This is a genomic window from Clostridium sp. NSJ-49 (assembly GCF_014287725.1).
GTDB lineage: Bacteria > Bacillota > Clostridia > Clostridiales > Clostridiaceae > Clostridium > Clostridium disporicum_B.
In genome coordinates this window covers 57,672-113,268 of the sequence record NZ_JACOOP010000004.1, presented here as the reverse complement: position 1 = coordinate 113,268, position 55,597 = coordinate 57,672, and the positions used below count along the sequence as shown (strand labels likewise).

Annotated in this window: 55 protein-coding genes and 3 other annotated features (1 of these 58 running past the window's edge); of the genes, 43 read left to right on the top strand and 12 right to left on the bottom strand. The window is 29.0% G+C overall.

Features of this window, described 5'->3' with window-relative positions:
• Positions 1–102: IS1 family transposase (locus tag H8S10_RS02455; protein WP_347707662.1), on the bottom strand; the 102-nt coding region annotated here is incomplete at its 3' end.
• Positions 103–226: 124 nt separating this feature from the next.
• Here H8S10_RS02455 and H8S10_RS02450 point away from each other — a divergent pair.
• Positions 227–1,531 (top strand): MATE family efflux transporter, encoded by a 1,305-nt coding sequence (locus H8S10_RS02450; protein WP_186837836.1) that lies wholly within the window; start codon positions 227–229, stop codon positions 1,529–1,531.
• Between the two features lie 109 nt (positions 1,532–1,640).
• Complete coding sequence (locus H8S10_RS02445; protein ID WP_186837835.1) at positions 1,641–2,459, top strand: MerR family transcriptional regulator; 819 nt, start codon at positions 1,641–1,643, stop codon at positions 2,457–2,459.
• A gap of 220 nt (positions 2,460–2,679) precedes the next feature.
• On the opposite strand, the gene H8S10_RS02440 is transcribed toward H8S10_RS02445, so the two are convergent.
• Complete coding sequence (locus H8S10_RS02440; protein ID WP_186837834.1) at positions 2,680–3,330, bottom strand: HAD family phosphatase; 651 nt, start codon at positions 3,328–3,330, stop codon at positions 2,680–2,682.
• A gap of 195 nt (positions 3,331–3,525) precedes the next feature.
• Positions 3,526–3,776: a binding site (T-box leader), on the top strand.
• A gap of 167 nt (positions 3,777–3,943) precedes the next feature.
• Here H8S10_RS02440 and H8S10_RS02435 point away from each other — a divergent pair.
• From H8S10_RS02435 to H8S10_RS02405, 7 genes are all read left to right on the top strand, one after another.
• Entirely contained in the window at positions 3,944–4,426 is a 483-nt protein-coding gene (locus tag H8S10_RS02435) for an Lrp/AsnC family transcriptional regulator (protein ID WP_186837833.1), read from the top strand.
• Entirely contained in the window at positions 4,423–5,589 is a 1,167-nt protein-coding gene (locus H8S10_RS02430; RefSeq protein WP_186837832.1) for an aminotransferase class I/II-fold pyridoxal phosphate-dependent enzyme, read from the top strand. The genes H8S10_RS02435 and H8S10_RS02430 overlap by 4 nt, the downstream gene beginning before the upstream one ends.
• A gap of 21 nt (positions 5,590–5,610) precedes the next feature.
• A complete protein-coding gene (locus tag H8S10_RS02425; protein WP_186837831.1) occupies positions 5,611–7,074 on the top strand; it encodes a PRD domain-containing protein in 1,464 nt (487 codons plus the stop codon).
• 152 nt (positions 7,075–7,226) lie between these two features.
• A complete protein-coding gene (locus tag H8S10_RS02420) occupies positions 7,227–7,526 on the top strand; it encodes a PTS sugar transporter subunit IIA (RefSeq protein ID WP_186837830.1) in 300 nt (99 codons plus the stop codon).
• Between the two features lie 141 nt (positions 7,527–7,667).
• Positions 7,668–9,002 carry a PTS transporter subunit EIIC gene (locus H8S10_RS02415; RefSeq protein ID WP_186837829.1) on the top strand — a complete coding sequence of 445 codons (1,335 nt, stop codon included), beginning with the start codon at positions 7,668–7,670 and terminating at the stop codon, positions 9,000–9,002.
• A gap of 78 nt (positions 9,003–9,080) precedes the next feature.
• The gene (locus tag H8S10_RS02410) at positions 9,081–10,172 is read left to right on the top strand and encodes a MupG family TIM beta-alpha barrel fold protein (protein WP_186837828.1); all 1,092 of its coding nucleotides are present in this window, start codon (positions 9,081–9,083) and stop codon (positions 10,170–10,172) included.
• Between the two features lie 21 nt (positions 10,173–10,193).
• Positions 10,194–11,579 (top strand): 6-phospho-beta-glucosidase, encoded by a 1,386-nt coding sequence (locus H8S10_RS02405; protein WP_186837827.1) that lies wholly within the window; start codon positions 10,194–10,196, stop codon positions 11,577–11,579.
• Between the two features lie 265 nt (positions 11,580–11,844).
• On the opposite strand, the gene H8S10_RS02400 is transcribed toward H8S10_RS02405, so the two are convergent.
• Positions 11,845–12,582, bottom strand: a complete 738-nt coding sequence (locus tag H8S10_RS02400; RefSeq protein WP_084758946.1) for an AraC family transcriptional regulator — start codon at positions 12,580–12,582, stop codon at positions 11,845–11,847.
• Positions 12,583–12,788: 206 nt separating this feature from the next.
• On the opposite strand from H8S10_RS02400, the gene H8S10_RS02395 reads away from it, so the two are divergent.
• From H8S10_RS02395 to celB, 15 genes are all read left to right on the top strand, one after another.
• Complete coding sequence (locus H8S10_RS02395; protein ID WP_186837826.1) at positions 12,789–14,864, top strand: NEAT domain-containing protein; 2,076 nt, start codon at positions 12,789–12,791, stop codon at positions 14,862–14,864.
• A gap of 72 nt (positions 14,865–14,936) precedes the next feature.
• Complete coding sequence (locus H8S10_RS02390; RefSeq protein WP_186837825.1) at positions 14,937–15,590, top strand: NEAT domain-containing protein; 654 nt, start codon at positions 14,937–14,939, stop codon at positions 15,588–15,590.
• A gap of 21 nt (positions 15,591–15,611) precedes the next feature.
• A complete protein-coding gene (gene isdE / locus H8S10_RS02385) occupies positions 15,612–16,529 on the top strand; it encodes a heme ABC transporter substrate-binding protein IsdE (protein WP_186837824.1) in 918 nt (305 codons plus the stop codon).
• A gap of 2 nt (positions 16,530–16,531) precedes the next feature.
• On the top strand, positions 16,532–17,524 hold the full coding sequence (locus H8S10_RS02380; protein WP_186837823.1) for an iron ABC transporter permease: 993 nt from the start codon (positions 16,532–16,534) through the stop codon (positions 17,522–17,524).
• A complete protein-coding gene (locus H8S10_RS02375) occupies positions 17,524–18,300 on the top strand; it encodes an ABC transporter ATP-binding protein (protein WP_186837822.1) in 777 nt (258 codons plus the stop codon). The genes H8S10_RS02380 and H8S10_RS02375 overlap by 1 nt, the downstream gene beginning before the upstream one ends.
• 147 nt (positions 18,301–18,447) lie before the next feature.
• Positions 18,448–18,957, top strand: coding sequence for a DedA family protein (locus H8S10_RS02370; RefSeq protein ID WP_055264170.1), 510 nt, complete (start codon positions 18,448–18,450; stop codon positions 18,955–18,957).
• Between the two features lie 216 nt (positions 18,958–19,173).
• Complete coding sequence (locus tag H8S10_RS02365) at positions 19,174–19,878, top strand: response regulator transcription factor (protein WP_186837821.1); 705 nt, start codon at positions 19,174–19,176, stop codon at positions 19,876–19,878.
• Positions 19,853–22,027 (top strand): HAMP domain-containing sensor histidine kinase, encoded by a 2,175-nt coding sequence (locus H8S10_RS02360; RefSeq protein ID WP_186837820.1) that lies wholly within the window; start codon positions 19,853–19,855, stop codon positions 22,025–22,027. Before H8S10_RS02365 ends, H8S10_RS02360 begins: the two co-directional genes overlap by 26 nt.
• Before the next feature lie 224 nt (positions 22,028–22,251).
• The gene (locus tag H8S10_RS02355) at positions 22,252–22,584 is read left to right on the top strand and encodes a P-II family nitrogen regulator (RefSeq protein WP_055264176.1); all 333 of its coding nucleotides are present in this window, start codon (positions 22,252–22,254) and stop codon (positions 22,582–22,584) included.
• Positions 22,585–22,634: 50 nt separating this feature from the next.
• Positions 22,635–23,834 carry a cation:proton antiporter gene (locus H8S10_RS02350; RefSeq protein WP_055264178.1) on the top strand — a complete coding sequence of 400 codons (1,200 nt, stop codon included), beginning with the start codon at positions 22,635–22,637 and terminating at the stop codon, positions 23,832–23,834.
• A 112-nt stretch (positions 23,835–23,946) separates the two neighbouring features.
• Complete coding sequence (locus tag H8S10_RS02345; protein ID WP_186837819.1) at positions 23,947–25,110, top strand: SAM-dependent methyltransferase; 1,164 nt, start codon at positions 23,947–23,949, stop codon at positions 25,108–25,110.
• A gap of 264 nt (positions 25,111–25,374) precedes the next feature.
• Positions 25,375–26,217: a hypothetical protein gene (locus H8S10_RS02340; protein WP_186837818.1), complete on the top strand. Its 843-nt coding sequence runs from the start codon at positions 25,375–25,377 to the stop codon at positions 26,215–26,217.
• A gap of 15 nt (positions 26,218–26,232) precedes the next feature.
• Entirely contained in the window at positions 26,233–26,514 is a 282-nt protein-coding gene (locus H8S10_RS02335) for a hypothetical protein (protein ID WP_186837817.1), read from the top strand.
• Positions 26,515–26,747: 233 nt separating this feature from the next.
• Positions 26,748–27,010 (top strand) — a binding site (T-box leader).
• Positions 27,011–27,177: 167 nt separating this feature from the next.
• The gene (gene brnQ, locus H8S10_RS02330) at positions 27,178–28,512 is read left to right on the top strand and encodes a branched-chain amino acid transport system II carrier protein (RefSeq protein WP_186837816.1); all 1,335 of its coding nucleotides are present in this window, start codon (positions 27,178–27,180) and stop codon (positions 28,510–28,512) included.
• 124 nt (positions 28,513–28,636) lie between these two features.
• On the top strand, positions 28,637–29,920 hold the full coding sequence (gene celB / locus H8S10_RS02325; protein ID WP_186837815.1) for a PTS cellobiose transporter subunit IIC: 1,284 nt from the start codon (positions 28,637–28,639) through the stop codon (positions 29,918–29,920).
• A gap of 191 nt (positions 29,921–30,111) precedes the next feature.
• Here the strand turns inward: celB and H8S10_RS02320 are convergent, their stop codons facing one another.
• Positions 30,112–30,795 carry a GntR family transcriptional regulator gene (locus H8S10_RS02320; protein ID WP_186837814.1) on the bottom strand — a complete coding sequence of 228 codons (684 nt, stop codon included), beginning with the start codon at positions 30,793–30,795 and terminating at the stop codon, positions 30,112–30,114.
• A gap of 166 nt (positions 30,796–30,961) precedes the next feature.
• Here H8S10_RS02320 and H8S10_RS02315 point away from each other — a divergent pair, with 166 nt between their 5' ends.
• Positions 30,962–32,353: a glycoside hydrolase family 1 protein gene (locus tag H8S10_RS02315; protein WP_347707661.1), complete on the top strand. Its 1,392-nt coding sequence runs from the start codon at positions 30,962–30,964 to the stop codon at positions 32,351–32,353.
• 48 nt (positions 32,354–32,401) lie between these two features.
• On the opposite strand, the gene H8S10_RS02310 is transcribed toward H8S10_RS02315, so the two are convergent.
• Both H8S10_RS02310 and H8S10_RS02305 read right to left on the bottom strand, forming a co-directional pair.
• Complete coding sequence (locus H8S10_RS02310; RefSeq protein WP_186837812.1) at positions 32,402–32,953, bottom strand: 4Fe-4S binding protein; 552 nt, start codon at positions 32,951–32,953, stop codon at positions 32,402–32,404.
• Between the two features lie 51 nt (positions 32,954–33,004).
• A complete protein-coding gene (locus H8S10_RS02305; protein WP_055264195.1) occupies positions 33,005–33,202 on the bottom strand; it encodes a 4Fe-4S binding protein in 198 nt (65 codons plus the stop codon).
• A 142-nt stretch (positions 33,203–33,344) separates the two neighbouring features.
• Here H8S10_RS02305 and H8S10_RS02300 point away from each other — a divergent pair, with 142 nt between their 5' ends.
• From H8S10_RS02300 to H8S10_RS02280, 5 genes are all read left to right on the top strand, one after another.
• Positions 33,345–33,995, top strand: coding sequence for a Crp/Fnr family transcriptional regulator (locus tag H8S10_RS02300; RefSeq protein WP_055264197.1), 651 nt, complete (start codon positions 33,345–33,347; stop codon positions 33,993–33,995).
• A gap of 101 nt (positions 33,996–34,096) precedes the next feature.
• Positions 34,097–34,417, top strand: a complete 321-nt coding sequence (locus H8S10_RS02295) for a rhodanese-like domain-containing protein (RefSeq protein WP_186837811.1) — start codon at positions 34,097–34,099, stop codon at positions 34,415–34,417.
• A 15-nt stretch (positions 34,418–34,432) separates the two neighbouring features.
• Positions 34,433–36,133: an FAD-dependent oxidoreductase gene (locus tag H8S10_RS02290; RefSeq protein WP_186837810.1), complete on the top strand. Its 1,701-nt coding sequence runs from the start codon at positions 34,433–34,435 to the stop codon at positions 36,131–36,133.
• A gap of 92 nt (positions 36,134–36,225) precedes the next feature.
• Positions 36,226–36,479, top strand: a binding site (T-box leader).
• A 169-nt stretch (positions 36,480–36,648) separates the two neighbouring features.
• Positions 36,649–37,167, top strand: a complete 519-nt coding sequence (locus tag H8S10_RS02285) for a tryptophan transporter (RefSeq protein WP_186837840.1) — start codon at positions 36,649–36,651, stop codon at positions 37,165–37,167.
• 110 nt (positions 37,168–37,277) lie between these two features.
• Positions 37,278–37,472 (top strand): hypothetical protein, encoded by a 195-nt coding sequence (locus H8S10_RS02280; RefSeq protein ID WP_055264205.1) that lies wholly within the window; start codon positions 37,278–37,280, stop codon positions 37,470–37,472.
• A gap of 61 nt (positions 37,473–37,533) precedes the next feature.
• Here H8S10_RS02280 and H8S10_RS02275 read toward each other — a convergent pair whose 3' ends face one another.
• From H8S10_RS02275 to agaV, 3 genes are read right to left on the bottom strand one after another with little or no spacing between them, the layout of a single operon-like run.
• Positions 37,534–38,376 (bottom strand): PTS system mannose/fructose/sorbose family transporter subunit IID, encoded by an 843-nt coding sequence (locus H8S10_RS02275; protein ID WP_055264207.1) that lies wholly within the window; start codon positions 38,374–38,376, stop codon positions 37,534–37,536.
• The gene (locus tag H8S10_RS02270; RefSeq protein ID WP_055264209.1) at positions 38,366–39,181 is read right to left on the bottom strand and encodes a PTS sugar transporter subunit IIC; all 816 of its coding nucleotides are present in this window, start codon (positions 39,179–39,181) and stop codon (positions 38,366–38,368) included. Before H8S10_RS02270 ends, H8S10_RS02275 begins: the two co-directional genes overlap by 11 nt.
• A gap of 56 nt (positions 39,182–39,237) precedes the next feature.
• Positions 39,238–39,714, bottom strand: a complete 477-nt coding sequence (gene agaV / locus H8S10_RS02265) for a PTS N-acetylgalactosamine transporter subunit IIB (protein ID WP_055264211.1) — start codon at positions 39,712–39,714, stop codon at positions 39,238–39,240.
• Between the two features lie 433 nt (positions 39,715–40,147).
• Here agaV and H8S10_RS02260 point away from each other — a divergent pair, with 433 nt between their 5' ends.
• Positions 40,148–41,317: an AraC family transcriptional regulator gene (locus tag H8S10_RS02260; protein ID WP_055264213.1), complete on the top strand. Its 1,170-nt coding sequence runs from the start codon at positions 40,148–40,150 to the stop codon at positions 41,315–41,317.
• Between the two features lie 228 nt (positions 41,318–41,545).
• Here the strand turns inward: H8S10_RS02260 and yajC are convergent, their stop codons facing one another.
• The 3 genes from yajC to H8S10_RS02245 are packed head-to-tail and all read right to left on the bottom strand — an operon-like array spanning position 41,546 to position 43,473.
• Positions 41,546–41,824: a preprotein translocase subunit YajC gene (yajC, locus tag H8S10_RS02255; RefSeq protein ID WP_055264215.1), complete on the bottom strand. Its 279-nt coding sequence runs from the start codon at positions 41,822–41,824 to the stop codon at positions 41,546–41,548.
• A 1-nt stretch (position 41,825) separates the two neighbouring features.
• Positions 41,826–42,257 carry a PTS galactosamine/N-acetylgalactosamine transporter subunit IIA gene (gene agaF / locus H8S10_RS02250; RefSeq protein WP_186837809.1) on the bottom strand — a complete coding sequence of 144 codons (432 nt, stop codon included), beginning with the start codon at positions 42,255–42,257 and terminating at the stop codon, positions 41,826–41,828.
• Between the two features lie 37 nt (positions 42,258–42,294).
• Positions 42,295–43,473, bottom strand: a complete 1,179-nt coding sequence (locus H8S10_RS02245) for an SIS domain-containing protein (RefSeq protein ID WP_186837808.1) — start codon at positions 43,471–43,473, stop codon at positions 42,295–42,297.
• 190 nt (positions 43,474–43,663) lie between these two features.
• On the opposite strand from H8S10_RS02245, the gene nagA reads away from it, so the two are divergent.
• The 12 genes from nagA to glgB form a co-directional block, all read left to right on the top strand.
• The gene (gene nagA, locus H8S10_RS02240) at positions 43,664–44,803 is read left to right on the top strand and encodes an N-acetylglucosamine-6-phosphate deacetylase (RefSeq protein WP_186837807.1); all 1,140 of its coding nucleotides are present in this window, start codon (positions 43,664–43,666) and stop codon (positions 44,801–44,803) included.
• Positions 44,803–45,327 carry a hypothetical protein gene (locus H8S10_RS02235; protein WP_186837806.1) on the top strand — a complete coding sequence of 175 codons (525 nt, stop codon included), beginning with the start codon at positions 44,803–44,805 and terminating at the stop codon, positions 45,325–45,327. The genes nagA and H8S10_RS02235 overlap by 1 nt, the downstream gene beginning before the upstream one ends.
• 42 nt (positions 45,328–45,369) lie before the next feature.
• Positions 45,370–46,221 carry a tagatose-bisphosphate aldolase subunit GatY gene (gene gatY, locus H8S10_RS02230; RefSeq protein WP_055264224.1) on the top strand — a complete coding sequence of 284 codons (852 nt, stop codon included), beginning with the start codon at positions 45,370–45,372 and terminating at the stop codon, positions 46,219–46,221.
• Between the two features lie 177 nt (positions 46,222–46,398).
• Positions 46,399–46,776 carry a hypothetical protein gene (locus tag H8S10_RS02225; RefSeq protein ID WP_055264226.1) on the top strand — a complete coding sequence of 126 codons (378 nt, stop codon included), beginning with the start codon at positions 46,399–46,401 and terminating at the stop codon, positions 46,774–46,776.
• Positions 46,777–47,148: 372 nt separating this feature from the next.
• Positions 47,149–48,663 (top strand): sodium-dependent transporter, encoded by a 1,515-nt coding sequence (locus H8S10_RS02220; protein ID WP_055264228.1) that lies wholly within the window; start codon positions 47,149–47,151, stop codon positions 48,661–48,663.
• Position 48,664: 1 nt separating this feature from the next.
• A complete protein-coding gene (locus H8S10_RS02215; RefSeq protein WP_148315740.1) occupies positions 48,665–48,775 on the top strand; it encodes a MetS family NSS transporter small subunit in 111 nt (36 codons plus the stop codon).
• A 222-nt stretch (positions 48,776–48,997) separates the two neighbouring features.
• A complete protein-coding gene (locus H8S10_RS02210; RefSeq protein ID WP_055264230.1) occupies positions 48,998–49,258 on the top strand; it encodes a metal-sensing transcriptional repressor in 261 nt (86 codons plus the stop codon).
• Between the two features lie 21 nt (positions 49,259–49,279).
• On the top strand, positions 49,280–51,706 hold the full coding sequence (locus H8S10_RS02205; RefSeq protein WP_186837805.1) for a heavy metal translocating P-type ATPase: 2,427 nt from the start codon (positions 49,280–49,282) through the stop codon (positions 51,704–51,706).
• A gap of 25 nt (positions 51,707–51,731) precedes the next feature.
• Positions 51,732–51,941 carry a heavy metal-associated domain-containing protein gene (locus H8S10_RS02200; protein WP_055264234.1) on the top strand — a complete coding sequence of 70 codons (210 nt, stop codon included), beginning with the start codon at positions 51,732–51,734 and terminating at the stop codon, positions 51,939–51,941.
• A gap of 133 nt (positions 51,942–52,074) precedes the next feature.
• A complete protein-coding gene (locus H8S10_RS02195; RefSeq protein ID WP_186837804.1) occupies positions 52,075–53,064 on the top strand; it encodes an alpha/beta hydrolase in 990 nt (329 codons plus the stop codon).
• Between the two features lie 162 nt (positions 53,065–53,226).
• Complete coding sequence (locus H8S10_RS02190; RefSeq protein WP_084758947.1) at positions 53,227–53,550, top strand: thioredoxin family protein; 324 nt, start codon at positions 53,227–53,229, stop codon at positions 53,548–53,550.
• A gap of 255 nt (positions 53,551–53,805) precedes the next feature.
• Positions 53,806–55,597: the 5' portion of a 1,4-alpha-glucan branching protein GlgB gene (glgB, locus tag H8S10_RS02185; RefSeq protein WP_186837839.1), read on the top strand. It continues 119 nt past the right edge of the window; 1,792 of the gene's 1,911 nt are visible here — the first part of the coding sequence; it begins with the start codon at positions 53,806–53,808; its stop codon lies off the right edge, out of view.

The window sequence follows — 55,597 nt, the reverse complement described above, 5'->3', positions numbered from 1 at the left end:
ACACTGCTTACATTGATACTTTTGTTTAGCCTGCTTATTCATACCAAACTTGTATAGTTTATCAGAATTACAGCGTGGGCATTTTATATTAGTTTTGCTCATTGTTCTTCTCTCCTTTTCGAAGGGGGGTATTATTTAGTATCGCAAACCTATTGTATTTCCTTGGGCTGAGAAGAGCAATGTTCATATAACTTAACAGATCGAAATTTAAAATATGGGGGTAATTATGACTAAAGAGTTTTTAAAATATGCTATTCCATCAGCATTAGCAATGTTTACTTCGGCTTTATATACTGTAATTGATGGAATATTTGTAGGACAAGGTGTTGGTTCTTTAGCTTTAGCAGCAGTTAATATAGTATTACCTTTTACTGTAATGTTATTTGGTATTGCTAATATGTTTGCTATTGGAGGAGGGTCTTTAGTATCTAAAAATATTGGAGCTAAAAAGATAGATAAAGCTGTTAATATTTTTAGACAAGTATTTAAGTTCTTATTTATAATAAGTATTGGAATAAGTTTATTTTGTATTATTTTTACTAATCAAATAGTAACAGTTTTAGGTGCAACAGAAAACTTAAAACCTATGGCTGTAGAATATTTAAGATTTTATGCACTTTTCTGTATTCCAAACTTAGTGGGAATAGTTTTAAATAGCTTTGTAAGAAATGATGGAAGACCAAAGCTTGCTATGATTTCTACTATTAGTGGTGCGATTACAAATGTTATATTAGATTATGTGTTCATTTTTCCACTAGGAATGGGAATAAAAGGAGCAGCAATAGCTACAGGTCTAGGACAAATCGTAACTGTTGCGATTTTATTACCTCATTTCTTAATGAAAAAAGGATATTTATCTTTTGGAAATGTTAAAATAGAAAAAGAGAAAATAAAAGAATTTTGTACAATAGGATTTCCATCATTTTTTGCACAAGCTAGTTACTCAGTAATAGTTTTATTACACAATATAGCTATTGTTAAGCTTGTTGGAGAGATTGGTATATCTGCTTATAGTATAATGAATTATCTAACAACTAATGTGTATATGGTGCTTTATGGAATAACTCTAGGAGTACAACCACTTATAAGCTATAATTATGGTAGAAAAAATTCGGAAAAAATGTTAGGATTTTATAAGATAACATGTAAATCAATTATTTTAGTAACTACAGTATTTACTGTTATAATATATTTATTTGGACTTAACTTAATTAATATTTTTACTAATGATAATAGTCTGGCAAATATAGCATTTAATGCAATAAAGATAAATATATTTAGTTACTTTGCAGTAGGATTAAATTTAAATACTTTAGTTTACTATCAAGCTATAGAAAAACCAAAGTATTCAAATGTAGTATGTATATTGAGATCAGTAGCTTATTTACCGATAAGTATATTTGTATTATCAAAGTTATTCGGTATAAATGGAATTTGGGCAGCAGCTATAGTAGCTGAAACTGCTACATATATAACAATGAGATTAAAAACAAATATAGAGGAATCTACAGCTGAAATGTTAGCTGCATAGAGATATATAATATTAAAAAGAATTTTAATGACAAATAGCAAATAAGTTGAAAACTAAATTTGCTATTTGTCATTTCTCATAAAATAAAGATTTGTAGGGAGGTAAATTTATGGAATCAAAATTTTCCATAGGAGAAATAGCAAAAATTCATAATGTTTCAGTTCAAACATTAAGACATTATGATAAGATTGGATTATTAACACCTTCTTATATAAATAAAGAAACTGGTTATAGATATTATTCATCAAAAGATTTTGTAATAATTGATCTTATAAAGCAATGTAAATCTATGGGATTATCTTTAGATGAAATAAAAGATATAATTCATAACTACACATCATTAGATTCTATATTGGATATAATGAAAAAACAAAAAGATATAATAGATAAAAAAATAAACGAATTAAATACCATAAAAAATAATATATCTTTTTTAGAAAAAAGAATTAATGAATCATTAGAGGAAGGCATAAACGTAATATTTATAAAGGAATATCCTAAAAGGGAATTTATAAAGTATAATAACACAAATAGATTTACTGTAGAATTTGAAATAAACCTAAGTAAAGCATTAGCAGATGCAGAAAGAAAATATAATAATTTCAATAAAGAATTAGCTTTTGTAACATCATTTAATGATTTTAGAAGAGATGATAAAACTATATATAAAGCAATGATGTTAAGCTTTACTGATATGATAAGTATAAATGAGAAAGAGAAGTTTATAATTCCAAAAGGAAAATATTTAACTATAAATTTTGATGATGATTATAAGGATACTAAAAAGTATTATACGAAAATTATGAATTATATACGAGAAAATAATATTAAAGTAAAAGGTGATTTCTATGAAATATATGCTATGACTAGAGTAGGTAATGATGGAAGAGAGAAGTCTTTAGGAAAGCTTCAAATAGAAGTTCTTTAATTAATGACTGAAATAAATTGTCCACGAAGCTCACAGGTGAAAGATCGACTTTGTCGAAGTGAAATGGCTATAGCATAGCAGTGAAAAGCTAACTTAAGTTAAAGTGAAAGGTACTATTGAGAAGACTTTTTATTATTACTAAAGGTAATATTTCCCTTGCTATGTTAGTGACCCTTTCTCTTTTGACGAAGTCAAACTTTTCACTAAAGTGTTCGGCACTTTATTTAAGTAGTTCTATAACTTGTCCTAAATCATCTGCCTTTTTATAAATCATCCCTAATAGTTCTTCATCTGGTGTTAATAAGTCTGGTACCATAATTGGATACATTCCAGCATTTTTAGCAGCATACACACCAAATCTTGAATCTTCAAGAACTATACAGTTTTCAGGAAAAACATTAAGCTTTTCCGCTACTTTTAAGAATATTTCAGGATCTGGCTTTGATTTAGTTACTTCATCACCACAAATTATATAATCAAACTCATTAACTACTCCACCAAGAGTTAATAGTTTTAATGCCCTAGCTCTTGATGTAGAAGTCGCAACAGCTCTTTTGATATTATTTTCTTTTAGATAAGCAAGTAATTCTTTTAATCCTTTTTTTACTCTTAAACCATTCATATCAATAAGTTTATCAGCCATAATATTTCTTTCAGAAATAAGCTCTTTATAAGGACTTTTTTCACCGAATTTGTTAATTAGAAGATTAGTGATATATTTACTGTTTGTACCTAAAAATTCTGAAAAAAGTTCATCATCTACAGGCATATTTACTTTTTCACCAGCAATTTTCCAAGCTTCTCTAGAAACAGTTTCGGTATCAAACATTAATCCATCCATATCAAATATAACTAGTTCTATATTCATCATTTTGTGTCCATCCCTTCTAAGCGTAATCATAGTATTATATTATCTTATTAGTTTTAAAAATTAAAGAATATATTACGCATTTTCTAAATTTGAAAATTTGAAATTGACTTTAATTGAAATATTTTTTATTGACTAAATATTATTTATGATAGATAATATTTGTAAGATTAACTGAAAATGCAAATTTTAATATGTGAAAAGATTATGATGAGGAAGAGTATTTAAAGATATTATTTATAGAGAGCTAAGGGATGGTGAGACTTAGTAATAATACTTTTTAGAAGCAGCCTTTGAATTGCTTGCTGAGAACTAAGAGTTATCTTAATGTAGGTAAAGCCGGATATCCTAACGTTATAAGGAATGGAATGCTGATGTATTCCTACTGAGTGAGTAAATTTTTTTACTTATTAGGGTGGTACCGCGAAATTTTTAGCTTCGTCCCTTTCTAGGGATGAGGCTTTTTTTATTTATAATGAAAAATTAACAATTAATAATTTATGAAGAATTCTTGCTTGTATTTTAAAAATAATTAAAGAAAAGTTATAGAATTTTCATATTTAATTATTAAATTAAAACTATTAATTATTAATTAATATGGGGAGGAATAGTTTATATGGAAGAAATTTTAGAAATTTTAGAACAAAACAGTAGATATACTGATGAAGAGATAGCTGTAATGGCAGGAAAAACTGTTGAAGAAGTAAGAGAAGTAATAAGAGATTATGAAGAAAAGAGCATAATTGCAGGATATACAACATTAATTAATTGGGAGAATACAGGTAAGGAAACTGTAACAGCATTAATTGAAGTTAAGATTACACCACAAAGAGGAGTAGGCTTTGATAAGGTTGCAGAAAGAATATATAAATTCCCTCAAGTTAAGGCATGTTATTTAATGTCTTCAGGTGGATTTGACTTAACTGTAATAATAGAAGGAAAGACAATGAAGGAAGTTGCTATGTTTGTATCAGATAAACTTGCAGTACAAGAGTTTGTTAATGGAACAGCAACACACTTTGTTTTAAAGAAATATAAAGATCATGGAACTATATTTAAAGAAAAGAAAGTTGATACAAGGGAGGCTATATTTATATGATATTAGAAAATATGATTAGAGATGATGTTAAAAATATGCCTCCATCAGGAATTAGAAAATATTTTGACTTAATAAATGAGATGGAAGATGTAATATCTTTAGGGGTAGGAGAGCCAGACTTTGTTACCCCTTGGAATGTTAGAGAGGCTGGTATATATTCTTTAGAGATGGGAGAAACTCATTATTCAGCAAATGCTGGATTTATAGAATTAAGAGAAGAAATAGCTAAGTATTTAGATAGAAAATACGACTTAAAATATAATCCTAAAGATGAAATATTAGTAACAGTTGGTGGAAGTGAAGGTATAGATCTTGCACTAAGAGCTTTAGTAGGTCCTGGAGATGAAGTAATTATTCCAGAGCCAAGTTTCGTAGCTTATAAAGGATGTACAGCCTTTACAGGAGCTACAGCAAAGATTATTGATTTAAAAGCTGAAGATGATTTTAAACTTACTCCAAAACAATTAGAGGATGCAATAACAGATAAGACCAAAGTTGTTATAATTCCATTTCCTAATAATCCTACAGGAGCAATTATGACTAAAGAGGAGTTAGCAGGAATAGTTGAAGTTTTAAAAAATAAAAATGTAATAATACTTTCTGATGAGATATATTCAGAATTATCATATGACAAGCCACATGTATCTATTGCGAGCTTCCCAGAGGTTAAGGAAAAAACTATAGTCATAAATGGATTTTCTAAAGCTTATGCAATGACTGGATGGAGATTGGGATATGCTTGCGCTCATCCTATTATATTAGATGCTATGAAGAAGATACATCAATATGGAATAATGTGTTCACCGACAACTGCACAGTTTGCAGCAATAGAAGCATTAAAAAATGGTGATGATGATGTAAGACATATGGCAAAAGAATATAACAGAAGAAGAAGAGTTATGGTTAATGGCTTTAGAAAGATGGGATTAGATTGCTTCGAACCAATGGGAGCACTTTATGTATTTCCATGTATTAAATCTACCGGAATGACTTCAGATGAGTTCTGCGAGATGTTACTTATGGAAGAAAAGGTACTAGCTGTGCCAGGAAATGCCTTTGGGGAATGTGGAGAAGGATTTATAAGATGTTGTTATGCATCTTCTATGGAAAATATAGTAGAAGCTCTAAAGAGAATTGATAGATTCATAAATAAATTTAAATAAATCAATTACTAAGGTGATTAAATGGGATTAATAGAACGACATAAGAATGTTGTAAAATATTTGAGAGATACAAATGAATGGGTTAAAGGTAGTGACCTTGCTAAATTATTAGATGTAACAGATAGAACAATAAGAAATGATATTATTTCTATAAATAGGTTTTATGAAAAAGATATTATTATATCAGTTAAAGGAAAAGGATATAGATATAATGATTTTGGTAAAGAGAGTAATACAGATTATATTACTGATATTGGAGTATTAACTACAATAGAAAGATGGGTTTATATTGTAAAAAAATTAATAGTTTTTAAAGATGGTATAAACTTATTTGATTTAGCTGAAGAGTTATTTATATCGGAGTCTACTTTACAAAATGATATTATAAAAATAAAAAGAGTTTTTTTTAGAATTGGAATAGACTATATTTCTATAGTAAAAAATGGGGATTTATTAAATTTAAATTGTGAATTATCAGAAAGATATATGCTTTTGTATGAGTTTGCAAAATATAAATTTGTAAATTTACAGATAAATGATATGCAAAAATATTTTAAAGATATAGATTTAAAGTACTTATATAATTCTATAGCGTATATACTGAAAGATGGAAAATATAATTCTAGGTATTTAATGCTTACTAAAGTAACTATATTTATAGCTTTAGTTGTTGAATGTAGAGAGGATATAATTTCTAATTTTGATAGTAAAAATATTGAAGAGAAAAATATAAATATTTCTAGGAAGATATCAGAATTTATAGAAGAGGAATTTTTGATAAAGGTAAATGAAGAATGTATGTTAAATATAGCATATTATTTGAATATGCTTCACACAATGCATGTTATTGAAGATTATATAAGAAATGATATGAGTGATGAGGAGTATAATTTATATAGAGATAAAATTTTAAAAATTGCCAAAAAGTTCAATATTAACTTAGTTAAAGATAGTGAGTTTTTTAATGATATGATACTTCATATTATTATTGCAATTAAAAGAATAAAGTTGGGAATTAAGATATATAACCCTCTTAGAGAAAATTTAAAAAATAAATATCCTTTGTTATTTGAATTTGCTAATAAATTAGTAGCAGATATAAGTAGAAATGAATCTATTAAATTTGATTTTAATGAATTGTCATATATTGTAGCATATTTATCAACTATAGTGTATGAAGAGCTAGAAAGCTTAAGGTGTATACGAGATATAAATGTATTATTAGTTGTTTCAGATGGAAGAGCCAACCTAAATTACATCTATAATGAGATAAAGAAAAATATAGCATATGATGGTGTTAAGTTTAAAAAAGTATGTTATTTAACAGAAATAGATAGGACAGATATAAAAGGCAAATTTGATCTTATAATTACTACATCTAAAGAAGATGTTAAATTTACTATTGATGATTATATGGAAATAAGAAAGACATTCGATATAGTTGAAAGAAATAGAGTAATAGGCGAAATAGATAAGATAAGATAAGATCACGAGTAATTGAAGAGAAGATTGAAAGCTTATTTGATTACTATTTTAGTGACGAGATATTTCTTAGTATTGAACAAGAAACTTCTCAAGAGAAAATAATTAAAGAGATAGCAAATATATTTAATGTTGATATTTCTAAAAGAATACCTATGATAATATCTTTAAAAAATGGAATAGGTTTATTTTATAAGCTAGATGATAATGTAGAAAGTGATAAAATGGCTATAATAAAGCTTAAAAACTCTATAACATGGGTTGATGATAAAGTAAAGATTATAGTTGCTATTCTTGATAAGTCACATAATATAAATGAAATAAATGTAATTATTACATATATATTAGAATTAGCTGAGAAAGCTGATTTCAATGAGAAACTTAGGAACTGTAAAAATATGTGTGATTTAAAAAGGTTGCTAATTGAATTATATTTAAAAGATGTTCTGAATTAAATCAGAGCATCTTTTTATTTATATAATTTAACGTATATAAAATTTTTCCTAAGTGCTATAGGAAAAATAAAGTTACAATTTACAATTGTAAATGTTTAAAATTAAGATGTGCTCAGAAATTAATTAGGGGGAGGAATAATAATGAATAAATTTGTAGATTTTATGGATAGGAAGGTTATGCCTACAGCAAACAAGATAGGTCAAAATATTTATATTAGAGCAATATCAGCAGGGATGATAAGTTTAGTAGGCATAATCATAGTAGCATCATTAGCATCATTAGTACAAAACTTACAAATCGAAGCATATCAAAATTTTATTAACAATACTCAAGTTGGACAAGTTATATGGAATATTTGTCAAAATATTTGGTGGGGATGTCTTGCTATGTATGGGTTACTTGTATGTGGGACAATTGGACAATCACTATGGGGATTATTTGGACATAGAGGTTTAGAAGGTATTGGAGTATCTTTAGCATCATACATAATTCTTATTCCATGGATGACAAATGTACCTGCTGGAGAAAATACTATACCAGCATTTGGATTTATTAAGTATACAAACTTTAGTGCTGATTCTTTATTCTCATGCATTATAGTAGCAATTGCATCAGTATCAATATTGCATGGGTTTAGTAAGTTAAAGGCTTTAAAAGTTAAAATGCCGGATGTTGTACCACCAGCAGTAAGTGACTCTTTCTCAAAATTATTCCCTGTTATTTTAACAGTTATAATTTTTTCTTCATTAGCGTATATAATAAGCAATGTATTTGGAGGACAATCATTTAATGAGTTAATAAATAAGTTTATCTCTGCTCCATTACAAGGGTTAACAGGAAATTTAGCAACAGCTGTATTAGTACCATTTATTATAGCGTTCCTTTGGTTCTTTGGAATACATGGAAATAATATAGTTGGACCTATTATAGGAGCTGTATTAGTTCAACCAGGTATGCAAAATATTGAGTTATATGCTCAAGGAGTAACAGATTGGTCACAATATAATGTACTAACAAATCAGTTCTTATATTCATTCGTTTATATGGGTGGATCAGCTTGTACGATAGCACTTTTAATTGCAATGTTTATAACTAATAGAAGAAGACATAAGGTATTATTATCTTTAGCCGGACCTACTGGAATATTTAATATAAATGAACCTTTAATATTTGGATTTCCAATAGTATTAAATCCAATGTTATTTATACCATTTGTATTTGGACCAGCAATAATAAGTTGTATTTCATATTTAGCAATAGATTTTGGATTAGTTCACCCAGTTGTAGCAAATGTACCATGGACAACTCCACCTATAATAAATGGATTCTTAGCAACAGGAATGCATTGGACAGGTGCAGCATTATCAATAGTAAATATTATAATAGTTGTCTTAATGTATATTCCATTCCTTAAGTTAATAGAAAGACAAGAAGAAAAGGAATTGTTAGCAGCTCAAAAAGCAGGAGTAAATTAAGTTTTAAAATAAATATGTAGTACAAAAATTAAGAAGTGGGAATTTCCTACTTCTTAATAACTTTAAGGAGGAAAATAAATGTTAGGAATTAGTATTTATCCATTAGTTAGTTCAGTAGAAGACAATATGAAATATATAGAAAAAGCTGTAGCGTTGGGATATAAGAGATTATTTACTTCAATGTTAGAATTAGATGATAATAAGGAAAAGGCTTTAAAGCAAGTAAATAATTATAAGTTATTACTTAATAGAGCAAAAGAACTTGGAATGAAAGTTTTTATAGATGTAAATCCAGAAGTTTTAAAGAAAATAGAAGTTAATCCTATGAATTATGACTTCTTTGTAGAGTTAGGTGCTACCGGTTTAAGACTAGATTCTGTATTTAATGGATTTTATGAGAGCTTCATGACATTTAATAAGCGAGGATTAGAAGTTGAAGTTAATGGATCTTTCGATACAGGCTATATAAATAGCATAGTTGATTTAAAATGTAGAAAAGATAAATTAGTTACGTGCCACAATTTTTATCCAGAGGAGTTTACAGGATTATCTAAGGAGTGCTTTATATCAAATCATAAAAGACATAAAGATTTAGGTTTGAATACTGCGGCTTTTGTAACTTCAATTGAAGGTGGGAAGTTAGGTCCATGGCCAATAAATGATGGATTATGCACAATAGAGTCACATAGATACTTACCGATAGAAGTACAAGCACAAGAACTTTATGCTTTAGGTGTAGATGATGTAATAATAGGAAATGCTTTTGCCAGTGATGAAGAATTAGAGAGACTAGCAAACCTAGACAGAGATGTAATTACATTAAGAGTTAATTTTAATGACGAATTAGATGAAATAGAAAAGAGTTTTATAGGAAAAATACTTCAAAATAGATGGGATTATAGTGATTACGTTATAAGAAACTTTAATAGTAGAAAAGAGTTGAAAGATAAAGCTATAGAAAGTAAAACTAGTGAAAAGTTTAAAGTTAATAACGGAGCTATTTTACTTAATAATGATAATTATAAATTATATAAAGGTGAATTACTAATAGCTTTAAAAGAGTTAGAAGTAGACAATAGAAGAAATTATATTGGAACAGTAGCTGATGAGTATAAAGTTTTATTACAATATATAGTTGGTGGAAATAGATTTAAGTTAGAAATTAATTAATAGCTTAGGAGGAAAGTTTTTATGTGTGCAGGGAATGTATTTAAAGAGGGGTTTCTTTGGGGGGGAGCACTTTCTGCCAATCAATGTGAGGGAGCTTATTTAGAGGATGGAAAAGGTTTATCAGTAGCTGATGTTTTGCCAGGGGGGATGATTAGTGAAGTAATAAATCCTCCTAATGGAAAGTTTCCATCTCATGAAGCTATAGATTTTTATCATAGATATAAAGAGGATATAAAGTTATTTGCCGAAATGGGATTTAAGTGTTTAAGAATGTCCATAGCTTGGACTAGAATATTCCCAAATGGTGATGATGAATCTCCAAATGAAGAGGGACTAAGATTCTATGATGATGTATTTAATGAACTATTAAAATATAATATAGAACCTGTAGTAACTTTATCTCACTATGAGATGCCTTTGAATCTAGTTGATAAATATGGTGGATGGAAAAATAGAAAGCTAATAGGGTTTTTTGAAAAGTATGCAAAAGTGGTTTTTGAAAGGTATAAGGATAAGGTTAAATATTGGTTGACATTTAATGAAATGAACACTATCCTTCATATGACATTTATTGGTGGAGGAATAGCATTTGAAGATGGAGATAATAGGAGAGAAATAATATATCAATCAATACACAATCAATTTGTAGCAAATGCTAAGGTGACTAAACTTTGTCATGAAATAAATAAAGATTCGCAAATTGGATGTATGATTAATTATGGATGCATATATCCTATGGCTTGTAGACCTCTAGATTCAATGGAAGCATTAGAGATGGATAGAAAAACTTTATTCTTTACAGACGTGCTAGTAAGAGGATATTATCCTTCTTATATAAAGAGATTCTTTAGAGAAAATAATATTAATATAAAATTAGAAGAAGATGACTTACCTTTAATAAAAGAAAACACTGTAGATTATATAGGTATAAGTTATTATATGAGTAGAGTGGCTAGTTCTAATAAAGAAGATAAAGAAATGGCTAATGGGAATATATTTAAAATGTTAAAGAATCCATATTTAGAAGCCTCTGAGTGGGGATGGCAAATAGATCCTGTGGGATTAAGATATTCTCTTAACACTTTATATGATCGTTATCAAAAACCAATATTTATAGTGGAAAATGGGCTAGGGGCTATAGATACTATAGATGAAAATGGAGAAATAAATGATGATTATAGAATAGGATACTTAAGGGAACATATAAACGCTCTTAAGGAAGCTATATCAGATGGAGTTGATGTAATTGGATATACTTCTTGGGGACCTATAGATATAGTAAGTGCATCAACAGGAGAGTTAAAAAAGAGATATGGATTTATATATGTAGATAAAGATGATTATGGAAATGGAACGTTAGAGAGAAGGAAGAAAAAAAGCTTCTATTGGTACAAGAAAGTATTATAATCAAATGGAGAGCTATTAATATAAATTAAAATGTATGAGTTATAAAACGATTCTTATCAAACATATATTGGAAATAATAGGATAGTAGATAGAGTTGTTATTATACAAATTTATCTACGGTCCATTTATCTACTATTCCATGATGGTTAATTGTATAATTAGATTTTATTTAAAGATGTTTTGAAGTGGTTCAAAGCATCTTTTTATTTTATTTTAAATCATAATCACCCGATTACGGGTGAATGATTTAAAATAACAAGAGGAGTTACTCTTTTAAACTTTCTCTATATTTAATAGGAGTTTGGTTGGTCAATTTTTTAAAAACTGTACTATAGTAGCTTTGATTATTAAATCCCACAGATAAAGCTATATCGAGCAAAGAATAATCCGTGTTAGCAAGGAGTTCTTTGCTTTTTTCTACTTTATAATTATTTAAATAATTTATAAATGTTTGACCAGTTTCATTTTTAAAGACACAGCAGAAATAGCATTTATTTATATTAAGTTCTGAGCAAAGGTCATCTATAGAAATTTCTTTACTATAATTTTTTTCTATATATTCAATAGCTCTTTTTACAAAGGGAGAAAGAGTTCCGTTTGGAGTCGTAGTTTTATATTTATTTACTATTAGATTTGAATATAGGTTTATAACATCATCTAATAGAGATTTATTTATAGTTAATATACTAGAATCACAAGTGTTAACTTTAGTATTTTTATTATCTTGGATAATATAAGGACCTATCAAGATATATGCAGGCATATTGTCATAATGATAAAAAGCAATAGCTGAATATGAAATATTATTAGGTATATTTATAGCAATTGGATTCGAATATGAAAGACTATTTTTTAAAATATCAATTGCTTTGGATGTATAAAAGCTATTTTTTAATTCAGCATTATATTTATGTGAATGAACAATTTTAAAGCTGTTATTTAAAACTAAAGTTGGTAGTGATAAGCAAGTAAAAAAATCATTTAATACATTATAAGTATTCATAATTAGACCGCCTTTTTAGTTGAGATATACTATTATTTAAAATTTATAACACTAACAAAATATATTTAAAAAAAATATAAATATCGTTAAAACATATTAAAAAATATATGTTATTATAATTGCAGAGAGTGAGAATCAATATCAATTATTATGAAATATAAATTAAAGAATGTCAAATAAATATGTTTTTATAGGGGGAAGTAATTATGTTAAAGAAAAAGATAGAAAAAATTATTGCTACTTTTGTTTTAGGAGCTATGGTTTTAAGTGCTAGTGGACAAACTATAACAGCTAGTGCATCAACTTTAAATAATGTAGATACTGTGACTAAGGCGTCAACTACTGCACCAGAAGTTTTAGGGGATGGAACTTATGTAATAGAAAATGGTGCATATAAAGTAGGAACTACTGATAATAGCGGAATTAGAGATTATATAGATACAACATCTATTGTAACAGTAGAAGGTGGAAAGATAACTTTAACTCTTAAATATACTGATTTAGAATTAGAAACTGATACAGTAAGAACAATTAATTCTATTACTATAGATGGAGAAGAAGTAGAATTTAATGCAAATGAAGAAGAAATAAGTTTTGAAATTGAATCAAAAGATGTATTAACATCAAGAATTACTGTTAACCTAACTTATTACAATGAATTTATCCCTGAATTTATTGCACCAGGTGGAATGCATACAGTAGATATGGAGATATTACACATTGGAGAATTATCAAAGGTTGAAGATGATAAAGAAGAAGTTAATACTTTAGAAAATGGAACTTATAAAATAGAAAATGATGCGTTTAAAGTAGGAAGTACTGAAGATAGCGGAATTAGAGATTATATAGATACAACATCTATTGTGACAGTAGAAGATGGAAAGATAACTGTAACTCTTAAATATACTAATTTAGAATTAGAAACTGATACAGTAAGAACAATAAATTCTATTACTATAGATGGAGAAGAAGTAGAATTTATAGCAAATGAGGAAGAAATAAGTTTTGAAATCGAATCAACAGATGTATTAAATTCAAGAATTAAAGTTAACCTAACTTATTATAATGAATTTATCCCTGAATTTATCGCTCCAGGTGGAATGCACACAGTAGATATGGAGATATTACATAAGGGAGAATTAGTAAAGGTAGAAGATGATACAGTAGAAACTCCAGAGACTCCAGAGACTCCGGAGACTCCAGAAACACCTGACAATGATAATTCTGGAAACGGAGACATTGATGGAAGTACAGGAGCAACTCAAAAGCCTTCAGAAGGTACAGGTTCAGGATCTACTGAAGAAAATCAAACAGATAAAACTTATACAGGTAAAAATGAAATAGTTTCTGATAGCGAAGCTGGTAAGGCAATGGCTAGACAAGCATTATCAGAAGATATGAAGATAGAAAAGATAGGTGAAAAATACCGTGTAACTATAAACTTTACTGAATTTGGTGCAGCGCAAATGAGCGATGTTATAGTTTATGTAAATGGTAAAGAAGTTGAAACTAAAGAGGTAAGAACAACTCTAGCTGGATTAAGCTTTGAATTAGATAGCTTAGATGATTCAATAGAAATATCTACTAAAATTAATGCTATGGGTGGAAGAAGAATTTCATTTGGTCTTAAAGTATTACAAGATACTTTAGTTGAAGTTGAGAATGATGATGAAGGAACAACAGGTGGAACTACACAAGGTGGTACAACTAATGGTACTACTGGAGGAACGACTGGTGGTACAACTGGAGGAACTACACAAGGTGGACAAACTTCAGGAACAACAGAAGAAACTGAAAAAGAAGAAGAACCACAAATAATAGTTAGAAAGTTGTATTCTATTCAAAATAACGTTACTCATGAAAGTGAAACAGGAGTAGCTATGGCAAGAATGTACTTAAGTTCTACTTCAAGAGTTGAAGAAGTTGAAGGACAATACTATGTTACTCTAACATTTACAGGGGCAGAATTCATGCAAAATCATGAAATCTATGTAAATGGAAGCAAGGTAAGCGTAAGCAAGAGTACAAGTGGTGATGAAACTTATGTTAGATTTGCAGTTGGAAGCTTAAATGATTCTATAAAGGTAAAAATGTATGTTGTACCAATGCAAAGAGATGTTGAATTTGGTGTTGAATTATTAACTGATACATTAACTTTCATTAAGGAATACACAATAGAAACATTACCAAATACAGGAGCTGCAACAAGTTCAGCAGTAGTAGCAGGATTAGGGTTACTAATGACATCTGCAGGTGCAGTTTTAACTAAAAAGAAAAAATAAAATAATGTACGGGGTAAATAAAATAGGAATACTATTTATTTACCTCATATTTGCTATAAAGGAGAAATAGAGATGAAAATATTAAATAAATTTAAGTGTATATTAACAGCTGTAATGATTTTAGGGTTATTTTTCACTATGGGAACTAAGAGTGCATATGCAGTAGATGCTGACATAGCAAGTGGTATTTATGAAGTTGAAAATGAGGTTTATCACGAATCAGAAACAGGGATGGCAATGTCAAGAAGTTACTTACTACCTACTATGGAAGTAGAAGTGACTAAGGATGGAATAGTTTATACTATAGGTTTCTCAGGAAGTGACTATATGGAAAACTACAGAATGTTAGTTAATGGTGAAGATACTGCAATTGAAATAGTAGATGAGGTAACTGAAGAAGGTATAGTTAAACTTAAAGTTGAAGTAGATAAAGTAGATGCAGATATGGATGCTTTAATTTATGTAGCACCAATGGGAAGAGATGTACAGTTTAAGGTAATTCCTAAGATGGAAACTTTAACTTTAATTGAAGCTATAGAAGAAGCAGAAGAGATTATAGAAGAAGTAGTTGCAGAAGATTTAATAGAAGAAGTTGTTACAGAAGTAGATGCAACATCAGGAGCTTCAGAAAATTATAAAACTATGGCTGTAGCTGGTGGAGTAGCAGTTGTAGTTATAGCAGGTATAGTTGCAGTTTTAGTAATTAAGGCTAAGAAAAAGAAATAGTAGTTAGGAAGGTTATTTATTATGAAATATAAAAGAATTATGTCAATAATAGCAGCTGGAATTATGTCTTTAGGTTTAATTAGCTGTGGTTCTAAAGCTGCTGAAGAAAATGTTGTAGTTGAAGCTAATGGTGGAGAAGTAGCTGTGGAAGCTGATAGCGAAGAAGTAGTTATAGCAACATCTGTTGCAGTTACAGAAATTTTAGATGCTTTAGGGGTAAAGGTTTCTGGAATTCCTCAAACATCATATGAGCTTCCTGAAAGCACAAAAGGTGCAGTAGAGGTTGGAAGCCCTATGAGCCCAGATTTAGAAATTATTAAATCTTTAAATCCTACAGTTGTAGTTTCAGTTGATACTTTAGGGTCAGATTATATGGAACTTTTTACTCAAAATAACATACCAAGTGAATTCGTATCTTTAGAAAGTTTAAATGGATTAAAAGAAGCAATAAATACTTTAGGAAAAAGATTTGATAAAGAAGCAGAAGCTGAAAGTTTATTAGCAAACTTAGAAGCTAAGGAAAAAGAAGTTGCTGAAAAATCAGCAGAATTAGAAAGTCCTGAAATATTAGTTTTATTTGCAGCACCAGGATCAACTATGATTGCAACATCAAAATCTTATGTTGGTAGCTTAGTTGAAATGGTTGGAGGTAAAAATATAATAGCTGATAACAGTACGTCATTTACTACTTATAATAAAGAAGATTTATCAATGCTTAATCCAGATAAGATTTTAGTAATGGTACATGCCCTTCCAGAAGAAACACAAGCTGCATTAGAAAAAGAAATGGCAACTGATGCTGCATGGCAAAACATTGAAGCTGTAAGAAATGGTGATGTTGTATACTTAGACACTTCATATTTTGGAATGAGTGCAAATCTTAAAGTTATAGAAGGATTAGATATTTTAAGTGATATAGTCCACGGTAATGGAGAGTAATTATGAAAACTTTAGATAAAAAATTTAGAGGATTATTTATAGCTGTTGCTCTTATAATATTAGTAGCAGGTATATTAATCTCATTAAAATTAGGAAGTATAAATATTACATTTGGTGAGCTTATAAAAGGATTATTCACAGGGCAAACAGATGGTAATATAGGAATAATAAAAGATTTAAGAATGCCTAGAGTTATAATAGCTGTTCTTGTTGGAGCTAACTTAGCTATTTCAGGTGTACTATTACAGTCAGTAATAAGAAACCCATTAGCAGACCCATATATAACAGGTATATCTACAGGTGCATGCTTAGTAACTGTATTTTTAATGGTATTCATGCCTGGAGTTACTAATTCAAGACCTATATTTGGTTTTTTAGGAGGATTAGTATCATGTGGTTTAGTTTATTTTATGGCATATAAAAAAGGACTTTCTCCTATAAGAATAGTTTTAGCAGGAGCAGCTTGCAATGCATTATTAGGTGGTTTCTCATCTATGATTACAGTAAGTGCAGGATTAGGTTCAAGCAATATTCAAAAATGGATGATGGGAAGTCTTGCTACTGTAAATTGGAGTAATGTATATGTATTAGCTATATATTCAGTAGTAGGAATTGCTGCAGCATTTATGTTAAGTAAAATATGTAATGTATTAGCTTTAGGAAGCAAGAATGCTAAGAGTTTAGGATTTAATGCAGATGTATATATGATTGTAGTTACTGCAGTAGCTGTATTTTTAGCAGGTATATCAACTGCTATAGCTGGGGTAATATCTTTCGTAGGATTAGTAGTTCCACATATATGCAGAATGATAATAGGTTCTGACCATAAATATCTTATTCCTTGCAGTGGGATTATCGGTGCATTATTAGTATTATTTGCGGATACAGTTGGAAGAATGGCCATGAGACCTAATGAAATCCCAGTTGGTGTAGTAACATGTATTTTTGGAGCACCATTCTTCTTATATCTTTTAAGAAGGAGTGACTTAAAGTAATGATAAAAGTAAAAAATCTAGAGTTCTCTTATGAAAAAGATAAAAAACTTATAGAAAACTTAAATGTTGAAATTGAAAAAGGTAAGATAACTACTATATTAGGACCTAATGGAAGCGGTAAATCTACATTATTAAGTATTTTTACAGGACTTAATAAACCTACATCTGGAGATGTTATAATAAATGGAAAGTCTATAAAAAAACTTAAATATAAAAATATCGCAAGGGAAATTGCAACAGTACATCAGCAAAATACAGTACCAGGAGATATTACTGTAAAAGAATTAGTATCTTATGGGAGAATACCTCATAAAAAGTATTTCCAAGGAAATAATGAAAGTGATGAAGATATAGTAGAATGGGCACTTGAAAAAACTGGGCTTACTAATTTAAAAGATAAGACAGTTATGAGTATGTCAGGTGGAGAGAGACAAAGAGCCTTCATAGCTATGGCTTTAGCTCAAAAGAGTAAAATATTATTTTTAGATGAACCAACTACATATTTAGATATTTATCATCAGATAGAAATATTAGAACTTGTAGAAGAGTTAAATAGAGAAGAAGAATTAACAGTAGTTATGGTTCTTCATGATATTAATCAGGCTCTTAAGTATAGTCATAATATTATAATAATGAAAAATGGTAAGATAATAAATGAAGGTAATGCTAAGAAGGTTATAACTATGGATATGCTAAATAAGGTATATAATATAGGTGGATTTATAAATGAGACTAATGATGAAACTTTCTTTGTGCCATTAAAGCTAGAAGCCTAATAATTAAATATAAATATAATAAAAAACGGTTAATTCTAAATTAGCCGTTTTTTTAATCTTAAGAATTTCTTTAGAAATGTATTAGCTTCTTCTTAACTTTTAAAAGATATCATTGAAGTATAGTAAAGAAAGGGGGATGGAGAAAATATGGATGGGAACAGTATTATGAATAATATAACTCAATATGGAACTATAGTTATATTTTTGATAATATTCTTAGAAAATTTAAATATGCCAGGGTTTCCAGCAGGTGTAATAATGCCGATAGTAGGTCTTTGGGCATCTAAGCATAATGAAAATATTATTTTTATAGTGATACTATCAGTAATAGCATCATTATTAGCAAGCTGGATATTATATTTTATAGGTTTTTATGGAGGAAATTATATACTAGATAAGTATACAAAGAGGTTTCCAAAGCAAAGTGAATATATAGATGAAAAACTAGAATACTTAAGAAGAAAAGGGAATGTTGGAGTGATGATAAGCAGAATGATTCCAATGGCAAGAACTATAATACCTGTACCAGCAGGGGTACTGAAACTTAATTTTCTTAAATATACTGCATATTCTGCTATAGGAATTTTAATATGGGATTCAACTCTTATATGTTCTGGATATATATTAGGGGATGGGGTTATAAAGATATTATCTTAAATAGAAATATCATTAAATAATCAGTCTATATAAAAGGTAGTTTAGAACAAGAGAAAATAAGAAAATGAATTATGGAAAATAATACTTTCCATGTTAGTATATAATAAAAGAATTTAGTGAGTAAGAATAGGAAAAATAGTTACTTATATTCATAAACGTAGTTTGTTTTTGCTAAGGTTAAGATTTCATGACTCACTTATAGAAAGAGGTATTAAGATGGATTTATATAGTGTTTTAGTAGTTGAAGATGAAAATGATATAGCAGTAGCGATAGAGGCTTATTTAACAAATCAAGGATATAAAGTTTTTATAGCTAATAACGGAATAGAGGGATTAGAAGTTCTAGAGAAAGAAACTATACATCTCGCTATAGTAGATGTAATGATGCCAAGGATGGATGGGATAACTTTTGTTATGAAGCTTAGAGAGAAATATGATTTTCCTGTAATAATGTTATCAGCGAAATCAGAAGAGGTAGATAAGATAATGGGATTAAATATAGGTGCTGATGATTATGTAACAAAGCCATTTAGACCATTAGAACTTTTAGCTAGAGTTAATTCACAACTTAGAAGATATTCTAAATTTCTAAATATGGTAAGCAATAAAGAGATAAATGAAAATATATATTCAGTCGGAGGTCTTGAATTAAATATTGAGACTAAAGAGGTAACAGTAGATGAAAAAGCTGTGAAACTCACTCCAATTGAATTTAAAATATTAGCTTTGCTTATGAAAAATCCAGGAAGAGTGTTTTCAGCAGAGGAAATATATGAAAGAGTTTGGAATGAGCAGGCTATAAATACTGATACAATAATGGTTCATGTAAGAAAAATAAGAGAAAAGATTGAAGTTAATCCGAAAAATCCAAAATATTTGAAGGTGGTGTGGGGAGTTGGATACAAAATTGAAAAACAATAATACTAGCAAAGGGATAATTGCTACTATAGTAGCTATATTAATTATATCAATGGCAGCAATAGCGATGTGTAAATCATACCCTATAATAGATAGGAATGCACAAAATATAAGAGATAATTATTTTGATGATTATAGATTTGCAGACATTATAGCAGAAACAAGCTATGTAAATTATTTTAATTCATTATCAGAAAAAGCAGGTGGGAATCTTAATCCAGCAGAGAGTTTGTTGGATTTTGGTAACAATATATACAGTAATGATGAAGAGTATTATGAAGATTCGTATGCTAATGGATTTAATTCAAGGTTTAGCAGGTGGAGTAGGAATATAAATGAAATCTATAGAAATTTACTATATTATTCATACGATAAAGAAAATGATATAAAGAAAACTAATATAGGTGAAGGCATAACTATCAAAGAGAAGAATATGGATATATCTTCATTAGATAAGGAGCAATTTCAGTTTTTTGTACTTTTGAATTTTGATGAAAATGGAGTTCTGACTGTATCAGATATTAAAGGTGCAGATAAGCAAAATTTTGAATATATCTTAAAAGAAAATTTAAGTGACTTAGATGGATATTATGATATTACAATGAAGCCTATTAAAAACATGTCTTTTGTGTATGCAGTGCCTAAGTCATTAATTTATGATGATTCGATATCTTGGGGAATAAAAGATTCAAATATGATAGGATATGAAATGGCTGGTACTACAGCAGTAATGATAATTTCGGCAGTTATATTGCTAGCTGCATTAATATTCCCAATTAAAAAGGCTAAAAAAATGGCCCTATTCAATGGATTATCAAAAATACCGTTTGAAATATGGATAGTAATATGTACATTTGCAGCAATGCTTATGGCTGTATCTCCTAGATATATTGTAAAACCAACTTTAGAAGGAAATTTAGAGTATTTATTTGGATTCTTTGTAAATGGAATTACATTATCTAATAATACAATATGGTTCCTTAACTTTGTAAATTGGTTTATATGTTTTGGCGTTGTATTTTTTGCTATATTAGTTATAAAGTATATTTTTAATATTGGAATAAAGGAATACTCTAAGAGAAGAACTATAGTTGGTAGAGTTATTACATTAATCGTTAGATATATCAGAAAAACTTTAGATGCTGTAACTAGTATAGATTTAAGTGATAATAATAGTAAACTTATAATTAAAGTTGTTTTAATAAATGCTGCAATATTAATAGGTATAACATCAATATGGTTATTTGGAATACCTGTAGTGATACTTTACTCGGTAACATTGTTCTTTGTAATAAGAAAATATGTTGATAAAATAAGTGAGAAGTATAAGATACTAAAGAAAGCTACAAATAAAATTGCTGAAGGAAAACTGGATGTAACTATTGAAGAGGATTTAGGATTATTTGAGCCTTTTAAAGAAGATTTAGAAAAGATTCAATCAGGATTTAAAAAGGCTGTAGATGAAGAAGTTAAGAGTCAGAAGATGAAGACTGACCTTATATCTAATGTATCTCATGATTTAAAAACTCCTTTAACAGCTATAATAACTTATACCGATCTTTTAAAGGATGAAAATCTAGAAGAAGAAAAACGTAGACAATATTTAGATACCTTAGATAAAAAAGCTCAAAGACTTCAAGCTCTTATAGAAGATTTATTTGAAATGAGTAAGGCAAGCAGTGGAAATATAACTTTAAATATAGAAAATGTTGATGTAGTATCACTGATGAAGCAGACTATACTTGAATTAGATGATAAGCTTCTTGAAGCAGGATTAACAGTCAGAAATAACTTTCCAGAAGGAAAAGTAATCTTACCTCTTGATAGTCAGCGTACATTTAGAGTATTTGAAAATTTAGTAATAAATATGACTAAGTATGCTATGAGAGGAACAAGAGTATATATTGATATATTTGAAAATGATACTTATGTAGAAATTGTTCTTAAAAATATGGCAGCGGAGGAAATTAACTTTAATGTAGAAACTATAGCAGAAAGATTTGTTCGTGGAGATGAATCTAGAAATACTGAAGGATCAGGATTAGGTCTTGCTATAGCAAAGAGCTTTGTAGAGCTTCAAGGTGGAAGCTTTAACATAAGTGTAGACGGCGACTTATTTAAGGTTAGTATAAAATTTAATAAGATATCTTAATAATAAAAATGCGTGTATCATAAAATTATAGATACGCGCATTTTTTATTAATACAATATAGAAATACATTCAAGTTTTTTATGAATATTACTTAAAATGAAATGATATCGTTATTATAGGTAAATATGACTTTAAATCGAATTAATTAGCAAATTTGCAAGTTTGAAAAATAATACTTGCAATTATATAATTTAAAATAGTGTATATTTTTAGGAGGGATAGAATTGGAATTGCTTGTAACTATTTTAGAAGAAAATGAAAATATTGAGGATATAATGTTAGAGTTCAATAAACTTGGAATTAAAGGCTCTACGATAATTGATTCTCAAGGAATGGCAAATATTTTAAGTGAATGTGAAGAGTTTAGTCTATTTAGTTCATTAAAGTTGTTAATGAATGATGGACGAGCTCAAAAGAAAACAATTTTAACTGTTTTGAAGAGTAATATGGTAGATAGTGCAATATCAGCAATTAAGAAATTTGTAGATATTGATTCGCCAGGAAGTGGAATAATATTTACAGTTCCTGTAGGAAGAGTTGAGGGTATACCTTTATAATTGCAGTAATTGAGTGAGAGGATTATGTAATAATAAAGGAGGAAAACAGAATGAGTTGGTTTTATTACCTAGCAATAATATTAATTTTTGGATTACTAATGGGAAAGGTAGTTTCTTATTTAAAATTACCTAGAGTTACAGGATACTTAATAGCTGGGGTATTAATAGGACCTTTTGTTTTAAAGCTAGTACCACATGAGGCTATAGAAAGTTTAACTATAATTTCTGAAGCTGCATTAGGGTTTATAGCTTATAACATTGGTAGTTCATTAAATTATAATAAATTGAAAAATATAGGTAAAGGCGTAATAATAATTGCTTTATTTGAAGCGTTAATGGCAACTTTTGTAGTAACGCTTGCAATGAAGTTTATATTTGGACAAACATGGGAATTTAGTTTAGCAATTGGAGCAATAGCATCAGCTACTGCACCGGCAGCAACTATTATGGTTTTAAAGCAATACAAGGCAAAGGGGCCATTAGTAGATACATTAATTCCTGTAGTTGCTATAGATGACGCTATTGCAGTTATAGCATTTGGTATTTCAATAGCTATTGCACAAATTATTTCTAAAGGATCAGATGGTGTTTCAATAATGGCATTTTTAAATCCATTTATAGAAATATTCTTCTCTATAGTATTAGGATGTGCAGTTGGATTTGCATTAACTTATTTTAATAAACTTTCTAAGCAAAAAGAAAATGCTATGAATCTTGTAATTGCAGCTATATTTTTAGTTATAGGATTAGCAGATTTATTAGATCTTTCAAATTTATTAGCATGTATGGCACTAGGTGCTACTGTAAGTAATTTAGTGTTAAGTAAATCAAAGTTATTATCATCAATTGATAATATTACGTCGCCAATATTTATAATGTTCTTTACCATATCAGGATTAGAGCTTGACTTATCAGTATTACTTACTGTTGGGTTAATTGGTATAGGATATGTTGTATTTAGAGTAATAGGTAAAGTTTTAGGTGCTTATATAGGAGCACAACTTGCTAATAGTCAACCTGTAGTTAAGAAGTATTTAGGATTAACGCTTGTACCTCAAGCAGGGGTTGCAATAGGACTTACAATGATAGTCCAAGAAGCATTGCCAAGTTGTGGAGCATCAATAAGAGCTATAATACTAGCAGGTACGGTTATATATGAGCTTATAGGACCATTGTGCACAAAGATAGCAATCTTCAAAGCAGGAGAAGCTACTGTTGATGCACATCACAAAATAGAGATAAGTCATTAAAAGGTGCGAAAGCACCTTTTTTTAGTTAAGAATACTCTTTCTTTTTAGAGAAATAACGATATAATATATCGTATAGATTATAAGAAATTTAGAAGTGATAAGGTGTGTTAATATGAACGATTTAAGAAAAGCTATTTGTGATATGGTATCTGAAAATATCGTTAAAGTAGTAATAAGTAACAAGATGAAAAGTGATGTTCAATATAATAAAATAGTATTTTTATTAAAGGAGAAAAAAGGAAGAGAGTATTATCAAATAGAAAGATATACTGATAAACAAGTATTCCATGAAAATATAGATAAAGAAAAATTGGAAGAAAGTCTTTTTGAAAATATAGAATCTAGATATAAGCAGGTAAATGCTTGGAGTGAAAATTCTACTTTTGATATGAAAATTTCTAAAAAGGGAAAAGTATTTTTAGGTAAGAAAAGTGCTGATAATAAAAAAGTTGCTAATAAATCTCATAATAAAGAAAAAAATTATATTTTAAAAGAAGGTATGTTAATTCAGCCACTTATAGATTTAGGAGTATTTACTAAAGAAGGTAAGGTTGTAAATTCGAAATATGATAAGTATAAACAAATAAATAGATTTGTAGAAATCATAGATGATGAAATTAAAAAGATTGATCAAAAGGAACTTACTATTTTAGATTTTGGTTGTGGTAAATCTTATTTAACATTTGTTTTATATTATTACTTTGTTGAAATTAAAAAGATTAATGTTAAGATGATAGGATTAGATCTTAAAGAAGATGTAATAAAAAAATGTAATGATATTGCTAAAAGATATAATTATGAAAATCTTCACTTCGAAATTGGGGATATAAATGGATTTAAATATAATAATAAAGTTGATATGGTAATAACTTTACATGCTTGTGATACAGCTACAGATTATGCTTTATATAATGCTATTAAATGGAATGCTAAGATGATATTTTCGGTTCCATGTTGTCAGCATGAGTTTAATGCTCAAATGAAAACAGAGGAATTATCTATTTTAACTAGATATGGAATAGTTCAAGAAAGAATAGCTGCACTTATGACAGATTCAGTTAGAGCCAATATTTTAGAAGCTTTAGGTTATAAAACTCAATTATTAGAATTTATAGATATTGCTCATTCTCCAAAGAATATTTTAATAAGAGCTTCTAAGGGGAATATATCTATGGAGAAGAAAGAGAAAGTATTAGTTGAAGTTGAGAATCTTATGAAACAATTTAATTTGAGTCCAACTTTATATAATTTATTAAAAAATGATAATCTTATATAAAGTTAAAAAGTTTTGAGGGGTTACGTAAAGTAACTCCTTTAAAATTTATTAGGTTATGGTTAACATAATAATAAGATGTTAAAATAAAGTTAGTTATACACAAATACAAAAAGTGGAGGGAATAAGGGGAGAATAAAAGATTATATTATTAAGAGAAGACTATTAATAATTATACTGTTAGTAATCATAGTAGCTGGAGTTGGTATAATTAATGTTGGGGTAGCTAAAGCTGAAGAAAGAAAAAGAATTTCTATAATTGAAGATTTGATATCTGAAGGTAGTTATGATGATGCAATTGAAAAAATAGATGAACTTACTGAAAAGTATAGTTATAAATTAGATAAGAAGATTACAGATTATCGAAGTATATTAGAAACATATAGATACATTGATTCATGTAAAGATAGCATAGAAATAAAAGGAATTATAGAATTATTAAAAGAAGATTATAGTGAATTGCTAAAGGATAATATATTTATAAAATTAAATGAAAGTTTATTACAAAAACAGAGTGATATAGATAATCATATAAAAGAAATGGAAAATATCAATATTTTTAAAGTGCAAATCGAGGAAGCTATAGATAGGGATATTGAAGAGGCTAAAACATTAATAGAGATTTTTAAAAGAGATTATCCAGATGAAGATATTTTGGCATTAGAAAATAAATTAAAAGAAAAAATTAGTAATATTGAAAAAGAAAAAGAACTTTTAAAGGAAGATGAAACTGTAATAGAAGAAGTAGAGTATGAAAAAGATATAAATAATTCTACTGGTATTCAAGAAAATAAATTAGGTATAGCTAATACAGTAGCAGCGCAAAATTCAAGTCAAATCATTACTGTAGTAAGTAATGGAGGGTCATATGGAGAACTAGTTATGTGGCAAAAGGATGGAAATGGCAATTGGTTTGAAGTAGATAGAGTGGCTGCAAGATTAGGTCAAAATGGAATGAAGTATGCAAGTGAAGTATATGAAATGGACAAATGTACACCGACAGGTATTTATACTGTTACAGAGGCTTTTGGAATCAATGGTAATCCGGGAAGTGGAGTGCCTTATAGAGAATTAGATGGTTCTGAATATTGGGTTGATGATGTAGATTAAGAATATTATAATACAATGCAATTTGGTGATCCAAATGGAAGATGGAACTCTGCAGAAAAGCTAGTAGATTTTCCGGGGTACTACAATTATTCTCTTGTAATAGATTATAATAGATGGCCGGTAATACCAGGAAAAAGTTCAGCTATATTCCTTCATTGTGATATGGGAATTTACACATATGGATGTGTAGCTATACCACAAAATAATTTAGTAAATTTGTTAACATGGTTAGATCCGAATAGTAATCCAGTAATGATATTAGATTTTACTTATGAGGATATATATAATAATTATTAAGAATCACTATAAATAACTTAAAAATATTTATAGGATTGCTTAAAAGGTTTAACACTTAAAAATCGATAAAGCTATATATAATAAAATGATATTAAAAATGAGTTATAGTGAATATATTAATTAAAAAATATTTAATATTATAATAAAATAACATAAATAATGATTAAAAAATGTAAAAATAGTATTGACATTGATTTAATGGTAATATATTCTATATTTAGAAATTGATTTTAATAAATTCGTTGAAGAGAAAAAGTAAGTATAGATTTGTTCTACAGAGAGTTGGCATTTTGCTGCAAGCCAATGTTCAAAATATAGCTGAAAAATCATCTCTGAGAAGTAAAGGTGAAAAGTTATTGAGTAATCTTTACCGGAGGCTCACCGTTAAAAGAGAGGCGTATTATAATGTACGTTTACTAAGTGCTATAATAGGTTTATTTTTTATAAGCTAATTTTATAGAATTAGGGTGGTAACGCGGTTAACCCCGTCCCTTTGTATTAAGGGACGGGTTTTTTATATTTAAGTGAAACTCTAAATATATACCTATATTGGCAAATGTAATCTAGATAACTGAAAAAGGGGGCGGTCGAATGGAGACAGACATTGATATTATAAAAATAGGTAATAGATATAAAGAATAATAGATTATTGGGGGACTTATCATGAAGAATTTATCAAGAAAAGATTTAGTATTAGTAAGCTTAATGCTTTTTTCATTATTTTTTGGAGCAGGAAATTTAATATTTCCACCTTTTTTAGGACAAGCAGCAGGTAGCGCTACTTGGGTGGCAATGGCAGGATTCTTTATAACGGCAGTAGGATTTCCTATTTTAGGAGTTGTGGCAGTTGCAAAATCTGGAGGATTATATTCACTAGCTAAGAGGGTTCATCCTGCATTTGCTGCAGTATTTACAGTTTTAATATATTTATCAATAGGGCCGGGACTTGGAATACCTAGAGCTGGAAGTTTACCTTTTGAAATGGCAGTTGCGCCATATTTGCCAGAAAGTATATCAACAACATTAGCATTATTTTTATTTACTTTAGTATTTTTCTCAGTTGCTTATTGGCTTTCTTTATCACCAGCTAAGCTTGTAGACCGTATGGGGAAGGTTTTAACTCCTACATTATTAGTATTAATTTCACTAATATTTATAGCTAGTATTTTTAGACCTATTGGAGCATATGGAGAAGCAACAGGAGAGTATGTGACATCTCCGTTTGTAAAAGGGTTCCTAGAAGGATATTTAACAATGGATACTATAGCAGCATTAAACTTTGGAATAGTAATATCATTAGCTATAAAGTCTAGAGGAGTATCCGATGAGAAGTTAGTTGTGTCAAATTCTATAAAAGCCGGAGTGATTGCTGGAAGTTTATTAATAGCTATATATGCAGTTTTAGGTCACTTAGGAGCAACTAGCGGAGGTAGATTTGGAACAACTGCAAATGGTGCACAAACATTAACTAATGTAATAACATATATATTTGGAAAACCGGGAGCTGTGTTGTTAGCAGTAATATTTACACTTGCTTGTTTAACAACTTGTGTAGGATTAATAACTTCTTGTAGCCAATACTTTGCAACTTTAACGTCTAAGGTTAGTTATAAAGGCTTTGTTAGAATATTAGCATTATTAAGTATGGGAATTGCAAATATGGGATTAACACAAATACTTTCTATATCAGTGCCGGTATTAAATGCAATTTATCCAATAGCTATTATGCTGATAGTTTTAGGGATGATGAACAGAGTGTTTAAAGGAAATACAATGGCGTATAGATTAACAATTATATTTACTGGTGTTGTTAGTGTAGTAGATGCATTAGGTCAAGTTGGAGTTGGAGTGGAGGCGCTTACAAAGTTATTTGAAAGATTACCACTTTACTCTCAAGGATTAGGATGGATAGTTCCAGCGGCAGTTGGAATGATATTAGGAGTATTAATGAAGGTAGTTAAAGAGAATGTAAAAACTGAAAAATTAGAAGTTAATTAAGATTAATTTAATGATTGTATAGACAATGTTTATTATGTATCTGTCTATACAATTATTTTTATTACTAAAAGTATTTGGTATATTTGTTTCATCAAAACAACGTTTACAATATGGAGGGGAAGAAATGAACTTTTATCAAAAATTTGAAGGTAAAATAATGGAATTTGGGACAAAGCTTAATAATCTAAAGGTATTAAGGGTTTTACGTGATTCATTTATGATATCATTTCCATTAATAATATTTGGATCAATAATGTTAGTTATAGCTAACTTACCATTTTTAGATAAAATATTAAATCCAGAAACATTAAATTCTTTAAAAACTTTCTTAGGACCAGCATCAATGACAACTATGTCAATAACAACAATCTTTGTTACTTTAGGTATTGGATATTACTTTAGTAAAGAAGAAGGGGTAGACCCTATATTCGGAGCAGCAATTTCTTTAGTATCTTTCTTACTTTTAACTCCTACTGCTGATGGTGGAGACTTAGGAAGTGTATTACAAATAGATAGATTAGGTGCTAAGGGAATGTTTATAGGTATGATAGCAGCATTTTTATCTGCATATATGTATACATTCTTTGTAAAGAAAAATTGGACAATAAAAATGCCAGATACAGTACCACCGGCGGTATCTAAGTCTTTTGCAGCTTTAATACCAGCAGTTTTTACATTATCAACTTTTTTAGTAATAAATATAATATTTACATTTACTCCATGGGGAAATCCACATGATTTTATATATGAAATAATACAAACACCTTTAACTAAATTAGGTAGTGGAATTGCAGCAACAGTAGTAGCAATATTTGCAGTTCAAATTCTATGGTTCTTTGGATTACATGGACAAATTATAGTAAATTCAGTAATGGATCCTATATGGAATACTTTATCACTTGAAAATTTAAATGCTTTCCAAGCTGGAGCAGAAATGCCAAATATAATAACAAAGCAATTTATAGAAACTTTTACAGTTGGGCTTGGTGGAACTGGGATGACTCTTATAGTAATATTAGCTATATTAATATTTATGAAGAGTAGACAATTAAAAGAAATAGCACGACTAGCAGCACCAGCAGGATTATTTAATGTAAATGAACCAGTTACATTTGGATTACCAATAGTTTTAAATCCAATAATAGCTATTCCTTGGATAATAGCCCCAGTTGTAGCAACTTTAGTAGCATATTTTGCAATGGCATCAGGATTAGTACCAGCAACAACAGGAGTTGCAGTTCCTTGGACAACACCAGTATTAATAAGTGGATTCCTAGCTACAAATTCTATTGCAGGTTCAATACTTCAATTAGTACAGATGGCAATAGTATTAGTTATATGGTTCCCATTCTTAATGGCATTAGATAAGAGAAATTGTGACTTAGAGAAAGAAGAAAAAAGTGCATAGTATAACTACAAGTTAAACGAAACGTGAACTAATATGATATTATAAATGATAAAATTAATAACTATAGAAACCAATCGAGGAGTTAAAGTTTTAAAGCCTATGTTATATTTCTTACACTATTAATTTTATCATTTTTTATATGGTATAATTTACTTACTTAATTTGTTCAATAACTATATGAAGTGAAAAAACTATCTTTTAGCATAAAAAACTATAGAATTATTAAAATGTTTATTTATAGAGTATTCATAAACTCGTCCGTTAGTAAGATATCCTATATTTTCAACTTGAATGGCTAGATTTGAATCTTGCTTATTAGAAAGCTCCATCTCTTCGTTAGTAAGGATTACTGCAGAGATATTTTTTATGCCATGAGAAATTTCATAATCATTATCATATTCAATATATGAAAGAAGACTTGCTTCACAATTTGGTTTTGTAAGATTAGGAAAAAGTGATATAGGCATATATATATATTCAATATGATCTATTTTTGTATTAATACATCTTAATCGAGTTATATACCAAACCTTTGACCCTTTATCTATTTGTAATTTTTCACAAATATTATCGTCAGCAACTATTTGTTTTAAATTTAGAACCTTAGTATGTATATCTTTAGCAGAATAAAGATCATATTGAGAGCTTAAATTTAAAGAATATGTGCAAGGTAATTCATTTACAAAAGTTGGGCCACCATGAGATTTCCTAGCATAACCTCTTTCTATTAACACATCCATTACTTTTCTTATAGTATGTCTATTACATTCATATTTTTGAGCAAGATTACTTTCAGAAGGAAATTTTGAATTTACTTCTAATTCACCACAAACTATGCTTTCTATTAAATCTTTTAATATATCTTTACTTTTCAAAATTTAACTTCTCCTTTAGCTTAGTATATTTTAATAATATTACAGTAAGAAAATATTTTCAATAAATCAGTGAGAGGTTATTTATATTTCATTTTGTATAGACAAATGCTGAAAATCTTTATGATAAATATTAGAATTAGGATAATAAAATAGATTTGGAGGTACGATTATGGCTAAATATAAATTTCCAGAAAATTTTACTTGGGGAGCAGCAACTTCAGGCCCACAAACTGAAGGATGGACAGATAAAAAGAACTTTAGTATATATGATTATTGGTTTCAAATTGAACCAGAAAAATTTCATAATGGTGTAGGTCCAGAGATAAATTGTGATACTTATAGAAAATATAAAGAAGATGTTGAGCTTATGAAAGAAATCGGTTTAACTAGCTTTAGAACATCAATACAATGGACAAGACTTATAAAAAATTTCGATACATGTGAAGTAGATCCAGTTGCAGTAGAGTTTTACAATAATTATATTAACGAAATAATAGAAGCAGGAATAGAACCGTATATAAATCTTTTCCATTTTGATATGCCTATAGAATTACAAAATAGAGGTGGATGGGAAAATAAAGAGGTTGTAGATTTATATGTTAAGTATGCGACTAAATGTTTTGAGCTATTTGGGGATAGAGTTAAGAAATGGTGTACTTTTAATGAACCAATAGTTCCAGCTGAAGGTGGATATCTTTATAAATTTATGTATCCTAATATAGTAGATTTCAAGAGAGCTATTCAAGTTGGATATAACACTATAGTAGCTCATTCAAAAGCAGTTGAAGCTTTTAGAAAGTTAAATACAGGTGGAGAAATAACAATAGTTTTAAATCTTACTCCATCATATCCAAGATCTCAAGATGAAAAAGATTTAGAGGCATCAAGAATTGCAGATGGAATATTTAATAGATCGTTCTTAGATCCAGTAGTTCATGGTACATTCCCAAGTGATTTAGTAGAATTACTTAAAGAAAATAATTTAATGCCTGAATATACTGAGGAAGAATTAGAAGTAATTAAGAATAATCCAATAGATTTCTTAGGAGTTAACTATTATCAACCAAGAAGAGTAAAGGCTAAGGAAACAGAAGTAGACGTTAATGCACCTATAATGCCAGAAACTTTCTTTGATTATTATGATATGCCAGGAAAAAGAATGAATCCATATAGAGGATGGGAAATAGCACCACAAGTAATGTATGATGTAGCTGTTAACATAAAAGATAATTATAATAATATTCCATGGTATATTTCAGAAAATGGTATGGGAGTTGAAGGTGAAGAAAGATTTAGAGATGAGAATGGTGTAATAAATGATGATTACAGAATAGATTTCGTAAAAGAACACTTAACATATCTTCATAAAGGAATACAAGAAGGGTCAAACTGCTTCGGATACCACTTATGGACATTTATAGATTGTTGGTCATGGGCAAATTCATTTAAGAATAGATATGGATTTGTAGCTTTAGACTTAGAATCAGGAAAAAGAACTGTAAAGAAATCAGGAAGATGGATAAAAGAAGTATCTGAAACTAACGAATTTGAATATTAAAATAGAAAAGAAGTGAAGGTCTATAATTTTAAGCCCTTCACTTCTTTTTTAGAATTCAATTTTATCTTTAATTATACATATTCCTTGAGTCATAGTTCCCATAGGACAATACACACACCAGGAGTTAGGCTTATAAATAAGCATAGTAACTATTCCAAGAATTGTTGAAGTTATCATTATACTATAAAATCCAAAGGCAAATTGAGCAATCCATGGAGTTATATGAGAATAATCGGCAAAATTCCAAGGTAACTTAAAGGTCCATAGAAGTGTTATAACTTCTTTTAGTGTGTTGGTACCATTAAACACTAAGTAAGTGTTAAATATCATATTAATAAACATGGATAAAAAGAAGATTAAGAATCCGTATCTAAAGTATTTATACTTCAAAAACTTAGGCATAGGTTTATTTCTAGAAAGTTTACATTTATTTCCTAGCGTGTTTAAAAGCTGACCTCTACCACAGTAGCTATTGCAATATGTTTTTCCACCACCGAATATTGATATTAACAATGGAATAGAGAAGCATAATAAACCAAGCCAAGCAAATAAAATATTAAAAAGTCCTAAAAATAAATACACGGTAGATAAAATCCACATATATTCAGACCAATGTTTTTTCTTATTTTTCTTAATAATGTATAAAACCTCCTATTTAACTTCTATAGTAGATGCAGGACAAGCTTTTGCACATTTACTACATCCTACACATTTATCAAAATCTACTTTAGAGTAAATTCCTTTATATATTGTAATAGCATTAAAAGGACAAGCTTTTTCACAAATTCCACAAGCAACACAGTATGTTTTATCTACATAAGCTTTTTTTCGAATAAATTTTTTTTCCACAATTAAATCCCCCTTCATAAAAATAAATTTTCACAAAATTTAATATAAGTACACGGTTATAATATATATATTGTATGTGATTTAATCACTAAGAGTATAAGTAGAAAAAGGGTATATTTTTAATATGAGGTGATAAAGAAAAATGACTTATAATATAGAAGATTTATATGAAGCTTATCCAGTTTTAAAAAAAGTTGATAGAAGTTTTAATGGAGTAATAAGTAAAAAAGTAATTTATAAAGAGTTATTAGCCAGTGAACATTTAACTACCAATGGAACTAGTTGTACAGGCTTTTTATTTGTTTTAAGTGGAGATATTAAGATTCAAAGGATAGGATATGATGGTGAAGAAACTAATCTTTATAATATTGGAAGAGGGGAGCTTTGCCATGAGGCATTAAGTTGCTTTTTGAAGTGTGAACCATTAAATATAATAGGAAAAGCAACACAAGATTCTAGAATTTGTATTATACCATTTGATATAGTTGAAAATTACCTTTTGAATAATGTGGATTTTTTAAAAGAAATGTATAGAGACTTACATTCTAAATTTAATTTAATAATTGGGACTAAGGAAGAAGTGAAGCATGAATCATTACAAAAAAGGTTGGTAAAGTTATTAATAAGTAAAAAAAGTAAAAATATTTATGCAACACATGCTGAGATAGCTTTTGAATTAGATTCAGCTAGAGAGGTTATTAGCAGACGGCTTAAGGAATTAGAAAAAGAGGGATATGTAAAACTTACAAGAGGAAAAATACAAATAATAAAAGATTTAAATGAATTAATGTAATCAAGTCACAAAAGTTTTAAGAATTTATGAGTAAACTATAGATATACAAGAGATAAATAAATTTCAAAAACATAAATAACAACATTTTAGGAGGAAAAGTTATGTTTGGATTTTTTAATAGAAATACAGGAAAATCAATAAATGTAAATGATATAGATAGTTTAGTAGGAAAGGTTGAACTTATAGATATAAGAGAGCCTTATGAATATAATAGTGGTTCAATTGTGAGTGCAAAGAATATTCCAATGAAAATCCTTTTAGGAAATCCATCAAAATATTTATCTAAGGATAAAGAGTACTATATAATGTGTCAATCAGGTGGAAGAAGTTCTATGGCATGTAGTGAGCTAGCTAAGATGGGATATGATGTTATTAATGTGTCTGGTGGTATTGGGTCATATTTAGGAAGAAATAGAAATTAAAGAGGTGATATTGAGATGAATAAAAAAATTTTAATTGTAGGTGGAGTTGCTGGTGGGGCATCTGCAGCGGCTAGGTTAAGAAGAAATAGTGAAAAAGATAAAATCATAATGTTTGAAAAGGGGCCTCATGTATCATTTTCAAACTGTGCACTTCCATATCATTTAAGTGGAACTATAGAAGCACCAAATAGATTAGTGCTTATGAGTCCAGAAAAATTTAAGGCTCAATATAATATTGAGGCGAGGGTAAATAGTGAAGTTGTATCAATAGATAGACAAAATAAAGAGATTGAAGTGAAAAATATACTTACTGGAGAGGTATATAGAGAGAAATATGACAAACTTATTCTTTCACCAGGAGCAAGACCAATAGTGCCTAATATTCCAGGTATAGAAAATGTTAATGTATTTACTATAAGAAACGTTATTGATATTGATAAATTAAATAGATTTATTAAGGAAATAGAAGTTAAGGATGTTGCTGTAATTGGTGGTGGATATATAGGAGTTGAAGTTGCTGAAAATTTAATTGAAGGCGGATATAACGTTTCATTAATAGAAGCAACATCTCAAATATTAAAACCTTTTGATTATGATATGGTTCAAATTCTTCATAAAGAGATAATGGATCATGGGATAAATTTAATAATTGAAGATAAGGTTATAAGTTTTGAAAAGGATAAGATTGTTTTAGATTCAGGAAAGAATATAGATGCAAAAGCTATAGTTATGGCAATCGGTGTAACTCCAGAAGTTGAATTAGCAAAAGCTGCTGGATTAGAAATTGGAGAAACTGGAGCAATAAAAGTAAATAGTAATTATAGAACTAATGATGAAGATATATATGCAGTAGGAGATGCAATAGAAGTATATAATGCATTAACTTGCATGAGTACAAAATTATCATTAGCGGGTCCTGCACAAAAAGCTGCTAGAACAGTAGCAGATCATATAAATGGTAAAACAACTGCTAATAAAGGATACATTGGATCATCTGCCATTAAAGTCTTTGATTATAATGCAGCATCAACTGGATTAAATGAATCTTTAATTAAAGTTTTAGATATGAAGATAAAATATGATATAGTTAGAATTATTCCGTCAGATAAAGTAGGAATAATGCCTGACTCATCACCAATGCATTTTAAGCTTATATTTGAAGTTCCTACAGGAAGAGTGTTAGGAGCTCAAGCTATAGGTAAAGGCGATGTAATAAAAAGAATTGATGTCATAGCTACAGCTATTAAGTTTGGTGCTACAGTAGAAGATTTAAAAGATTTAGAATTATGCTATGCACCACCATTTGGAACAGCAAAAGATGTAGTTAATTATGCTGGCTATGTAGCATCAAATCTTTTAAATGGAGAATTTAAACAAGTTAATGTTGATAAAGTAAGAGAACTGGTTGAGGAAGAAGCTTATATAATTGATGTTAGGGAAAGAATGGAATATGAAAATGGTCATATAAAAGGAGCGATTAATATTCCATTAAGTGAATTACGAGATAGAGTAAACGAAATACCTAAAGATAGACCTGTATATTTACACTGTAGAACAGGACAAAGAAGTTATAATGCAGTATTAGCCTTACAAAATTTAGGGTTTGGCAATGTAGTAAATATTACAGGAAGTTATTTAGCACTATCTTATTATGAATATTATAATGATATAGCTAAAAATAGAGAAAGTATAATGACAAAGTATAATTTTAAGTAATTGCACACTAAATAGGAAAGTGTAGCATTTATACTATTTATAAAATTTATTGTGACAAAATAAAGAATTTCAAATATAATATATAATATATTACAAATTCAGAGATGAGGGAGAGTAGCGAAATCAAGCTTCATTAAAGAGAGTTAGGGATGGTGAGATCCTAACAAGAAGAAATTTTGTGAATGGGCCTCTTAGAAGTAAAGGGAAATACAGTTTTGTAAAGTACTGGCACCGTGAGCTGCACGTTATAGCAGATAGAATATGTTAGTATTCGAAATTGAGAGGCTTATTATATTTTTATAATAGCAATTTAGGTGGTACCGCGGATTATAACTCCGTCCTATTTTTATAGGACGGAGTTTTTTTATTCTATATTTAATTATAGGTGTTTATTTTGGAGGTGAGTTTATGGTTTGAAGTTTCTTATCAAGTAAAGAAGACTTGGAAGTAATTAAAAAAGAATATAAATATATTTGGAGGAATAATAAAATGAAAAGAAATAGTAATACAAAAAAATAGTTATCAATGCTTTACTTTTAGGAATAGGAGCGATTTTACATCAAATTACACCTGCTTTAGGAATACCTATGCAACCAGATTTTGCATTAGCTATGTTGTTTATTGTAATGATTATAAATTTTGGAGATTATAAAACATCATTAATTGCTGGAATAGTAACTGGAATTTTTACTGCTTTAACCACAAAGTTTCCTTTAGGACAAGTTCCTAATATAATAGATAAGATAGTTACAGTAAATCTAATATATATCTTAATGATATTTATGAAACAATTCGTAAAAAGAGGATTTGAAATTAATAATATGAAGTTAAGTATAATAGCAATAATATTTAGTTTAGGAACTTTAATTAGTGGCACAACATTTTTAGTATCAGCACAAATTTTAGTTGGACTTCCTATGAATTTTGGAATACTATTTACAACTGTAGTATTGCCAGCAGTAATAATAAACTCAATAGCAGGTATATTCTTATATAAAATAGTAGTTTCTTCATTAAAAAGAATTGCTATATAAATCTACAATTTAAAATGAACACTTGTGACTTAATTATATTTAATTTTACTTTTCTATTTAAACAGTATATTCTTATAATAAAGAAGGAAATATAAAAAGAGGTGTGTAGTATGATAAGTGTATGTCCAGAATGTTCAGGAATAAATATAGATAGATTAGAAAAGGAATTTGGAAAAGATAATATTGATTATAGATGTATTGGAGAATGTGGAGGACGAGATGGAATAGTACTTGGATATACTAAAAGAACATTTATCCAAGCTGAAAGCGATGATGAGTTTATTGAAATAGTAAAAAAATTATAGTATGTACAAATAAAAGGAGTTGTTATTAACAACTCCTTTTAAGTATTAAAAAGATATTATTTTATCCCCACATTGTGAAGCCACCTAAGTGACCAATAAATGCACCAACGATTCCGATTACAAGTAAAAGAGCTATACAAGTAACTGGCTTCCAACCTTTCTTCTTAAGTAAGAAGAATAATAATAATGTTAAAGCTAGAGGAATCATTTGAGGTAATACACCATCTAATATAGCTTGAATATCGATTGGAGCTTCACCATTTGGTATTACGATTCCTAATTTAGTTGCACCATAGTTAGAAGTTAAAGCACCAACTATGAATACACCTAGCATAGAAGCAGCACGTGTAAATTCTTTAGCATTCTTAGTTAAAATATCAATTGCCTTAGAACCTAGGTTGTAAGACCAGTGCATTAACCAATATCTTACACCAAATTGAACAGCATTGAAGATTAATAAGAATAATATTGGACCAGCTAGTGAACCATTGATTGCCATATTAGCAGTGATACCAGCAGTAATTGGAACTAGTGTAAACCAGAAGATAGCATCTCCGATTCCACCTAAAGGTCCCATAGCAGCAACTCTTACGGCTCTGATAGTATTTGTATCTGCTTTTTGTTGCTCTAAAGAAAGAATTATACCCATAACGAAAGTTACTAAGAATGGGTGAGTATTAAAGAATTCTAGGTTGTGTTTCATAGATTTAGATAAATCATCTTTATTAGTATGAATTTCTTTTAATCCAGGTAATATACCATATAACCATCCTGCAGCTTGCATTCTTTCATAGTTAAAAGAAGCTTGTAGGAATAATGAACGCCAAACCATTTTGTTTAAAGTTTTCTTGTCAAGTTGTTTAGCTGGAGTTAAATCTTTATATTGAGTTGAATTAAATTCCATCTTCGTCATCTCCTCCCCCTACTGGTGCATAAGCTGCACTGCTCTTCATTTTTACGTTAGTTTGGAAGTCATAGATAGCAACAGCGATTCCGATAAATGCGATAATTAATAGAGCTGAACCACTTAATCCGTCTATCTTTCCAATTATTGTTGCTAGAGCAAAACCAGCGAAGTAAATACCCCATAAATCGTTTGATAACATGATACGTAAAAGTATTGCAAATCCAACATAACGCATCATTCCACCAGCAGCACTAAGTCCGCTCATGAACCAAGCAAATTGTTCAGATAATGCAGTTAATGTTTTACCAGCAGCAGCACCACCGATTAAACCGATAACAACTACTAAAGCAAAGAATAATCCTAAAGCACCCATTGCTAGATAGTTAAGATTTTCAATTCCTTTTGTATTCGCATCTTCAGCATATTTATCAGCTTTTGACATTAATGGAGACATGATTGTGAATAGTAAAGTTACACAATATTGTCCGATTAATGCGAATGGAACAGCTAGTCCAACAGCTGCAGCTGGATCTAGTTTAGAAGAAATAGCAAATACAACTGCCATTATTCCACCAATAACAGCATTTGGAGGTTGAGCTCCTCCGATTGGCATATTTCCGATTGTCATTAATTGATAAGTACCACCTACTATAAGACCGGTTTGTAAATCACCAAGAATTGCACCGACAACAGCACCAGATACAATTGGTTGGTATAATGATTCTAAGAAACTGAATTGGTCTATACCTGCAATAAATGCAAATACTGCAACCAATAAGATTTGTACTACATTAAAATCCATTATTGTAATCCCCCTTATTTAATATTTAGTTTTTTTATAATGACCTTAAAAAGGTATTATTTGAATAGTTTATCAAGGCTTTCTGCACTTTCAGTAGGAACTCTTCTAATTTCAAGTTCTACACCTAAGTCTTTTAATTTTCTAAATGCTTCTACGTCCTTATCATCTACCGCGACAGAACCAGCAACTTGTCTCTTACCTTGAGCCATATGCATATTTCCAATATTAACTTTCTTTATTGGAACACCGCCTTCAACTAGCTTTAATACATCAGAAGGAGTTTCGCAAACTATGAAGATAAATTGCTTTGCGCTAGCTTTGTGAATTGTGCTTATAGTTTTTTCAAGAGTCCAGTAACGAGTTGAAGCATAAGATGGAGCAGCCATATCCATTAAACCTTGTCTAAGCTTGTCCCCAGCAACAACATCGTTAGCAACTAGAATTAGGTTTGCTCCGATGGAACTACACCATTGAGTTGCAACTTGTCCATGAATTAATCTGTTATCTATTCTTGTTAAAACGATATTTGGCATATTTTCACCTCCTTTATTAACAAATTGTAAAAAGTTATTAACTCTTTATATTTATTATAAAACTAACAAAAGATGGAATCTTTGGATTTTTTAATAATTGTTTTATGTTTTTTAACAACGTTTACAAAAAGGTTAAAAATACGATGATTTTTTTATGTTAAATATAATTTCAAAGCATAAAACGCGAAAAATAGGCATTATTGTAATGATAGTAAATAATTGACAAAGATTATAATTATATTACAATATAGTTGTATAAAAGAATAGAATTAAATAGGGTATTTATATATTTATCGTAAGGGTTTTTATTAAAAATATTATGTATATCATAATGAAGTGAAATTATGAATATATTATGTTAGGACAACCTTCCGTTGAGAAGATTTTCGAGTTCCAATATGATAAATATTTAAAATGAGAGAGGGGATTTGCTATGTATGATAAAACATCAAGCGCTCAATTTAAAAAATACGGTTCTATTTATGATGAACCAAAGGATCTGCATAGTGATGAATTGATACAAAGGGAAGTGGTAACTACTGATAGAGTAATTTCTAGTTTGTATCATTTTTCAGAACCAGTGTATGTAGAGGTCAAGGATGGAATGGCTTATATATTAATTGGTGATTCAAGTGATGGAGAATTTAAATTATTTGGAATACATAGGAATTTAGAAATTAAGGCTAATATGTATTTCAATATAATTCCTATGATGGATCAGGTAAAATTTAATTTAATAATTCCACCTAACTATAATTTAAACATTGAATTTCTAAATCCACCATATGAGTATAATAGAATTTTACCAACAATTAATATACCAGAAATAATGGCATATTATTATACAATAAAAAGTCCAAACTATAAGTTTAAAGGTGAAAGACATAATATATATGAATTAACCTTTGTAGATAACGGAACATTAGAAACATCAATTGATAATGTAAGTTATACTTTGAATTCTTATGACTTGATTATTTATGGAAAAAATCAGCTTCATACTCAGAATGTAAATAGCGATTCATCATGTTCATACTTAACTGTTATGTTTGATATGGAATGTAAAGATGATAGTTTAATTTGCAATAGAGTATTTCACTGTAGAAAAGAGTTATACAAGGCAATAAGAACCTTTGCAAAAAATATATCATCTACGTTGCCTTATACGCAGAATTTAATATTAAGTAATTTTCATGAAATAATTATTAGATTATTCCAGTATGATTATTTAGGTACAGAGTCAGATAAATTACCCACTGAAACTCAGCAATATTTTCAAGACGAACTATTAGAAGGAATTTTAGCTTATATTGATAAGATGGTCTGTGAACCTATTACAATTGAAGAACTTTGTGGTAAGTTTTCAGTATCTAGGTCTTCATTACAAACATTATTTAAAAATAATTTAAATACTTCGCCTAAAAAGTATATTAATGATTTAAAGTTAGCTAAAAGTAAACTATTAATAAAAGAAAATAAATATACTATTAGTGAAATAGCATTTATGTTAGGGTTTAGTTCAATTCATTACTTTTCAAGAGCTTTTACTCAACACTTTGAGATAAGTCCTAGTGAATATGCACAAACTGTATTTAAGTCTTAATTAAGCAATTGAAATAAAGTGCGAGGCACTTTGGTGAAAAGTTTGACTTCGTAAAAGGGGAAAATGTCACTGACGTGACAGTGAAAATATTGCCTATGGCAATAGTAAAAAGTGTCTACATTAGTACCTTTCACTTTAAGTTAAGTTAACTTTTCCCTGCTACGCTAGTAGCCTTTTCACTTCGTGAAGTCGACCTTTCACCAGTGAATTTCGCTCGCACTTTATTTTTTAAGCAACACTTTGAATAGCATATCTAGATACAGTAACTACTACATTTTTAGCAACTTCTACATCTACAGTATCATTTCCTACTTTAACTACTTTACCATAAACGCCACCACAGAACATAACTTTAGTTCCAGGTTTTAATTCAATATGAAATTCTTTAATTTCAGATGTTCTTTTTTTAAGGTTTTTTGCTGAGATAAATAATAATATCATAGCTGCTATTCCTACTAATACTGCTACTGTGATACATGTCCACATAACAACTTCCCAATTTATCATATTAGATACCATCCTCGCATTCAACATCTTCATGTACAATAAATTCAAATTTTAAAATTCCGCTTCTTCCAACTTCTAAAGCACTTTTTGATAATAAAGATAAATCATCTATCATATCTTTAGTCATAGATATTTCAAGGGCCATAGGTAAATTTGTTCCACCTATTACTTCCATAGGTTTATTAATTTCTGTTTTCACTTCAACTAGAGTTTTAAAAGGTGAACCTCCAGCTAAATCAGCAAGAGCTAAGATACTATCACAATTATCTAAAGATTTTAAAGAAGTATAGTATTTTTCTTTAAGAGTTTCTGTTGAGTCTGTTTCTTCAAAATCTACATATTCAACATTAATTGGTTCCCCTGCAATTAGTTTTAAAGAAGAACGTAAACCTGATGCAAAGTTTCCATGACCACTAATTATTAATCCAACCATATTTATTCATCCTCTCTCAATTCCTTATAAGTTATTTTTATTTACATGTATATGGATATAATGTAACACCTTTAACAACACGGTTTACTTCTCCAGATGGGCAAGGGTTATCTGGTGTTAAATCCATTGATAAAGATTTTAATACTGCTAAAGTTTGTGCAAATGTAATATATGCTAAACCTAACTCAGCATTATTTGCATTTGAATTAATATTATAAGATACTGTGTAATCAGCTAAAGTGTCTAATTCTTCTGAATGCTTGTCTGATACAACTACTAACTTATTATTCTTTCTTTGAGAACTGATCTCTCTAATTAAATCTAATTCATATTTATAAGTATATTCATCGTTACTAACATAAACGACTGTTAATGTAGAATCATCAATGATAGATTTTGGACCATGTCTGAATCCTAATGGAGTATCAAACACTGCAACTGTTTTTCCAGCAGTTAATTCAAGCATCTTTAATGAAGATTCTTGTGATATACCTTTTAATGTATTGCTACCTAAATAAACTATTCTTTCAAAATTAAATTCATCAATTATTTTAGATGCAATTTTATAATTATTATCTAAGAAATTTTGAGTAGAAGAGCAAACTTTATTTAACATGGATTCTTTTTGCTCTAGTTCATCTAGGTTAAAGCAAAGATATGCAGCTAGATACATATTTGAAAAACTAGAAGTCATAGCAAATGATTGATCATGAGTTTCATCAGTAAGATTTATTGCATAGCAATTATCAAGTTCATCTGCCATTTTAGAAAGTGCACCATCTTTATTGCAAGTAATAAATAAATTATATAAATTATTACAAACTACAGAAGCAGCTTCAACAGCACCTATTGATTCTGGAGAATTACCTGAACGGCCAAAACTTACTAATAATGTTGGCTTAGTTTTTGAAAGATAATTTTCAGGTGTAGCAACTATATCTGTTGTTCCATAAGATTTAACCTTGTAATTTAATTCCTTATTTAAGTAAGAATATAATGAGTTACCAATAAACTCACTAGTACCAGCACCGGTTAAGATAACATCAAAGTCATCACATTTGATAACTTTATCTATAAAAGATTGTATAGCTTGTTTGCTTTCTTTAATTTGATTTAATGTTTTTAACCATGTTTTAGGTTGTTGGTAAATTTCTTTTAAAGTAAATGAGGAAAGTGTTTTCTTCATTTGCTCTTCATTAATATTAAATATATTCATAAAAATATCCCCTCCACTGTATTTTAAACTTTATAAATTTTAAGCTGAGCTTTATTAATTTTAATTATAATGAAGAGCTATTTAAATACAATGGAAGTGCTGAAAGATATAATATGTATGTTAAAAAGTGCAAATATTAGAAAAATAAACTTATGTATAATTAAAGTAATGATATACAAGGAGGATGACTATGTTAATACAAAGTAAAAAAGTTTGGATAGCAGATCAATTTATTCCAGCTCAAATTGAGATTGATTATAATAAAATAATTAATATTTATAACTATAATGAAAAGAGCGGAGCTCTAGATTATGGTGATAGGAGAATTGTTCCAGGATTTATAGATGTTCATTGTCATGGAGCATATGGCTTTGATACAAATGATGCTAATGAACAAGGTCTTAGAAATTGGACAAAGGGTATAGTTAGTGAGGGAGTTACATCAATACTACCAACAACTATAACTCAAAGTAATGAAGTTCTTACTAAAGCTGTGGCTAATGTAGCTAAGGTTGTAGAGGAAGGATATGATGGAGCCGAAATATTAGGAATACATTTTGAGGGACCATATCTTGATATGGAGTATAAAGGAGCTCAACCGAAGCAGTTTATTACTAAACCTACAGTAAGAGAATTTCAAGCTTATCAAAGAGCAGCAAAAGGATTAATAAAATATGTAACTTTGGCAACTGAAACGGATGAGGATTATGAGCTTACAGAGTACTTGTTTAAAAATGGAATAGTTGCAAGTATAGGACATTCTGCAGCAACTTATGAAGAAGCTGTACTTGCTTTTGCACATGGAGCTAGATCACAAACCCATGTATATAATGGAATGACTCCATTTAATCATAGAAAAAATGGACTAGTTGGAGCAGCTTATAGAATTAAAGGAATGTATGGTGAAGTTATTTGTGATGGAAATCATTCAACTTTAGCAGCTCTATATAATTTTTTCAATGCTAAGGGACCAGATTACGGAATTATGGTTACAGATGCATTAATGGCTAAAGGGTATGAGCCTGGAACTAAATTTATTTTTGGTGGAAATGAAATAGAAATATATGAAGATGGTAGTGCTCATTTAGTTGATACTAAAGGATTGGCTGGATCTACATTAAGGATGAATGAAGGGCTTAGAATATTAGTTGAAGAAGCGATGGTACCATTTAATTATGCAATTAATGCATGTACTGTAAATCCTGCAAGATGTTTAGGAATTGACAACCGTAAGGGAAGAATAGGGGTCGGGTATGATAGCGATTTGGTAGTTCTTAATCATGACTATTCTGTACATCAAACATATTGTTTAGGAAAGGCGATGTTGTAATGAAGAAACATGTTACTAATTTGGCAGGAAATAATTTGTATTTAGACGTATATGGAAATACGGTTTATTACAATATCTTTGATAAGAAAGGCTATATTATATCAAAAGAAGTAGAGCAAAAGTTTAGATTGTTATATTACAGATATTCAATTATTGTTATAGTTTTAATCTTGTTAGGAGACTATTTTAAGTCATTACAGAATACTCTTATTATAGGAGTTGGAGCTGTAGTTTTAGTAGAACTATATTTTAGAGCAATATATCTAAAAAAGCTAAAATCAATAAAGAATTTTAAGAGAGATAAAAAGGTTTCTAAGTTAGAAGTTATTGTTAGAAGCAAAGAAAAAGAAAAAATAGTGATGAAAGCATGTGCATATATGCTATTAAGTATATTAATCGTACTAAATGCAATACAACAAAACTTTAATATAGGTTTTATGATTTTAAGTGGAATAGTAGCTATATATAGTATCTATTCAGGAGTTCTTAATATAGTAGCTGTTAATAAAATGAAAAAAATATAAATTTAGCATATACAAAGTAAAAATCGAGGGAGAAGAGGTATTATGGAATTAATTACAACTAAACAAATTTTAAAACAAGCTCAAGAAGGGAATTATGCTATAGGCGCATTTAATGTTGAAAATATGGAGATGGTTATGGCTGTTATTAGTGCAGCTGAGGAGATGAATGCTCCTGTTATAATGCAAACTACTCCATCTACAGTAAAATATGCAGGTCTTGATTACTTTTTAGCAAATGCAAAAGTTGCTGCTAGTAAAGCGAAGGTTCCAGTAGTTATGCATCTAGATCATGGGTCAAGCTTTGAGTTAGCAGCTCAAGCACTTAGAGCAGGATATACTTCAATTATGATAGATGGATCTCATAGTGATTTTGAGAGTAATATAGAAATATCAAAGGCAGTTGTAGATATGTGTAAACCTTCAGGAGTAGCGGTTGAAGCTGAGCTTGGAAAAGTTGGAGGCAAAGAAGATGATTTAGATGGTGGAGATGGAGATTTATATACAGATCCATTAGAAGCTAAAGAGTTTGTTGAAAGAACAGGTGTTGACTCATTAGCTATTGCAATAGGAACAGCTCATGGGATGTATAAAGGTGAACCTAAGTTAGATTTAGAAAGACTTTCAGAAATAAGAAAAGTTGTATCAGTTCCACTTGTATTACATGGAGGATCAGGTATTCCAGATTGGAAGGTACAAGAGGCAATTAAGAGAGGAATTTGTAAAGTTAATTATGCAACAGAATTAAGAATTGCTTATACGCATGGAGTAAATACGTATCTTAAAGAAAATCCTGATACAATAGATCCTAAGAAATATAATAAAGCAGGAATTGATGAAGTTAAAAAGTTTGTAATAGAAAAGATAAAAGTTTGTGGTTGTCAAAATAAAGCATAAGGCTAAATGTTGGACAAGTATCGTGTAAAAAGTATCTATGTATAAAAGATATAAAATAGGTTGATAAAGAAAGAGGAACATATTAAATGTTCTTCTTTTTTATAGCTTATGATATAATTTATATGTAGAATTTTATAAGGAACAAATGAATGGTATGAAAAAATTGGGAGGGTTTATATGGGAAGAACAAATATAATTAATATTACAAAAAGTTATTTAGATAAAAGAGGATATAATAATATAAACTTTGATAATGGATATGGAGTTGTTGTTTTTGAAAAGGTTAAGATATTCTTTTATCCAGGAAATGAGGTTTTAAGAATAACAGCTATACCAACAGATAGAAAGTATAAGATATATAAAGATTTTAATATAGAAGGAACCAGTATAGGAAATATACTACTTAAATACCAACCAGATAAAAGTAATTCAGAGTTAATGTATGATATTTATGAGAAGTATGTAACTGATTCAAATATTGATAAAGTAGCAATATTTTTCTTAAATAATACACAGGATATTTTTAATGACGTTGAAAGTGATGAGTTGCACTAGGTAAAAGTTAAATAGGAATAAAAAAACTAGTAGATTAATTTTAATTCTACTAGTTTTTTATTTGTTTTTAATATTATTGAAAAACTTTTTAAGCAATTTTAAGTAGTATTCTTTTATGATCTTAAAAAGAAAAAAGTTAGGTATATAAAAAATAAAACTTAATTGATAAATCTTCAATTTAAAGAGTTTTTTTGATATTTAAATTAACAAAATGGTTAAATAAATAAACCATAATTAATAAAATGATAAATATAAATGCTGATATATATAAATTTACCATAAAGTTCTTGAAAAAACTATCAAAATGATATAATATATAGACAAGAGAAATAAGAGGTAAAAAACCAGTTATTAACCGAAGGAGGACGAATAGTGGATAACTCAAGAGAACAATGGGGATCGAAATTAGGATTTATTTTGGCTGCAGTAGGATCGGCAGTAGGATTAGGAAACATATGGAGATTTCCATATGTAGTTTATGAAAATGGAGGAGGAGCTTTTTTAGTTCCATACTTTGTTGCTATATTTACAGCAGGTATACCTATATTAATACTTGAATATGGAATGGGGCATAAATTTAGAGGATCAACACCTCTTTCAATTGCTAGAGCAAATAAAAAGTGGGAATGGCTTGGATGGTGGCCAGTGGTTACAGCATTTTTTATTTTAAGTTATTATTCAATGATATTAAGTTGGGCTATGAAATATTTTACACTAAGCTTTAATAAAGGCTGGGGAAGTAATACAGATGCATTTTTCCATAATGACTTTTTACAGCTTACTAGTTCACCGTTTGAGCTAGGAAATATTATATGGGCTGTTCTTATAGGAATATTTTTAGTTTGGGGAATAGGTTGGTTTATATGTTATAAAGGTGTTAAAGGTGGAATTGAGAAATTAAATAAAGTATTATTACCGATATTAATAGGGATAATGGTTATTATAGTTGTTAGAGGAGTAACTTTAGAAGGAGCTACTTTAGGATTAAATAAATTATTTACTCCAGATTGGAGCAGGCTTACAGATCCGAAGGTTTGGATATCAGCTTATGGACAAGTATTCTATTCATTAAGCTTAGCAATGGGAATAATGATGACTTATTCAAGTTACTTACCTAAGAAAACAGATATAAATAATAGTGCTTTCATGACTGCTTTTGCAAATTGTGGATTTGAGTTCTTATGTGCTATAGGTGTATTTGCTATTTTAGGATTTATGGCAACAAGTCAAGGTGTTGGAATAGATGAGGTTGTTTCAAGTGGAGTTGGACTTGCCTTTGTAGTATTCCCAGAAGTATTTACAGCTATGGGTTCATGGGGAACTATATTAGCAGTTTTATTCTTTGCTTGTTTAGTTTTTGCAGGATTAACTTCAGTAGTATCATTAGTCGAAGCTATAGCATCATCGGTGATAGATAAAACAAATTGGGAGCGTAAAAAGGTAGTTTCAGGAATTTGTATTTTAGGTGTGGCAATGAGTGCTATTTTTGCTACAGGTGCAGGTTTATACTTATTAGATATAATTGATAACTTTGTAAATTGCTATGCTATAGTTGGAGTAGGCTTACTTGAAGCTATATTAATAGGATGGATAATTAAACCAGAAGTTATAAGAAATCATGTAAATAAAATATCATATTTTAGAATCGGAAAATGGTGGGATTTTATAGTTAAGTTTGTAACACCAATGATGTTAATAATAATGCTAGTACAGAGTTTAACTGCTGAATTTAAGAATCCATATGCAGGATATCCACTTGCGGCAACGCTTCTATATGGATGGGCAGTTATTGGCTTTGGAATAATATTAGGATTATTAATTAGTAAGAAACCTTGGAAAAATAAAGATTTGAATAAAGTAGATGAAGAAGAGGAGGTTGCGATTTAATATGACAGGAACATCAATAATATTTTTCGCATTAGGAGCAGTAGTCCTTTGGGGTGGTTTAATCACTACATTAACTATAACAATAAAAAATGAGAGAAAATCTGCTTCATAAAAATAAAGAATTATACTTAGAAGATAGATTAACTTTAATTCACACAGTTTAATAAGAATATCATTACTATATAAAAAATAGAGCTATACAGATTTTTGTATAACTCTATTTTTATTTGAATTTAAATTTGAAAAGTTGAAAAACTATTATTGACAGTTAGAAAAAAAAGAGTATAATGAGGTTAAAACACACCCCCCACCTGGGAGGGGGTAAGGAGGAAATATGGACGAAAGAAAGAATGCTATTCAAAGTTTAAAAGTAGCTAAAGGACAAATTGAAGGAATAATAAATATGATTGAAGATGAGAGATATTGTGTTGATATTTCAAACCAAATAATAGCAGTACAATCATTATTAAAAAAAGCTAATATGCAAATCCTAAGAAGACATATAAATCACTGTGTTTCCGATGCAATATTAGAAAATAAAGGTGAAGAAAAGATAGATGAAATTATGAAAATATTTGAGAAAATATCAAAGTAATGATAAGAGGTGATATAAAAAATGAATAAGAAATATAAAATAGGTGGAATGACTTGCTCTGCATGCTCTAATAGAGTAGAAAGGGGAGTTAAAAAGATGGATGGTATAATAGATGCAAATGTTAATTTAACAACGGAAACTTTAACGGTTAATTTTGATGAAAATAAATTAAGTGAACAAGATATAGAAAAGAAGGTTAATGATCTAGGGTATACAGTAATTAAAAATACTAAGGTTCATACCTATAAAGTTGAAGGAATGACATGCTCTGCATGTTCAAATAGAGTGGAAAGAGTTACTAAAAAGATGGATGGGGTAATTGACTCAGTAGTTAATTTAACAACTGAAAAATTAACAATTACTGTTGATGAAGATTTAGTTACCTATGGTGATATAAAGCGAACAGTAGAAAAGGCTGGATATAAACTTATAAGAGAAGAAGAAATAAAAGATGATAAGAAAAAGAAAACTGATAAAGAGAAACTTTTTATAAGATTTATAGCATCAACTGTATTTACTCTACCATTACTTATAATAACTATGGGGCATATGGTAGGAATGCCACTACCTCATATTATTGATCCTATGATGAATCCGATGAATTTTGCATTGGTACAGCTTGTTTTAACAGTTCCAGTTATGATAATAGGATATAGATTTTATTATGTAGGGACAAAGAATTTAATTAAATTATCTCCTAATATGGATTCTTTAATTACAGTAGGTACTATAGCCGCTTTTGTATATAGTTTATTTGGTACTTATAAGATATATAATGGAGATAGTTCATATGCTATGCATTTATATTATGAAGCTGCTGTTACTATTCTTACATTAATAACTTTAGGTAAATATTTAGAAGCTGTTTCAAAAGGTAAAACTTCAGAAGCTATTAAAAAGCTTATGGGACTAGTTCCAAAGACAGCAACTATAATTAGAGATGATAAGGAATTAGTTATTCCGATAGATGAAGTTATTGTTGGAGATACTGTATTAGTTAAACCAGGAGAAAAGCTACCAGTAGATGGAGAAGTAATAGAAGGTAGTACGGCTGTTGATGAATCTATGCTTACAGGGGAAAGTATACCTGTAGAAAAAACTATTGGAAGTAAAGTAGTTGGAGCAAGTATTAATAAAACAGGTTTTATTAAATATAAAGCAACAAAGGTTGGAAAAGATACAGCTTTAGCACAAATAATCAAGCTCGTAGAAGATGCCCAAGGTTCAAAAGCGCCAATTGCTAAAATGGCTGACGTAATATCTTCATACTTCGTTCCTATAGTAATAGGACTTGCAATATTTGCAGCTATAGGGTGGCTTATAGCAGGAGAAACTCCTGTATTTGCTTTAACAATATTTATTTCAGTTCTCGTAATAGCTTGTCCATGCGCTTTAGGACTAGCAACTCCAACTGCTATTATGGTTGGTACAGGTAAGGGAGCTGAAAATGGAGTTCTTATTAAAGGTGGAGAAGCTTTAGAAATCACTCATAAGGTAGACACTATAGTATTTGATAAGACAGGTACTATTACAGAAGGAAAACCAAAGGTTACTGATATCATAACAACTAATTATTCTAAAGATGAGCTTTTAGTTATTGCAGCTAGTGCAGAGAAGGGTTCAGAGCATCCTCTTGGAGAAGCGATAGTAAGAGAAGCTGAAGAAAAGAATCTAGAATTTAAGGGTATTGAAAACTTTAGCGCTATTCCTGGACATGGAATAAAGGTTGATATAGAAGGTAAAACTATATTGCTTGGTAATTTAAAATTAATGAATGAAAATTCTATAGAAGTCGGAACACTAGGAACAGAGTCAGATAAATTAGCTCAAGAAGGTAAAACACCTATGTATATAGCTATAGATAATAAGTTAGAGGGAATTGTTGCTGTTGCAGATACAGTAAAATCAAGTAGTAAAGAAGCAATAGAAAATCTTCATAATATGGGGATTAAGGTTGCAATGATTACAGGGGATAACAAAAAGACTGCTGATGCTATAGCTAAACAAGTTGGAATTGATATAGTATTATCAGAAGTTTTACCAGAAGATAAAGCTAATGAGGTTAAGAAACTTCAAGGAGAAAACAGAAAAGTTGCTATGGTTGGGGATGGTATTAATGATGCTCCAGCACTTGCTCAAGCTGATATAGGGATAGCAATCGGTACTGGAACTGATGTAGCTATAGAGTCAGCAGATATAGTTTTAATGAAGGGTGACTTAAGAGATGTTTCAACAGCTATTAAGTTAAGTAAAGCTACTATAAGAAATATAAAACAAAATTTATTCTGGGCATTTGGATATAATGTATTAGGCATTCCAGTAGCTATGGGAGTACTTCATATATTCGGAGGACCATTATTAAATCCAATGATAGCAGCTGCTGCTATGAGTTTAAGTTCAGTATCTGTGCTTACAAATGCTTTAAGACTAAAAAGATTTAAAGCTTAAAAATATATTAAGGAGAGTAGATTTTATGTTAAAGAAAATATTAATTGAAGGAATGAGCTGTAATAAATGTGTTGCACATGTAAAGGAGGCTTTAGAAGAACTTAAAGATGCAAAATCAATAGAGGTAAATCTACAAGAGAAGTATGCTAAAGTAGATACAACTTCAGATGATGAAGAAATTAAAGAAAAAATAGATGATGCAGGATATGACGTAATATCAATAGATAATCTATAATTTTAGAGAAAAATAAGTGAAAAAAGAGAGTTAGTGCTTTTGCAATAATTCTCTTTTTTTGTTTATAATAGTTTCATTACTAATTTGTAAAAAATGCTAGAAATATAAAAATTTATATTAATGTGGGTGAAATATGATTAATAATTTAGAGAGAGGGTATTTCTATAATTTTGGAAGAGATTTAGAAAATATAAATAGAGTAGAAGAAAGATTAAATAGAATCAAAAAAATGGGGTATTTTAAAGGGGAAAATGACTTAGATATTTACTATGAAACTTATATAGTTGAAAGAGAAAAAGGAAGAATAGTAATAAGTCATGGATTTTGTGAATGCTTAGAAAAATATAAAGAAATAATTTATTATTTTATAGAAGAAGGATATTCAGTATTTGGTATTGAGCATCGTGGACATGGAAGGTCAGGACACTTAAGTAAAAAATATAAAAGTCAAGTAAATGTAGAAAAGTTCGATTATTACATTGAAGATTTAAAACGTTTTTTAGATCAAATTGTTAAAGAAAAGGGAAAAGATTTATATCTTTATGCACATTCTATGGGAGGAGCTATAGGTACATTATTTCTAGAAACATATCCTGGTTACTTTAAAAAAGCTGTACTTAATGCTCCTATGATGCAAATAAATACAGGAAAATATTCGAATTTTATAGCAGAATTGTTAGCCAAGTTCTATATTGCCATAGGAAAAGGTGATAATTATATATTTGGACATAAAGATTTTGATGGTATAGATGACTTAGAAGGGTCAGGAACTTCTGATAAATACAGATATATGCATCATTTATCGTATTTAAAAGAAAATAAAGAGTGTCAAAGAGGTGGTGGATCTTTTAGATGGGTAAATGAAGGGCTAAAAGCAACTAGGAAGCTACTAAAAGAGGAGAATATTAAGAAAATAGATATTCCAATATTACTTTTTCAAGCTGGAAATGATACTTTTGTAGTAAATGAGGCTCATAATGAGTTTAAAGCAATAGCTAAGGATTGTGTAATAGTTTATATAAATGAAGGTAAACATGAATTATATTTTGAAAGAGATTCTATACTACATTCCTATTTAGATAGAATATTTAATTTTTATGAGCAAGGAAATGTGTATTCTTAAGATAAAAATCAAAAATTTTATATATAATTGTCTAACATAAAATTAAGAGCTATATATTAAAGCTCTTTTTTTATATAGAAAAATTCTATTTGTATAAAAGAGAAGGGGAGAGTTAAAATTATATATAATAGATTTAATATACAAATATAGAGGTGAATAATAGTGATTAATATAGAAAATCCAAAAGAAGTAGAAGAAGTAATTGAAAATAATAAAATGAGTATTATTTATTTTACTGGTAGTGCATGTGGAGCATGTGAAGTCATAAAGGAAAAGCTTGAGAGTATATTAAATGAATTTCCTAAAATAGAGTGTAGAGAGGTTAATGGCGAAAAGCATATTGATTTAGCAGCTAAGTATGGTATATTTTCTTTACCTATAATGCTACTTTTTATAGAAGGAAAGGAATTTTTAAGAGTAGGAAGAAACGTTAATTTATTAGAGCTAAAAAATAATTTTGAAAGATATTATAATATGATATATTAATATTAAGAATAATTGGGGTAAAATTAGAATATTTACTTAAATGGATTATTTGTACAAAAAATGGTACAATTAATATATATAATTATACAAAAAGATAATAAAGAAAGGTTAACATAGGGAGAGAAGAGTATGGTTAGTAAAATTGAAAAAAGCACGAAAAAAAGTAGTAAAGCTATTATTAGCGAAGAAATATTGCCAAAAGAAATTATAGAATGTAAAAGTGAGAAGAATTTTGGCACCGATTCCAGAAAAATAATGGAGAAAATTCAAACAGAAGAAGAAAAAGAGATTTTTGAGTTGGATGAGCATTTGTTTCACGAAGGAACTCATACAAGTTGTTATGAGTTTATGGGAGCACACTTTGTAAAATATAAAGGAAAAAATGGAGTTAGATTTACAACTTGGGCACCAAGAGCTAGTAAAATAACTGTAGTTGGTGATTTTTCAAATTGGGAAATTAGAAAAGAAAATGAAATGAAAAGATATAATCAGCTTGGATTATGGACAACCTTTATAACAGGATTAAAGCCAGGCGAAAGATATAAGTTAGCAGTTACAAATTATGATGGTAGTAATACAGTTCTAAAATCAGACCCATATGCTTTTAAGTCTGAATTAAGGCCAAATACAGCATCTATATTAGTAAAGGAAAATAAATTTAGATGGTCAGATAAAAGATGGTTAAATAAAAGAGAGAAAAGTGATATTCAAAGTAGTCCTATGAATATTTATGAATTACATTTAGGTTCATGGAGAAGAAAAGATGGAGAATTCATGACTTATAGGGAAATAAGTGAAGTATTACCAGAATATATACAAGAAATGGGATATACTCATGTTGAGATCATGCCATTACATGAACATCCATTAGATAAATCTTGGGGATATCAAGCAACAGGATATTATTCACCAACATCAAGACATGGAGATTCTACAGAACTTAAGGAATTAATAAATAAATTGCATAAAAATGATATTGGAGTGATTTTAGATTGGGTTCCAGGACATTATTGTAAAGATTCACATGGATTGAGCTATTTTGATGGAACTGCAACTTATGAGTATCAAGATTATTGGAAGGCAAATAATGAGGGCTGGGGAGCTTGGAATTTTGATTTAGGAAGATATGAAGTAAAAAGCTTTTTAATATCAAATGCTATGTATTGGATAAAAGAGTTCCACGTTGATGGATTAAGAGTTGATGCTGTATCAAATATGCTTTACCTTAGCTATGGACGTAATGAAGGTGAATGGACTCCTAATATCTATGGAGGCAATGGAAATTTAGAAGCTATTAGTTTTTTAAAAGAATTTAATGAAGTTGTTCATAAAAACTTTCCAGGGGTAGTAACTGTGGCAGAAGAATCATCTACATGGCCTAAGATAACGCATCCTGTAAGTGAAGGGGGAATAGGTTTCGATTTTAAATGGAATATGGGATGGATGAATGATACATTGAGCTATGTGGAGCTTGACTCTATATATAGAAAATATCATCATAATAAGATGAATTTTTCAATGATGTATCAGTACTCAGAAAATTTCATTTTACCTATATCTCATGATGAAGTTGTACATGGTAAAAAATCATTAGTAAATAAGATGTTTGGAGATAATTGGTGCAAGTATGCTGGATTAAGATTGTATGCAGCTTTTATGATGGCTCACCCAGGTAAAAAACTATTATTTATGGGAAGTGAATTTGGGCAATTCATAGAGTGGAGAGAGTATGAACAGTTACAATGGCAGATAATTGACAAATATAAAATCCACAAGCAAGTTCATAATTATTTTAAGGTATTAAATAGATTTTATAAAGAAAATCCATCGTTATGGGAACTTGATAATAAAGAAGAAGGCTTTCAATGGATAGATGCAGATAATAGTGAAAAGAGTATATTATCATTTATAAGAAAAGGTAAAAATGAAGATGATATGTTGATCTTTGTTTTAAATTTTACACCTGTAACATATTATGATTTTGAGGAAGAAGTTCCTAAGGAAGGGGAATATGTAGAAGTATTAAATAGTGATAGCATAGAATTTG

Excerpts from the sequence above, each read along its gene's own strand:
- H8S10_RS02380 (WP_186837823.1), top strand. The coding sequence starts at position 16,532 with ATGAAAACTTTAGATAAAAAATTTAGAGGATTATTTATAGCTGTTGCT.
- agaF (WP_186837809.1), bottom strand. The coding sequence starts at position 42,257 with ATGGTTGGATTAATAATTAGTGGTCATGGAAACTTTGCATCAGGTTTA.
- H8S10_RS02425 (WP_186837831.1), top strand. The coding sequence starts at position 5,611 with ATGGGATTAATAGAACGACATAAGAATGTTGTAAAATATTTGAGAGAT.
- H8S10_RS02245 (WP_186837808.1), bottom strand. The coding sequence starts at position 43,473 with ATGAATATATTTAATATTAATGAAGAGCAAATGAAGAAAACACTTTCC.
- gatY (WP_055264224.1), top strand. The coding sequence starts at position 45,370 with ATGGAATTAATTACAACTAAACAAATTTTAAAACAAGCTCAAGAAGGG.
- H8S10_RS02420 (WP_186837830.1), top strand. The coding sequence starts at position 7,227 with ATGATAATATCTTTAAAAAATGGAATAGGTTTATTTTATAAGCTAGAT.
- H8S10_RS02210 (WP_055264230.1), top strand. The coding sequence starts at position 48,998 with ATGGACGAAAGAAAGAATGCTATTCAAAGTTTAAAAGTAGCTAAAGGA.
- H8S10_RS02405 (WP_186837827.1), top strand. The coding sequence starts at position 10,194 with ATGTGTGCAGGGAATGTATTTAAAGAGGGGTTTCTTTGGGGGGGAGCA.
- brnQ (WP_186837816.1), top strand. The coding sequence starts at position 27,178 with ATGAAGAATTTATCAAGAAAAGATTTAGTATTAGTAAGCTTAATGCTT.
- H8S10_RS02350 (WP_055264178.1), top strand. The coding sequence starts at position 22,635 with ATGAGTTGGTTTTATTACCTAGCAATAATATTAATTTTTGGATTACTA.
- H8S10_RS02205 (WP_186837805.1), top strand. The coding sequence starts at position 49,280 with ATGAATAAGAAATATAAAATAGGTGGAATGACTTGCTCTGCATGCTCT.
- nagA (WP_186837807.1), top strand. The coding sequence starts at position 43,664 with ATGTTAATACAAAGTAAAAAAGTTTGGATAGCAGATCAATTTATTCCA.
- H8S10_RS02225 (WP_055264226.1), top strand. The coding sequence starts at position 46,399 with ATGGGAAGAACAAATATAATTAATATTACAAAAAGTTATTTAGATAAA.
- isdE (WP_186837824.1), top strand. The coding sequence starts at position 15,612 with ATGAAATATAAAAGAATTATGTCAATAATAGCAGCTGGAATTATGTCT.
- H8S10_RS02345 (WP_186837819.1), top strand. The coding sequence starts at position 23,947 with ATGAACGATTTAAGAAAAGCTATTTGTGATATGGTATCTGAAAATATC.
- H8S10_RS02430 (WP_186837832.1), top strand. The coding sequence starts at position 4,423 with ATGATATTAGAAAATATGATTAGAGATGATGTTAAAAATATGCCTCCA.
- H8S10_RS02215 (WP_148315740.1), top strand. The coding sequence starts at position 48,665 with ATGACAGGAACATCAATAATATTTTTCGCATTAGGAGCAGTAGTCCTT.
- H8S10_RS02300 (WP_055264197.1), top strand. The coding sequence starts at position 33,345 with ATGACTTATAATATAGAAGATTTATATGAAGCTTATCCAGTTTTAAAA.
- H8S10_RS02335 (WP_186837817.1), top strand. The coding sequence starts at position 26,233 with ATGCAATTTGGTGATCCAAATGGAAGATGGAACTCTGCAGAAAAGCTA.
- H8S10_RS02435 (WP_186837833.1), top strand. The coding sequence starts at position 3,944 with ATGGAAGAAATTTTAGAAATTTTAGAACAAAACAGTAGATATACTGAT.
- H8S10_RS02395 (WP_186837826.1), top strand. The coding sequence starts at position 12,789 with ATGTTAAAGAAAAAGATAGAAAAAATTATTGCTACTTTTGTTTTAGGA.
- H8S10_RS02410 (WP_186837828.1), top strand. The coding sequence starts at position 9,081 with ATGTTAGGAATTAGTATTTATCCATTAGTTAGTTCAGTAGAAGACAAT.
- H8S10_RS02450 (WP_186837836.1), top strand. The coding sequence starts at position 227 with ATGACTAAAGAGTTTTTAAAATATGCTATTCCATCAGCATTAGCAATG.
- H8S10_RS02390 (WP_186837825.1), top strand. The coding sequence starts at position 14,937 with ATGAAAATATTAAATAAATTTAAGTGTATATTAACAGCTGTAATGATT.
- H8S10_RS02275 (WP_055264207.1), bottom strand. The coding sequence starts at position 38,376 with ATGGAATTTAATTCAACTCAATATAAAGATTTAACTCCAGCTAAACAA.
- H8S10_RS02445 (WP_186837835.1), top strand. The coding sequence starts at position 1,641 with ATGGAATCAAAATTTTCCATAGGAGAAATAGCAAAAATTCATAATGTT.
- H8S10_RS02310 (WP_186837812.1), bottom strand. The coding sequence starts at position 32,953 with ATGTGGATTTTATCTACCGTGTATTTATTTTTAGGACTTTTTAATATT.
- H8S10_RS02235 (WP_186837806.1), top strand. The coding sequence starts at position 44,803 with ATGAAGAAACATGTTACTAATTTGGCAGGAAATAATTTGTATTTAGAC.
- H8S10_RS02270 (WP_055264209.1), bottom strand. The coding sequence starts at position 39,181 with ATGGATTTTAATGTAGTACAAATCTTATTGGTTGCAGTATTTGCATTT.
- H8S10_RS02400 (WP_084758946.1), bottom strand. The coding sequence starts at position 12,582 with ATGAATACTTATAATGTATTAAATGATTTTTTTACTTGCTTATCACTA.
- H8S10_RS02260 (WP_055264213.1), top strand. The coding sequence starts at position 40,148 with ATGTATGATAAAACATCAAGCGCTCAATTTAAAAAATACGGTTCTATT.
- H8S10_RS02365 (WP_186837821.1), top strand. The coding sequence starts at position 19,174 with ATGGATTTATATAGTGTTTTAGTAGTTGAAGATGAAAATGATATAGCA.
- yajC (WP_055264215.1), bottom strand. The coding sequence starts at position 41,824 with ATGATAAATTGGGAAGTTGTTATGTGGACATGTATCACAGTAGCAGTA.
- H8S10_RS02415 (WP_186837829.1), top strand. The coding sequence starts at position 7,668 with ATGAATAAATTTGTAGATTTTATGGATAGGAAGGTTATGCCTACAGCA.
- H8S10_RS02295 (WP_186837811.1), top strand. The coding sequence starts at position 34,097 with ATGTTTGGATTTTTTAATAGAAATACAGGAAAATCAATAAATGTAAAT.
- H8S10_RS02375 (WP_186837822.1), top strand. The coding sequence starts at position 17,524 with ATGATAAAAGTAAAAAATCTAGAGTTCTCTTATGAAAAAGATAAAAAA.
- H8S10_RS02195 (WP_186837804.1), top strand. The coding sequence starts at position 52,075 with ATGATTAATAATTTAGAGAGAGGGTATTTCTATAATTTTGGAAGAGAT.
- H8S10_RS02200 (WP_055264234.1), top strand. The coding sequence starts at position 51,732 with ATGTTAAAGAAAATATTAATTGAAGGAATGAGCTGTAATAAATGTGTT.
- agaV (WP_055264211.1), bottom strand. The coding sequence starts at position 39,714 with ATGCCAAATATCGTTTTAACAAGAATAGATAACAGATTAATTCATGGA.
- H8S10_RS02370 (WP_055264170.1), top strand. The coding sequence starts at position 18,448 with ATGGATGGGAACAGTATTATGAATAATATAACTCAATATGGAACTATA.
- H8S10_RS02290 (WP_186837810.1), top strand. The coding sequence starts at position 34,433 with ATGAATAAAAAAATTTTAATTGTAGGTGGAGTTGCTGGTGGGGCATCT.
- celB (WP_186837815.1), top strand. The coding sequence starts at position 28,637 with ATGAACTTTTATCAAAAATTTGAAGGTAAAATAATGGAATTTGGGACA.
- H8S10_RS02440 (WP_186837834.1), bottom strand. The coding sequence starts at position 3,330 with ATGATGAATATAGAACTAGTTATATTTGATATGGATGGATTAATGTTT.
- H8S10_RS02280 (WP_055264205.1), top strand. The coding sequence starts at position 37,278 with ATGATAAGTGTATGTCCAGAATGTTCAGGAATAAATATAGATAGATTA.